Origin of the sequence: Prochlorococcus marinus str. MIT 9314, assembly GCF_000760035.1 — a bacterium.
Taxonomy (GTDB): domain Bacteria; phylum Cyanobacteriota; class Cyanobacteriia; order PCC-6307; family Cyanobiaceae; genus Prochlorococcus_A; species Prochlorococcus_A marinus_B.
In genome coordinates this window covers 1-56,840 of record NZ_JNAO01000006.1, presented here as the reverse complement: position 1 = coordinate 56,840, position 56,840 = coordinate 1, and the positions used below count along the sequence as shown (strand labels likewise).

66 protein-coding genes and 1 tRNA gene (1 of these 67 running past the window's edge) are annotated in these 56,840 nt (G+C 30.8%); 34 read left to right on the top strand and 33 right to left on the bottom strand.

Features of this window, described 5'->3' with window-relative positions; translation table 11 throughout:
• The 4 genes in view from EU98_RS06070 to EU98_RS06080 are tightly spaced (at most 48 nt apart) and all read left to right on the top strand, a layout consistent with a single transcriptional unit that may run on beyond the window.
• A protein-coding gene (locus EU98_RS06070; protein ID WP_025890771.1) for an ABC transporter permease crosses the window boundary here: on the top strand, positions 1-506 show its 3' end. The gene continues 727 nt to the left of window position 1, outside the view; only the last 506 of its 1,233 coding nucleotides appear in the window; the start codon falls outside the window, past its left edge; its stop codon occupies positions 504-506.
• A 48-nt stretch (positions 507-554) separates the two neighbouring features.
• On the top strand, positions 555-1,091 hold the full coding sequence (locus EU98_RS06075; protein WP_241466382.1) for a biotin transporter BioY: 537 nt from the start codon (positions 555-557) through the stop codon (positions 1,089-1,091).
• Positions 1,091-1,549, top strand: a complete 459-nt coding sequence (gene lspA / locus EU98_RS0108850; protein ID WP_032515436.1) for a signal peptidase II — start codon at positions 1,091-1,093, stop codon at positions 1,547-1,549. Before EU98_RS06075 ends, lspA begins: the two co-directional genes overlap by 1 nt.
• Position 1,550: 1 nt before the next feature.
• Positions 1,551-3,050, top strand: coding sequence for a GTP-binding protein (locus EU98_RS06080; protein WP_032515456.1), 1,500 nt, complete (start codon positions 1,551-1,553; stop codon positions 3,048-3,050).
• A gap of 133 nt (positions 3,051-3,183) precedes the next feature.
• Here the strand turns inward: EU98_RS06080 and EU98_RS06085 are convergent, their stop codons facing one another.
• Positions 3,184-4,569 carry a pyridoxal phosphate-dependent decarboxylase family protein gene (locus EU98_RS06085; protein ID WP_032515435.1) on the bottom strand — a complete coding sequence of 462 codons (1,386 nt, stop codon included), beginning with the start codon at positions 4,567-4,569 and terminating at the stop codon, positions 3,184-3,186.
• Between the two features lie 43 nt (positions 4,570-4,612).
• Here EU98_RS06085 and EU98_RS06090 point away from each other — a divergent pair, with 43 nt between their 5' ends.
• Positions 4,613-5,128 (top strand): nucleoside deaminase, encoded by a 516-nt coding sequence (locus EU98_RS06090; protein WP_032515434.1) that lies wholly within the window; start codon positions 4,613-4,615, stop codon positions 5,126-5,128.
• On the opposite strand, the gene EU98_RS06095 is transcribed toward EU98_RS06090, so the two are convergent.
• Positions 5,103-6,287, bottom strand: a complete 1,185-nt coding sequence (locus EU98_RS06095; protein WP_032515433.1) for a pyridoxal-phosphate-dependent aminotransferase family protein — start codon at positions 6,285-6,287, stop codon at positions 5,103-5,105. The genes EU98_RS06090 and EU98_RS06095 overlap by 26 nt on opposite strands.
• Before the next feature lie 213 nt (positions 6,288-6,500).
• On the opposite strand from EU98_RS06095, the gene glnA reads away from it, so the two are divergent.
• The 3 genes from glnA to EU98_RS06110 all read left to right on the top strand — a co-directional run bounded on the left by glnA (position 6,501) and on the right by EU98_RS06110 (position 9,356).
• Complete coding sequence (glnA, locus tag EU98_RS06100; protein ID WP_032515432.1) at positions 6,501-7,922, top strand: type I glutamate--ammonia ligase; 1,422 nt, start codon at positions 6,501-6,503, stop codon at positions 7,920-7,922.
• Between the two features lie 102 nt (positions 7,923-8,024).
• A complete protein-coding gene (locus EU98_RS06105; protein WP_032515431.1) occupies positions 8,025-9,080 on the top strand; it encodes a class I SAM-dependent methyltransferase in 1,056 nt (351 codons plus the stop codon).
• 12 nt (positions 9,081-9,092) lie between these two features.
• Complete coding sequence (locus EU98_RS06110) at positions 9,093-9,356, top strand: DUF6439 family protein (protein ID WP_032515430.1); 264 nt, start codon at positions 9,093-9,095, stop codon at positions 9,354-9,356.
• Here the strand turns inward: EU98_RS06110 and EU98_RS06115 are convergent.
• Together EU98_RS06115 and EU98_RS06120 are read right to left on the bottom strand one after the other, a co-directional pair.
• Complete coding sequence (locus tag EU98_RS06115) at positions 9,335-9,769, bottom strand: ATP-binding protein (RefSeq protein WP_032515429.1); 435 nt, start codon at positions 9,767-9,769, stop codon at positions 9,335-9,337. The two genes, EU98_RS06110 and EU98_RS06115, sit on opposite strands and share 22 nt — an antisense overlap.
• A gap of 47 nt (positions 9,770-9,816) precedes the next feature.
• A complete protein-coding gene (locus EU98_RS06120; protein ID WP_032515428.1) occupies positions 9,817-10,536 on the bottom strand; it encodes a GUN4 domain-containing protein in 720 nt (239 codons plus the stop codon).
• A 35-nt stretch (positions 10,537-10,571) separates the two neighbouring features.
• On the opposite strand from EU98_RS06120, the gene mnmH reads away from it, so the two are divergent.
• The 3 genes from mnmH to EU98_RS06135 are packed head-to-tail and all read left to right on the top strand — an operon-like array spanning position 10,572 to position 13,082.
• The gene (mnmH, locus tag EU98_RS06125; RefSeq protein ID WP_032515427.1) at positions 10,572-11,612 is read left to right on the top strand and encodes a tRNA 2-selenouridine(34) synthase MnmH; all 1,041 of its coding nucleotides are present in this window, start codon (positions 10,572-10,574) and stop codon (positions 11,610-11,612) included.
• Positions 11,613-11,671: 59 nt separating this feature from the next.
• Positions 11,672-12,025 (top strand): photosystem II reaction center protein Psb28, encoded by a 354-nt coding sequence (gene psb28 / locus EU98_RS06130; RefSeq protein WP_025914549.1) that lies wholly within the window; start codon positions 11,672-11,674, stop codon positions 12,023-12,025.
• 13 nt (positions 12,026-12,038) lie between these two features.
• The gene (locus tag EU98_RS06135; protein ID WP_032515426.1) at positions 12,039-13,082 is read left to right on the top strand and encodes an AI-2E family transporter; all 1,044 of its coding nucleotides are present in this window, start codon (positions 12,039-12,041) and stop codon (positions 13,080-13,082) included.
• Positions 13,083-13,283: 201 nt separating this feature from the next.
• On the opposite strand, the gene secF is transcribed toward EU98_RS06135, so the two are convergent.
• From secF to rsmA, 6 genes are all read right to left on the bottom strand, one after another.
• Positions 13,284-14,198 (bottom strand): protein translocase subunit SecF, encoded by a 915-nt coding sequence (gene secF / locus EU98_RS06145; RefSeq protein WP_032515424.1) that lies wholly within the window; start codon positions 14,196-14,198, stop codon positions 13,284-13,286.
• Between the two features lie 22 nt (positions 14,199-14,220).
• Positions 14,221-15,690: a protein translocase subunit SecD gene (secD, locus tag EU98_RS06150; RefSeq protein ID WP_032515423.1), complete on the bottom strand. Its 1,470-nt coding sequence runs from the start codon at positions 15,688-15,690 to the stop codon at positions 14,221-14,223.
• A 3-nt stretch (positions 15,691-15,693) separates the two neighbouring features.
• Positions 15,694-16,677: a pyruvate dehydrogenase complex E1 component subunit beta gene (locus tag EU98_RS06155; protein WP_032515422.1), complete on the bottom strand. Its 984-nt coding sequence runs from the start codon at positions 16,675-16,677 to the stop codon at positions 15,694-15,696.
• 179 nt (positions 16,678-16,856) lie between these two features.
• The gene (locus EU98_RS06160; protein WP_052045503.1) at positions 16,857-17,159 is read right to left on the bottom strand and encodes a DUF3082 domain-containing protein; all 303 of its coding nucleotides are present in this window, start codon (positions 17,157-17,159) and stop codon (positions 16,857-16,859) included.
• A gap of 23 nt (positions 17,160-17,182) precedes the next feature.
• A complete protein-coding gene (gene ispE, locus EU98_RS06165) occupies positions 17,183-18,118 on the bottom strand; it encodes a 4-(cytidine 5'-diphospho)-2-C-methyl-D-erythritol kinase (RefSeq protein ID WP_032515420.1) in 936 nt (311 codons plus the stop codon).
• A 12-nt stretch (positions 18,119-18,130) separates the two neighbouring features.
• Positions 18,131-18,955 (bottom strand): 16S rRNA (adenine(1518)-N(6)/adenine(1519)-N(6))-dimethyltransferase RsmA, encoded by an 825-nt coding sequence (gene rsmA, locus EU98_RS06170; RefSeq protein WP_032515419.1) that lies wholly within the window; start codon positions 18,953-18,955, stop codon positions 18,131-18,133.
• Positions 18,956-19,011: 56 nt separating this feature from the next.
• Here rsmA and EU98_RS06175 point away from each other — a divergent pair, with 56 nt between their 5' ends.
• From EU98_RS06175 to EU98_RS06195, 5 genes are all read left to right on the top strand, one after another.
• A complete protein-coding gene (locus tag EU98_RS06175; protein ID WP_032515418.1) occupies positions 19,012-19,323 on the top strand; it encodes a hypothetical protein in 312 nt (103 codons plus the stop codon).
• Between the two features lie 19 nt (positions 19,324-19,342).
• Positions 19,343-19,759, top strand: coding sequence for a 23S rRNA (pseudouridine(1915)-N(3))-methyltransferase RlmH (locus EU98_RS06180; RefSeq protein WP_032515417.1), 417 nt, complete (start codon positions 19,343-19,345; stop codon positions 19,757-19,759).
• Positions 19,760-19,856: 97 nt separating this feature from the next.
• Positions 19,857-20,273, top strand: a complete 417-nt coding sequence (locus EU98_RS06185; RefSeq protein ID WP_032515416.1) for a LexA family protein — start codon at positions 19,857-19,859, stop codon at positions 20,271-20,273.
• A complete protein-coding gene (locus EU98_RS06190; protein ID WP_032515415.1) occupies positions 20,270-21,556 on the top strand; it encodes a Y-family DNA polymerase in 1,287 nt (428 codons plus the stop codon). Before EU98_RS06185 ends, EU98_RS06190 begins: the two co-directional genes overlap by 4 nt.
• 10 nt (positions 21,557-21,566) lie before the next feature.
• A complete protein-coding gene (locus tag EU98_RS06195; protein ID WP_032515414.1) occupies positions 21,567-22,034 on the top strand; it encodes a hypothetical protein in 468 nt (155 codons plus the stop codon).
• A gap of 16 nt (positions 22,035-22,050) precedes the next feature.
• On the opposite strand, the gene dnaG is transcribed toward EU98_RS06195, so the two are convergent.
• The gene (gene dnaG, locus EU98_RS06200) at positions 22,051-24,084 is read right to left on the bottom strand and encodes a DNA primase (protein WP_032515413.1); all 2,034 of its coding nucleotides are present in this window, start codon (positions 24,082-24,084) and stop codon (positions 22,051-22,053) included.
• 92 nt (positions 24,085-24,176) lie between these two features.
• Between dnaG and EU98_RS06205 the strand changes: the two genes are divergently transcribed.
• From EU98_RS06205 to EU98_RS06225, 5 genes are read left to right on the top strand one after another with little or no spacing between them, the layout of a single operon-like run.
• Positions 24,177-25,067, top strand: a complete 891-nt coding sequence (locus tag EU98_RS06205) for a DMT family transporter (RefSeq protein WP_032515412.1) — start codon at positions 24,177-24,179, stop codon at positions 25,065-25,067.
• A 27-nt stretch (positions 25,068-25,094) separates the two neighbouring features.
• The gene (locus tag EU98_RS06210; protein ID WP_032515411.1) at positions 25,095-25,448 is read left to right on the top strand and encodes a glycine zipper 2TM domain-containing protein; all 354 of its coding nucleotides are present in this window, start codon (positions 25,095-25,097) and stop codon (positions 25,446-25,448) included.
• Positions 25,449-26,126 carry a Holliday junction branch migration protein RuvA gene (ruvA, locus tag EU98_RS06215; protein WP_032515410.1) on the top strand — a complete coding sequence of 226 codons (678 nt, stop codon included), beginning with the start codon at positions 25,449-25,451 and terminating at the stop codon, positions 26,124-26,126.
• Between the two features lie 32 nt (positions 26,127-26,158).
• On the top strand, positions 26,159-26,428 hold the full coding sequence (gene rpsO / locus EU98_RS06220; protein WP_032515409.1) for a 30S ribosomal protein S15: 270 nt from the start codon (positions 26,159-26,161) through the stop codon (positions 26,426-26,428).
• A gap of 9 nt (positions 26,429-26,437) precedes the next feature.
• A complete protein-coding gene (locus tag EU98_RS06225; RefSeq protein ID WP_032515408.1) occupies positions 26,438-26,887 on the top strand; it encodes a PAM68 family protein in 450 nt (149 codons plus the stop codon).
• Position 26,888: 1 nt separating this feature from the next.
• Here the strand turns inward: EU98_RS06225 and EU98_RS06230 are convergent, their stop codons facing one another.
• From EU98_RS06230 to EU98_RS06265, 9 genes are all read right to left on the bottom strand, one after another.
• Positions 26,889-30,386, bottom strand: a complete 3,498-nt coding sequence (locus EU98_RS06230; protein WP_032515407.1) for a DNA polymerase III subunit alpha — start codon at positions 30,384-30,386, stop codon at positions 26,889-26,891.
• Positions 30,387-30,470: 84 nt separating this feature from the next.
• Positions 30,471-31,919: an Asp-tRNA(Asn)/Glu-tRNA(Gln) amidotransferase subunit GatA gene (gene gatA, locus EU98_RS06235; RefSeq protein WP_032515406.1), complete on the bottom strand. Its 1,449-nt coding sequence runs from the start codon at positions 31,917-31,919 to the stop codon at positions 30,471-30,473.
• A gap of 30 nt (positions 31,920-31,949) precedes the next feature.
• The gene (locus EU98_RS06240) at positions 31,950-32,165 is read right to left on the bottom strand and encodes a DUF1816 domain-containing protein (protein ID WP_032515405.1); all 216 of its coding nucleotides are present in this window, start codon (positions 32,163-32,165) and stop codon (positions 31,950-31,952) included.
• A gap of 146 nt (positions 32,166-32,311) precedes the next feature.
• Positions 32,312-33,319 carry a 23S rRNA (guanosine(2251)-2'-O)-methyltransferase RlmB gene (gene rlmB, locus EU98_RS06245; RefSeq protein WP_032515404.1) on the bottom strand — a complete coding sequence of 336 codons (1,008 nt, stop codon included), beginning with the start codon at positions 33,317-33,319 and terminating at the stop codon, positions 32,312-32,314.
• Positions 33,320-33,323: 4 nt separating this feature from the next.
• The gene (locus EU98_RS06250; protein WP_032515403.1) at positions 33,324-33,722 is read right to left on the bottom strand and encodes a ribonuclease III domain-containing protein; all 399 of its coding nucleotides are present in this window, start codon (positions 33,720-33,722) and stop codon (positions 33,324-33,326) included.
• Entirely contained in the window at positions 33,719-34,081 is a 363-nt protein-coding gene (locus EU98_RS09455) for an STAS domain-containing protein (RefSeq protein ID WP_342665652.1), read from the bottom strand. Before EU98_RS09455 ends, EU98_RS06250 begins: the two co-directional genes overlap by 4 nt.
• A 64-nt stretch (positions 34,082-34,145) precedes the next feature.
• Positions 34,146-35,285 (bottom strand): glutamine-hydrolyzing carbamoyl-phosphate synthase small subunit, encoded by a 1,140-nt coding sequence (gene carA, locus EU98_RS06255; RefSeq protein ID WP_032515455.1) that lies wholly within the window; start codon positions 35,283-35,285, stop codon positions 34,146-34,148.
• A gap of 14 nt (positions 35,286-35,299) precedes the next feature.
• Positions 35,300-36,334 (bottom strand): anthranilate phosphoribosyltransferase, encoded by a 1,035-nt coding sequence (trpD, locus tag EU98_RS06260; protein WP_032515401.1) that lies wholly within the window; start codon positions 36,332-36,334, stop codon positions 35,300-35,302.
• A gap of 33 nt (positions 36,335-36,367) precedes the next feature.
• Positions 36,368-36,664, bottom strand: coding sequence for a DUF3288 family protein (locus tag EU98_RS06265; RefSeq protein ID WP_032515400.1), 297 nt, complete (start codon positions 36,662-36,664; stop codon positions 36,368-36,370).
• An 80-nt stretch (positions 36,665-36,744) separates the two neighbouring features.
• On the opposite strand from EU98_RS06265, the gene EU98_RS06270 reads away from it, so the two are divergent.
• From EU98_RS06270 to EU98_RS06280, 3 genes are all read left to right on the top strand, one after another.
• Positions 36,745-38,490 (top strand): ABC transporter ATP-binding protein, encoded by a 1,746-nt coding sequence (locus EU98_RS06270; RefSeq protein WP_032515399.1) that lies wholly within the window; start codon positions 36,745-36,747, stop codon positions 38,488-38,490.
• 38 nt (positions 38,491-38,528) lie between these two features.
• A complete protein-coding gene (msrA, locus tag EU98_RS06275) occupies positions 38,529-39,257 on the top strand; it encodes a peptide-methionine (S)-S-oxide reductase MsrA (protein ID WP_032515398.1) in 729 nt (242 codons plus the stop codon).
• Between the two features lie 27 nt (positions 39,258-39,284).
• Positions 39,285-39,358 (top strand) — tRNA-Pro (locus EU98_RS06280).
• Here EU98_RS06280 and EU98_RS09815 read toward each other — a convergent pair.
• Positions 39,359-39,511, bottom strand: a complete 153-nt coding sequence (locus EU98_RS09815; RefSeq protein WP_193743001.1) for a hypothetical protein — start codon at positions 39,509-39,511, stop codon at positions 39,359-39,361.
• 58 nt (positions 39,512-39,569) lie between these two features.
• Entirely contained in the window at positions 39,570-40,370 is an 801-nt protein-coding gene (locus EU98_RS06285) for an undecaprenyl-diphosphate phosphatase (RefSeq protein ID WP_032515397.1), read from the bottom strand.
• Between the two features lie 67 nt (positions 40,371-40,437).
• Between EU98_RS06285 and EU98_RS06290 the strand changes: the two genes are divergently transcribed.
• Positions 40,438-40,710, top strand: a complete 273-nt coding sequence (locus tag EU98_RS06290) for a hypothetical protein (RefSeq protein ID WP_032515396.1) — start codon at positions 40,438-40,440, stop codon at positions 40,708-40,710.
• Between the two features lie 8 nt (positions 40,711-40,718).
• On the opposite strand, the gene EU98_RS10140 is transcribed toward EU98_RS06290, so the two are convergent.
• The 6 genes from EU98_RS10140 to EU98_RS06310 form a co-directional block, all read right to left on the bottom strand.
• On the bottom strand, positions 40,719-40,853 hold the full coding sequence (locus tag EU98_RS10140; protein WP_011818343.1) for a hypothetical protein: 135 nt from the start codon (positions 40,851-40,853) through the stop codon (positions 40,719-40,721).
• Positions 40,854-40,910: 57 nt separating this feature from the next.
• Complete coding sequence (locus EU98_RS10135; protein WP_257008987.1) at positions 40,911-41,036, bottom strand: hypothetical protein; 126 nt, start codon at positions 41,034-41,036, stop codon at positions 40,911-40,913.
• 89 nt (positions 41,037-41,125) lie between these two features.
• Entirely contained in the window at positions 41,126-41,353 is a 228-nt protein-coding gene (locus EU98_RS06295; protein ID WP_032515395.1) for a DUF1830 domain-containing protein, read from the bottom strand.
• Between the two features lie 90 nt (positions 41,354-41,443).
• On the bottom strand, positions 41,444-42,388 hold the full coding sequence (locus EU98_RS06300) for a kinase (protein ID WP_032515394.1): 945 nt from the start codon (positions 42,386-42,388) through the stop codon (positions 41,444-41,446).
• A gap of 4 nt (positions 42,389-42,392) precedes the next feature.
• Positions 42,393-43,190 (bottom strand): mannosyl-3-phosphoglycerate phosphatase-related protein YedP, encoded by a 798-nt coding sequence (gene yedP / locus EU98_RS06305; protein WP_032515393.1) that lies wholly within the window; start codon positions 43,188-43,190, stop codon positions 42,393-42,395.
• 2 nt (positions 43,191-43,192) lie between these two features.
• Positions 43,193-44,953, bottom strand: coding sequence for a sugar phosphorylase (locus EU98_RS06310; protein WP_032515392.1), 1,761 nt, complete (start codon positions 44,951-44,953; stop codon positions 43,193-43,195).
• A gap of 50 nt (positions 44,954-45,003) precedes the next feature.
• On the opposite strand from EU98_RS06310, the gene EU98_RS06315 reads away from it, so the two are divergent.
• On the top strand, positions 45,004-46,230 hold the full coding sequence (locus EU98_RS06315; protein ID WP_032515391.1) for a glycosyl transferase: 1,227 nt from the start codon (positions 45,004-45,006) through the stop codon (positions 46,228-46,230).
• Here the strand turns inward: EU98_RS06315 and ureC are convergent.
• From ureC to EU98_RS06335, 4 genes are read right to left on the bottom strand one after another with little or no spacing between them, the layout of a single operon-like run.
• Positions 46,227-47,936, bottom strand: a complete 1,710-nt coding sequence (gene ureC, locus EU98_RS06320) for an urease subunit alpha (RefSeq protein WP_032515390.1) — start codon at positions 47,934-47,936, stop codon at positions 46,227-46,229. The two genes, EU98_RS06315 and ureC, sit on opposite strands and share 4 nt — an antisense overlap.
• 4 nt (positions 47,937-47,940) lie before the next feature.
• Complete coding sequence (locus EU98_RS06325; protein WP_032515389.1) at positions 47,941-48,261, bottom strand: urease subunit beta; 321 nt, start codon at positions 48,259-48,261, stop codon at positions 47,941-47,943.
• Between the two features lie 2 nt (positions 48,262-48,263).
• Positions 48,264-48,566: an urease subunit gamma gene (locus EU98_RS06330; protein ID WP_011818334.1), complete on the bottom strand. Its 303-nt coding sequence runs from the start codon at positions 48,564-48,566 to the stop codon at positions 48,264-48,266.
• A 50-nt stretch (positions 48,567-48,616) separates the two neighbouring features.
• Positions 48,617-49,519, bottom strand: coding sequence for an urease accessory protein UreD (locus EU98_RS06335; protein WP_032515388.1), 903 nt, complete (start codon positions 49,517-49,519; stop codon positions 48,617-48,619).
• A gap of 48 nt (positions 49,520-49,567) precedes the next feature.
• Between EU98_RS06335 and ureE the strand changes: the two genes are divergently transcribed.
• From ureE to urtE, 8 genes are all read left to right on the top strand, one after another.
• A complete protein-coding gene (gene ureE / locus EU98_RS06340) occupies positions 49,568-50,017 on the top strand; it encodes an urease accessory protein UreE (RefSeq protein ID WP_032515387.1) in 450 nt (149 codons plus the stop codon).
• Complete coding sequence (locus tag EU98_RS06345; RefSeq protein ID WP_032515386.1) at positions 50,010-50,696, top strand: urease accessory protein UreF; 687 nt, start codon at positions 50,010-50,012, stop codon at positions 50,694-50,696. The genes ureE and EU98_RS06345 overlap by 8 nt, the downstream gene beginning before the upstream one ends.
• A 3-nt stretch (positions 50,697-50,699) precedes the next feature.
• Positions 50,700-51,311, top strand: a complete 612-nt coding sequence (gene ureG, locus EU98_RS06350; protein WP_032515385.1) for an urease accessory protein UreG — start codon at positions 50,700-50,702, stop codon at positions 51,309-51,311.
• Positions 51,312-51,439: 128 nt separating this feature from the next.
• Positions 51,440-52,717: an urea ABC transporter substrate-binding protein gene (gene urtA, locus EU98_RS06355; protein ID WP_032515384.1), complete on the top strand. Its 1,278-nt coding sequence runs from the start codon at positions 51,440-51,442 to the stop codon at positions 52,715-52,717.
• Positions 52,718-52,799: 82 nt separating this feature from the next.
• Positions 52,800-53,954: an urea ABC transporter permease subunit UrtB gene (gene urtB / locus EU98_RS06360; RefSeq protein WP_032515383.1), complete on the top strand. Its 1,155-nt coding sequence runs from the start codon at positions 52,800-52,802 to the stop codon at positions 53,952-53,954.
• On the top strand, positions 53,954-55,084 hold the full coding sequence (gene urtC / locus EU98_RS06365; RefSeq protein ID WP_032515382.1) for an urea ABC transporter permease subunit UrtC: 1,131 nt from the start codon (positions 53,954-53,956) through the stop codon (positions 55,082-55,084). Before urtB ends, urtC begins: the two co-directional genes overlap by 1 nt.
• Positions 55,077-55,826 carry an urea ABC transporter ATP-binding protein UrtD gene (gene urtD, locus EU98_RS06370; RefSeq protein WP_032515381.1) on the top strand — a complete coding sequence of 250 codons (750 nt, stop codon included), beginning with the start codon at positions 55,077-55,079 and terminating at the stop codon, positions 55,824-55,826. Before urtC ends, urtD begins: the two co-directional genes overlap by 8 nt.
• 2 nt (positions 55,827-55,828) lie before the next feature.
• Positions 55,829-56,539, top strand: a complete 711-nt coding sequence (gene urtE, locus EU98_RS06375) for an urea ABC transporter ATP-binding subunit UrtE (protein WP_032515380.1) — start codon at positions 55,829-55,831, stop codon at positions 56,537-56,539.
• Between the two features lie 31 nt (positions 56,540-56,570).
• Here urtE and EU98_RS09635 read toward each other — a convergent pair whose 3' ends face one another.
• Entirely contained in the window at positions 56,571-56,735 is a 165-nt protein-coding gene (locus tag EU98_RS09635) for a hypothetical protein (RefSeq protein WP_072165439.1), read from the bottom strand.
• Between the last annotated feature and the right edge of the window lie 105 nt (positions 56,736-56,840).

Sequence of the window (56,840 nt, the reverse complement as noted above, 5' to 3'; positions counted from 1 at the left end):
GTGCCGCGAAATTTCAGATTACTAATCTATTAAGGCAAAGACATAAAATAATTAGAGATGATGACTTTGCGGTTAGATCTCAAGAAGATGCATTGAATATAGTGACCAACATAACAAGTGGACTAACATTTTTATTGGCTGGTATTGGGGCAGTATCTTTAGTGGTTGGAGGCATAGGAATCATGAATATTATGCTCGTTTCTGTAAGCGAAAGGACTGAAGAGATTGGACTTAGAAAAGCAATAGGAGCTAAACAGTCAGATATATTAGTTCAATTTTTAATTGAGGCATTGATTTTATCTACAATTGGAGGATTAATTGGAACAACGACTGGATTATCAGGTGTTTTTCTTTTATCTCTGATAACACCTCTTCCTGCCTCTGTAGGAATTACAACAACTTTTTCCACCATGATCATTTCAGGATCAATAGGTCTAATTTTTGGCGTTTTACCTGCTAAAAGAGCCTCTAAGTTAGATCCAATTGTTGCATTGAGAAGTTTATAAATTAAATTTATAATAATGCTCAATTTTTATAAATTAATTGAGATACTGGTGAGTCTTCAATCACTAGTAATAACTTCAATGTTACCTGTTTATATACCACTACCTTTTATATATAAATCTAGTAATAACTTTGATTTGCCTATCACATGGCAAATTCCGACCATAATTTTATTAACACTTATATTTCATAAAAAAGTTGTTTTCAGAGCATTTTCCATGTATATAATTTTGGGGGTATTTATATTTCCTGCCTTTCATCAAGGAGGTTCAATAGGTTATTTGCTCACTCCAAATTTTGGTTATTTATTAGGTTTATATCCATTAATAAAAATAATTGATAATTTAAATAATAGAAATAAAATAAGCATTGGAAACTTTTTAAAAAATGGATTTTTAGCAATAGCCGCTATGCATTTAACTGGAATATTTTACAACTTCATTCAAGTTATACTCTACAGTCAATTTAATTTATTTTTATATAATTTAGGGAGGTACTCATTAGGTAAGATTGGATATCATTTTTTAATGCTTTTCCCACTTTTATTACTTATTAAACCAATAGAACGTTTAAAACGTAGTAAATAATGATTAATAAAATACAAACAAAAATATATTTTTTATCTATCAGTATTTTTATTGTTCTAATAGATCAATTTACGAAATATTTAATGTTTTATAATAAAAAATTATTTATTAATAAAGATTTTCTTTTATTCAAATTAGACTTTGTAAAAAATTACGGGGCAGCATTTAACATATTTAGTGGTAGTAGAATATTTTTATCTTTAATAAGTATTTTGTTTTCAATATTACTTATTCATTTAATATTTAGGAAAAATACTTTAAACCAATTCGATCTATATTCTTACAGTTTTATACTTGGTGGAACTATTGGTAATGGAATAGATAGGATATATAAGGGTTTTGTGGTTGATTTTATAAACTTAAATATTATAAATTTTCCAGTATTTAATATTGCTGATATATCTATTAATATTGGGTTCATTTTTTTACTGTATAACATTTTTAAAAATAATCGATAAAATGAATTTCTTGAAATTAAAGTATATAAAATATATATTATCAATATTATTTATATATATTTTATTTTCGATATTTATAAGGTTAGTAAATATTTATACCCTTATATTTTTAATAGTATTTATTTATATCTTTTATAATATTGATAAAAAATTATTTAAAAAAATAGTTTATAAAGTTATATATAAAAATAAAAAAAATAAACTTTCATTCAAAAATACATATGGTGCTGCCAAGATAAGTTTGGAAGGGGTCGAGAAAATTAATAAAAAAATTAACGATAAAGTAAAAGTTGAAATTTTAAATTACCAAAAAAACAAACTAGAGTCCCAATTAAAAACAGGAGATTATAAAGTAACTCTTTTTGGAGCAGGTTCCTCAGGAAAAACATCTATAGCAAGATCTTTATTAAAAAATATTGTCGGACAAACTTCAGCAAAAATTGGTACAACAAAGCAAATTAATAGCTATAAAATTCGCATCCCAATTTTAAAAAGAAACATTAATATAGTTGATACTCCGGGTTTATTCGAACCATCTAAATTAGGAGAAGAAAGAGAAAAAGCAACAATTATACAAGCATCAAATTCCGACTTAGTTCTCTTTGTGTTAGATCAGGACATAAATAAATACGAGAATTATTTAATTAAAGAATTATTAAAATTAAGAAAAAAAATAATAATAGTTCTAAATAAATGTGATTTAAGGTCTAAAGATGAAAATAACCTCATCAAAGAAAATATAATTTCTATAACTTCCGCTAGAAAAAATAAAATTTCTGTTGTTCAAACAATTGCTGTACCTCAAAAATCTCCCTATATAAAATCCGATGCTTTAAATTTAGTTCCAGAGGTAGGAAGTTTATTTAGAGAAATAATTGAAACTCTCGATAATAATGGTGAAGAGTTATTGGCGGATAATATTCTTTTTCGCTCAAATAAGTTAGGTATGAAAAGTAAAAATTTCGTGCAAGAACAAAGATATTTAATGTCAAATAAAGTTATTAATAAATATATGTGGATAACTGGCGGGGTAATACTAGTTAATCCATTACCAGCTGTTGATTTCCTTACTACTACCTCAGTAAACCTTCAAATGATAATGGAATTGTCAAAAATATACGAAATAAAGCTTACAAAAAAAGATGCAAAAGATTTAGCGACTTCATTGCTAAGCGCATTGGCTAAACAAGGAATACTAAAAGGGGGGCTCGCCATTCTTTCCACTGCTTTAGCTACAAGCTTGACTAAAATTATATTATCTAAATCTATACAATCAGTTACAGCAGGTTGGTTAATAAGAATAGTAGGACTAAGTTTGATTGAATATTTTAAAAATGGGCAAGATTGGGGAGATGGAGGAATCCAAGTAGTAGTAGATAAGATCTATAGAATAAGTAAGAGAGAGGACATTTTAAACAACTTCGTAAGTGAAGCTATTTCAAAAATTGAAATGAAAAAATATTTTAAATCAAATAAAAGTTTGCCTCCATTTACTATGTAAAATTGGATAATTGATCATTTAGATAAGTTCTGAAATCAAAGATGGTTATTAAGAGTAAATAAGCAATACAAATAGCTATAGATATAAAACCTGTTACTATTGCAATAATTTTTGGTCTGCCCATATTCATAAGTTAGGTATCTAAAAGTCTCAAAAGTTCTTCAATGTGAGATTCCTTTGTATTGTAATTTCCCATGACAACCCTTAAAAAATATCTACCTTTAAATTTTGGTCTAGAAAGCATAAAATTATTATTAATAAGTTCATTAACTTTAGTTTGAGTCCATTTATCAGAGTCTTCTGGCTCAAGTTTCTTTGGTATAAATGAAACAATATGAAGAGGACCTGAATATATATCAAATTTATTCTTACAAATATTTTTTATAAAAAAATCTTTTCTTTTAATTGAAGATTTTAATATATTTTCTATTCCGTTCAGACCTAAAAAACGTAACCCAAGCCATAGTTTGATAACCTCTGCAGGCCTTGAACCTTGTATACCAATTTCTCCTCTATTTATAATATTTTCTTTAGATGATATATATGGTAGTCCTGTATTAAAAGTTTTTTCTAAAGTGCTCATATTTGAAACCAATAACAAAGATGAAGTCTTTGTAATGCCAATGATTTTTTGCGGATTTATCGTTATCGAATTAGCCTGACTAATATTATTTAGACCTTCTATTGGAATAGAGGTTATAGCAAAAATCCCTCCAATAGAGCCATCGATATGTAGCCATATATTTCTTTCTTTGCATATTTCACTTATTTCTTTAATAGGATCAATGGCTCCTCTTACAGTTGTCCCAAGAGTGGCAACAATAGCAAAAATTTTTTTATTTTCTGTTTTACATTTATCTAAAGACTTTCTGAGATCGTTTATGTCCATACTACCTTGATTATCAGATTTAATCCTGACTAGATTGGTAGTATCAAGACCCATTACTCTTATACATTTAACGAAGGAAGAATGAGCATCTTCACTTACAAGTAATACAGAATTAGGATTTGTAGCTAATCCAGCATTTTTTCTAGCTGCTATAAGAGCATTAAGATTACTTAATGTACCTCCGCTAGCAGCTATACCACCTGAGAGATCATTAAATCCTATTTTTTTGGCAAACCATTTGCATAATGATTCCTCAAGCAAAGTTACACTTGGTGATAACTCGTAAGCGAGGAGATTATTATTTAAACCAGCAGCAATTAAATCTCCCAAAATAGAGAAAATTAAAGGTGGGGGATCAAGGTGAGCTAGTGATCCAGGGTGAACGGGATTAAATGAATTATTCAAAAGAGATTCAATCTCAGAAAACAAATCTTCTTCAGAGTTACCATCTTTTGCAGGCATAATGCACTTGAAATTCTCGTCAAAAGGTAAAGGACCATTTTTATCAGCTTTAGAGAACCAGTCACAAAGAATTTGACTTGCTCTATTCAGAAGAGTAATCAATTTGTCATTTGTCCCTAAATTTGAGGGGAAATATATATCTTTATTATTAATTAAATCTTCAGCCATCAGATAAGATATCTATTAGTAATTCTATTCTCAATATTGGTAAATGAGATATATTTTTGAAAATAGAAATAGAAATAAAGATCAACCAAAAAAAACAAATAATTCAAATTACACTTCGTGGATGAATTCGATATTAAGAAGATCAAAAGAAATTGGAAAAGTTGAGTTACCAATCTGTTCAATAATTTTAGATGAGAGAGGAAGATGTATCGGGAGAGGGGTTAACAGGAGGAACATAAATAAAGACCCATTAGGTCATGCTGAGATAATGGCACTTAGGCAGGCATCTTTAATAAAAAATGATTGGAGATTTAACGAATGTACTATTATCACAAATCTAGAACCTTGTACTATGTGCTCCTCTGCTCTTATTCAAGCACGGATGGGTAAAGTTATCTTCGGGGCTTACGATAAGAAAAGAGGTGGATTGGGGGGCTCAATTGACCTATCAAAACATGAAAGTGCTCATCACAAAATGGAAATTATAGGGGGTATTTTAGAAGATGAATGCAGTCAAATTTTACAGCTATGGTTTAAAAAGTTGAGGACTCAAAAATAGAATATTTTTTTAACTCAGTATCAAATAGATTTAATAATCTATCAACATTCTCCTCGCTTGAGTTAAAGCCCATTAATCCTATGCGCCATACCTTACCAGACAATTCTCCAAGTCCATTTCCTATTTCTATTCCAAAGTTTCTTAAAAGATGATTTCTAAAACCATCACCATCAACTGCTGGAGGTATTTTAACTGTGGTTAAAGTTGGCAATCTATAATCCTCTGATACATGTAATTCCATTCCAAGCCTTTCTAACCCATTCCACAATTTCTTTGCATTAGTATTGTGCCTATTCCAAACATTTTCTAAACCTTCATTCGCAATTAATCGTAAACCTTCACGAATAGCAAAATTCATGTTTACAGGGGCAGTATGATGGTAAACACGATCAGAACCCCAATATTTATTTAATAGAGATAAATCTAAATACCAGTTAGGTACCTTTGTTTTTCTTGAACTTAGTTTTTCTTCAGCTCTTTTATTCATCGTAAAAGGGCTTAATCCGGGGGGGCAACTTAATCCCTTTTGACTACAACTGTATGCTAAATCAATATTCCATTCGTCAATCAATAATTCTAGAGCTCCAAGAGAAGTAACTGCATCAACTAAAAATAAGCAGTTATTTTTTCTACATACATCCCCAATACCATCAAGAGGTTGTAAAACACCACTTGATGTTTCAGCATGGACAATAGCAAAAATTGCTGGTTTTTTAGTTTCTATTTCATACTTGATTTCTTCATAAGAAAAGGATTCACCCCAAGGTTTTTCAATAACAGATACATCTGCTTTATATCTTGTTGCCATATCAACAAGTCTGTCTCCAAAATATCCTTTTTTAGCTATGAGAATTTTTTCTCCTTCCTCTATAAAATTAGCTATTGATGCTTCCATAGCTGCACTTCCAGTACCACTCATTGGAAGAGTCAGACGATTATTGCATTGCCAGGTATATCTTAGAAGTTGTTGAACATCGGACATCAATGAAATATATGCTTCATCTAAGTGTCCAATAGGATTCAAAGAAAGAGCGCCTAAGACTTCTGGATGTGCGTTTGAAGGACCAGGACCTAATAAAAGTCTAGAGGGAACATAAGTCTTTGGGAAATGAGATAAATTCTCTTCATTTAAAGCCGAAATAAGTTTTGCTTCTGTCAAAGCATTACATTCAATTACTTTTAAATTAAACTAATATCGCCACATAAGCGATATTTATTTAAAGAAATTCATTCAATTTAAATATTTTGGTTAACAATTATTAAACTTATGACTTGAAACACTAAAAGAAGACATCAAGTCTTAAAAAAAGTTACCATTGATACATAACAAGAATCATCAAGTTATTAATTTCATATAAGGTATTACAAAATTATGTCTAAATCTCCTCAAGATGTTTTAAGTCAAATTAAAGACGAAGGAATTGAACTCATCGATTTAAAATTCACTGATATTCATGGAAAATGGCAACATTTAACTCTTACATCAGACATGATAGAGGAGGAATCTTTTACAGAAGGTTTAGCATTTGATGGCTCATCAATAAGAGGTTGGAAAGCAATTAATGCCTCGGATATGTCAATGGTGCCTGATGCAAGTACAGCTTGGATAGATCCCTTTTATAAACATAAAACTCTAAGTATGATTTGCTCTATTCAAGAGCCAAGAAGCGGGGAACCTTATGATAGATGTCCAAGAGCTTTAGCTCAAAAGGCATTAAAATATTTAGACTCGACTGGTATAGCAGATACTGCATTTTTTGGACCAGAAGCAGAATTCTTTTTATTTGACGATGTTAGATATGACTCTAAAGAAGGAGGTTGTTTTTATAGTGTAGACACTATTGAAGCCCCATGGAATACAGGGAGAATTGAAGAAGGGGGAAACTTAGGATACAAAATACAATATAAAGAAGGATATTTTCCAGTAGCTCCAAATGATACTGCGCAAGATATCAGATCTGAGATGCTTCTTCTTATGGGTGAATTAGGTATCCCTACAGAAAAACATCACCATGAAGTTGCTGGTGCCGGCCAACACGAGCTTGGAATGAAATTCGATTCGTTAATAAATGCTGCTGATAACGTTATGACTTATAAATACGTTGTAAGAAATGTTGCGAAAAAATATGGAAAAACAGCAACATTTATGCCCAAACCTGTTTTTAACGACAACGGAACAGGAATGCATGTTCACCAAAGTTTATGGAAGAGTGGACAGCCACTATTCTTTGGTGAAGGATCATATGCAAATTTATCTCAAACAGCAAGATGGTACATAGGAGGCATACTTAAACACGCACCTTCATTCCTAGCATTTACTAACCCAACTACAAATAGTTATAAACGATTGGTTCCAGGATTCGAAGCACCTGTGAATCTAGTTTATTCTGAGGGTAATAGATCAGCTGCAGTAAGAATACCTTTAACAGGTCCAAGCCCTAAAGCTAAAAGATTAGAATTCAGATCAGGTGACGCGCTTGCAAATCCTTACTTAGCATTTTCTGTAATGATGCTTGCTGGTATTGATGGAATTAAAAATCAAATAGATCCTGGTGATGGAGTAGATGTAGATTTATTTGAACTTCCAGCTGATGAACTTGCAAAAATTGATACTGTGCCTTCATCTCTAAATGACTCACTTAATGCGCTTAAAGCAGATAAAGATTATCTATTAGCTGGTGGTGTATTTACTGAAGATTTTATTGATAACTTTATCGATATAAAATACGAAGAGGTACAACAACTAAGACAAAGGCCTCATCCACATGAATTCTTCATGTATTACGATGCATAATTAAAGGAACACATTCGTTTAAATTAATCAATTTGAGAATTATCACAAAATATTCTCAAATTGATTTTTTTTTTGTTGGAATATAGATATATAAATTGAAAAATGGCTAAGGAATCTATTTCAAAAATTGCATATAAAACGCTACAACAAAGTAAAAGCATTGCAGGTTTTGCTCACAAGCAGATCAGTTCAAGATTGATGAATTTTATTCTTCCAGATTCGAAGCTTGAAAATTTTGATATAGATAAGGATCTTCTAATGCAAATCCAAAATTCAATGGATATTTTAAGAGAAGAAGATTGGAATGATGCAGAAAAAAATATATATCCAAAAAAATTATTGTTTGACGAGCCTTGGCTTAGATATCTAACTCAATATCCTAAAATTTGGCTTGATATGCCTAATACGTGGGATAGACGCAGAAAACAAAACTTTGATGATCTACCAAAATCAATTGATAAAGATAATTATCCTCAATATTATTTGAGAAATTTTCATCATCAAACAGATGGTTATTTATCAGATTTTTCTGCCAGTATTTATGACCTACAAGTAGAAATACTTTTCAATGGAAGTGCTGATTCAATGAGGAGAAGAATAATTAAGCCAATAAAAGAAGGACTTGAAACTTTTAGCGATAGAAAAAAAAGTTCTATAAAAATACTTGATGTGGCGACCGGATCTGGAAGAACATTAAAACAGTTAAGATCCGCATTTCCTAAACAGAAAATTACAGGGATTGATTTATCTGATTCATATTTAAAAGAGGCAAGTAGATATATTTCCGATTTAGATGGAGATTTAATTCAGTTAATAAAAGGTAATGCCGAAGAATTACCTTTTGAAAATGATAGTTTTCAATGCATTTCTTGTGTTTACTTATTTCATGAATTACCTAGAACAATTAGAGCGAAAGTATTAAATGAATTTTTTAGAGTTCTTGAACCTGGTGGGATATTAGTATTAGCTGATTCAATTCAAATAAGTGATTCGCCTGATTTTACATCAGTAATGGAAAACTTCTATAAATCTTTCCATGAGCCTTTTTATTGTGATTACATAAAAGAGAACATTGATTCTAAAATAGAGGAAGTAGGGTTTAAAGATGTAAAATCTAATTCCTTTTTTATGACTAAAGTATGGTCTGCTGTAAAGTAAATAAAAACTTCTATGACTTATTGGGATAAAGATACTATTCAGCTTGTTCAAAGTCTTAATGACAAATTAAAGATTGATCATTCTAAATGGCATAAAGATAAAGGAAATAAATATAAACGATCTGCAGAACTAATTTCGGCTGGATTATGCCATTTAATTATTTCTTGTAATGAGAAGGAGACTATTCAGTATATAGAAGAAAGTATTAAATGGTTAAAAGAAATTAATGTAGATCAACCTTGCCCTAGTAAAAATCACCTTTTTAAAGCCAACTGAAGCCTATTGCCTTTACTACTCCATCTAATATCATCAAAACATTCATTAATAATATAAAGTCCACGGCCATTTACACTACTTATTTTTTTTGGTAATTTGTAGTCTCTTTTTTTTATTTCTAAACCATTACCTTGATCTTGAATTTGCCAAACACACCAATTAGGAGTAATTATTCTTCTCACTCTAATATTTTTTTTAGGATCTAATTTATTTCCATGTTTTACTGCGTTAACTAGAGCTTCATGTAAACCAAGTTTTATTAGATAGCTTGATTGAGAATTTTTAATAGGTTCTAATAATTGATCGACAAATTCATTTAACTGTAATGATGATTCGAATTCGTAGTTTGACCAGTTAATCTTTGGTCTTTTAAAAAATTTTTTTAAAATATTTTTGCCCCGAAATAAGGACATAATAATATTTTTACACTATTTTAATTCTAACTTATTAAATACCTCATTTAAAGAATATTATTATGTCTCTCTGCTATAGCAGGATGTCGTAAGATAGAGTCCATAAGTCTTACTCCTCTTAGTTGATTTATTAATGGCATATGTCCATCAGGAGCATCCAATGACCAGCAAAAAGATCCAGGATATCTAGTCCATAAGCCCTCTTTTTTCCAACCTATTTTGGGCCACATTAATTCATATTTTTTCCCTACTGATTTTAATATCTTTGCCTGAATTGAGAATCCAAATCTACCAGTAGAATAAATATTCCATAATCGATCAATTGTTGCTAGATCTTTACCTGACATATTCCTAACTTCACTATAGAAAACATATCCACGTTTTTCAGCTAATTTTCCAGCTAATTTTCGTAAATAGGAACTTGTTAATCTATCTGCCTCTTCAAATTTTTGCTCAACCAACATCAATTGCAACTCTTCATAATTAATATCAATATCTGAATATGTATTAAACCAATTATTGAATTTTGAGTTTTCAAAGAATTCAGGCTTAAATTTTTTTAAAACTTGCAATATCCAACCAGCAGCCCAGTCATCTCCATCACTATCAAATATATCAAACAATAAAGGGCCAAGATTAAAAATATTTTCGACTTCAGATTCTATTTGAGTTAATGAATTTATTCTTTTCCTTTGATTGGAATCTACAAATTTTTTTATCAAATCTAATGTAGCATTATTATAGTTATCTTGTTCTTTGTTATTCATTTTAAAAAATCAATCTAAAAAAATAAAAACTATCCATGTATTTCAAAAGAAAAGAACTAGAGAAATTTAGAAGTTTTAAAGGACCACTTATAGATGTTAGAAGCCCGAGTGAATATTATAAAGGACACCTGCCTAATTCTATTAACATTCCACTATTTGATAATGAGGAGAGATCCATAATTGGAACGATTTATAAAAAAGAAGGAAGAAAAAAAGCAGTCATAGAGGGATTAAATTTTTTTGAAAAAAAAATGGAATTACTTCTTGATAATATATTCATGAGTATTGAGTCTGATAAAACTATTGCTAAAAAAAATAATGAATTTTTTATCAGAATATATTGCTCTAGAGGAGGAATGCGTTCACAAAGCATTGCTTGGCTATTAGAAAAATATAAGTTAAAACCAATAACACTTAAGGGAGGATACAAAATATATAGAAAATGGGTATTAGATATTTTCTCAAAAAAGTTGAACTTAGTAGTTATTGGAGGAAAAACAGGAACAGGAAAGACAAGATTATTATCGTTACTAGAGAAATATAAATATCAAACTATTGACCTTGAAGGATTTGCTTGTCATAGAGGAAGTACATTTGGAGGTTTAGGAATGAAAGAACAACCATCAAATGAACAATTTGAAAATAAAATTGCAGAAAAATTAAATTCCTTTAAAATCTCTAATAATATTTTTGTAGAAGCTGAAAGTGCAAATATAGGCAAATGCAAAATACCTCATGAATTCTTCAATCAGATGAAAAATTCAAGGAGAATAGAAATTATAAGGAGCGAATCTAATAGGTTAGATCAGTTGATAGATACATATAGTGTTTTTAAGAAAGAAGAACTCCAAGAATCTGTATTAAGGATTAAAAAAAGATTAGGACCACAAAGAACAAAAATAGCTCTCGAATCAATTAATAATGAGAGATGGGACTTAGTTTGCAAATCAGTTCTAGATTATTACGATAAATGTTATGAATATGAGAAGATTGGTAAAACAAATATAAAGATATTAGATTTAACCGACAAAAAATATGATGACAGTATTCTAGAGTTAGTAAATAATGTTTTATAAATAACTACAAACGAATTTGAAAAATATTTCCTAAAATAATAAATTATTAAACTAACATTATGACAGCAAATAAAACTGCAAAAATACAATTTTATGAAGGAACCGATGAACCTGTAGTTCCTGAAATAAGACTCACTAGGAGTAAGGATGGTACCACCGGCCAAGCTTTATTTTTGTTCGAAAAACCTCAGGCGTTATCTTCAATTACAGACGGTGAAATTACAGGTATGCGTATGATTGACTCAGAAGGTGAAATATTAACTAGGGAAGTTAAAGTAAAGTTTGTTGATGGAGAACCAATATTTTTAGAGGCAGTATATATTTGGAAGAACACATCTGACTTTGATAGATTTATGAGGTTTGCAAATAGTTATGCCAAATCAAATGGGTTAGGATATTCTGAAAAGAAGTAGGATATTTTGAAAATTGAGTAGTTCATCATATTTCAAGTTAGTAGTTATTTTAATAACTTCGTTAATAGTTTGGACTCTAAGAGATTTTCTCCTATTAATAATTTGTTCCTTAGTAATTTCAAATATTGTATGTAATTTATGTAATCAAATACAAAAGGGTTTGAAAATTCCCAGACCCCTGTCATTGTTTCTTGTCTTAACTGTTATATCAGTAATAGTATCTACTATTTTTATTCTTGTATTGCCTCCGTTTATAAAAGAATTCAATGAAATACTAGTTGATATTCCAAATGGTTTGTCAAAAATAAATATTTTGATTAATACGAATCTGAATAAATTTAATGTTTTATTGTATGGTGAACAATCAGAAAATGTTATAGACATTTTCAGTCTTATAAATAATGTAGTAACTATTCCAGATGCCTCAACTATTGCAAAAGCTATTCAAGAAAGTTTTAAAAATTTAATAAATATAGCGGGCAATCTTGGTTCAGGTCTTTTGAAATTAATATTCGTACTAGCAGTGAGTTTAATGATTTCTATTGAACCAAAACAATATAAAGAAAATATACTTTTATTAATTCCAAAAAGCAATCGTAACAAATTTAGAAATATTCTGGGAAAATGCAATACCGCATTAGCAAATTGGACCTTTTCTATGGTCATAAGCTCATTATCAGTAGGTCTATTATCATTAATAGTTCTTTCTATATTAGACGTTAAATATGTTGTCTCAAATGCTTTAATAGCTATGGTTCTTAATATTATTCCAAATATAGGTCCAGTTATTAGTGGGATATTTCCAATCTCAATTGCACTACTAGATAATTTTTGGAAACCACTAGCCGTTTTAGGAGCATATGTAATCATTCAAAATATTGAAAGTTATATAATAATGCCATCTATTATGAAGAAAAAAGCAAACTTACTTCCTGGGTTAACATTAATATCACAATTTGGATTTACCTTCATTTTTGGGCCATTAGGCTTAATACTTTCTCTTCCATTAGCTGTAGTAATTCAGGTTTTAATCAAAGAAACATTTAAAGATATTTAAAAACTACTTTATTTTTTTATATAAATATGGGTAAGAAAAAAGTATAAAGAAAGCTAAGGGATGTTTACCAATAGCAAAATATAGTGAATTAAAAGTAAAATGATCAAATAATATTCTTAGCTCAGTAGAAAGATCTATTAATACTAAAGAAAATAAAATTATCAAATAGTAATTCAATTTCATAAAATTTGATTCCTAATCTCAGTCTTTAAGCAACAAAGATGGAGCCAATAAAATACTTGAATAACTTCCAACTATAATTCCTAATGATAAGGCTAAGGAAAACCAAAATAGCGAATAAGATCCAAACAAAATTATGCTTAATAAAGGGATTAGAGTTGTAATACTGGTAAACGTTGTTCTCCTAAATGATTCGTTTACTGACAATTGTATAGTTTCGTTATAGCCTTCTTTCTTTGATTTTAAATTTTCACGAATTCTATCAAAAATAACAACAGTATCATTTACTGAATAACCAGCAATAGTAAGCAAGGACACAGCAAATAAACTATTTACCTCGACAGATAATATAATTCCCAACCAAGAGAATATACCGAAAACAATTAATAAATCATGGAATAAAGCTAATAATGCAAATAATGCATATTTTTTATCAAATCTAATAGTTATATATAAAGAAATTGCAAATAAAGAAACTAACAATGAAGTAACACTATTAGTAAGTAATCTTTTTCCAAGCTTTGGACCTATTAATCTTGAATCCTTACTCTCATAATTAAGAGGTCCAATAATATTGTCAAGATTACTAATAAGATTATTTGATTCTTCGATACTCAAATAAGGTGTTCTTATTGAAATCAATTTATTATTATTTTGGGATTGTAATTTAATGTTATTTAATAAGTTTTTATTTTTAGAGTTCTCTCTTAGATTTTCTAAAACCGAATCAGGAGAAAAATTAGAACATTCCTCCTTACAAATTCTCTCTATTCTTAGTTCATTTCCCCCAACAAAATCCATCCCTAAATTTATAGGTTTCTTATAAGAAGTATTAAAAGTAGAATATAAAATTCCTAAAAGACTTAACAAAATAAGAATAGTTGAAAAACCAATTATCTTTCTTTTATTTTTTATTAGTTCAAGATTGAATTTCATGGGAAATTTAAAAATAAAAAATTTATTGTGAAAAATTATTCCTGGGTAGATAGAGATTTTTTTGTCTGAAAGATTGATATGTTATAAAAAATCTCAAGATAGTTTTAGAACAATTTAATGAGGTAAACAAGCTTATTAAGACTCCAATACCTAATGTTGCTGCAAAACCTTTAACAAAATTTGTTCCTAATAAAAACAATACAAAACAACTTAGAAGAGTTGTAATATGGCCATCAACTATAGATGAATTAGCTCTTTGAAAACCGCTATCAATAGATCTTGTAAGAGTATTACCTTCATATAATTCTTCTCTAATTCTCTCAAATATTAAAACGTTTGCATCAACTGCCATACCAATGCTAAGTATAAGACCAGATATTCCAGGTAAAGTCAAAGTTACAGGAATTAAAGAATATAGAGCCAAGTTAAAAAAACCATAAAGTACTAGAGAAAGAACTGAAACAAAACCTAGAATTCTATAATTCAAAATCATAAAAATACCAACAAAAATTAACCCACTAATAGCTGCATAAAGACTTTTTAAAATATTTTTGGATCCCAACAGAGCCCCTATTGTGTTAGTTTCTACTATTTCAATTGGCAATGGCAATGAGCCTCCTTTAAGTTGAACTTCTAATTCTCTAGCATTTTCAGCACTAAAATTACCGCTTATTGTTGCTGATCCACCTGTAATTCCAGTACTAGCAAACTGATTACCAACACTGGCTTCACTTATTGATTCACCATCTAAAATGATAGCCAATAGTTGATTAGTACCAGCAATTGACTTTGTAATTTCTGCGAACTTATCACCTCCTGAATTACTAAAAGTTAATAAAACTTCCCAATTACTATTTGTTTGTTCTTGTCTCCTTCCTGCATTAATAAGATCCTTACCAGATAAATCTGTTTTAATAAATAAATTTGTAATTTCTTTATCTACATATTTTTTGATTTCAATTAACTTCCCATATAAATCATTACTAGTAGATGAGTAATTCAATTCTCGCTCTATATCTTTAAGATCATCTTGAATAACTTTTAAGAAATTATCATCATTTTGACTTTTTTCTGCAAAGGAATATTGTTCTATTAATTCTTTAATACTCAATCTCTGAAGTTGCAGGGTTTTTAAATCTGTAGATGATCCTTCTTTTTGGGTTCTGAATTCTAATAAAGCAGTCTTACCTAATACCCTTGAAGCAACTAATGGATTTTGTTCACCTGGCAACTCTAAAATTAATTGATCTCTTCCGAGGGTTTGCAAATTAGACTCAGAAACTCCTAAATTGTTAACGCGCTTATCTATAACCGAATTAACTGCTTCAAGTTCATCCCTTGTTACCTTACCTTCTTCTTTAATAATTTGTAGTGTAAGTTGAGAACCCCCTTGTAAATCCAATCCCAACTGTAAGGGATAATTTATTAATAGATAAACAGATAAAGTAAGTAGAAATATAATAAAAAAAAGCCAACCTTGCCTTCTTTTCATTTTCTATATACTCCAACTAATTAAGTGTTCAACTTTTTCAACTATTTGATGTGGTTGGATTATTGTCAAGTTCTCAAGATTTCCATTATAAGGAGTAGGAATATCCTGACTAGATAATCTAATTGGTCGGGCATCAAGGTCATCAAAACATTCTTCTGTTATCAAAGCAATTAATTCTGCACCAATACCTCCAGTCTTCATACATTCTTCAACAATAATTACTTTATTTGTTTTTCTTATTGATTTTGAGATGGTTTTCATATCAAATGGTTTTAAACTTATTAAATCTATTAACTCAACATCTATTCCTTTTTTTTCTAATTCTTCAACAGCTTTAAGGCAGTGATGTCTCATTCTTGAATAAGTCAATAAAGTAATATCTTTTCCTTCTTTAACAACGTCAGCCTGATCTAAAGCACAAATATAATCACCCTCAGGTAATTCTTCAGATAAATTGTATAGAAGAACATGTTCGAAAAATAGAACCGGATTATCATCTCTTATAGCTGCTTTCATTAAACCTTTAGCATTTGTGGGTGTACTACATGCAACAATCTTGATGCCAGGAACTGCATGAAAATATGCTTCAAGTCTTTGACTGTGCTCAGCACCAAGTTGACGACCAACTCCTCCAGGTCCTCGAACTACTGCTGGTATTTTATAATTGCCGCCACTAGTATATCTAAGCATACCCATATTATTTGATATCTGATTAAAAGCCAAAAGCAAAAAACCCATATTCATTCCTTCTACTATTGGTCTTAAGCCTGTCATTGCTGCACCAACTGCCATACCCGTAAAACTATTCTCTGCAATTGGAGTATCTAAGACTCTTAACTCTCCATATTTTTCATATAAATCCTTAGTTACCTTATAAGATCCTCCATATTGACCAACATCTTCCCCCATAACGCAAACATTTACATCATTTGCCATTTCTTCATCAATTGCCTCTTTCAAAGCATTAAATAATAATGTTCCAGCCACAATTAATTACCTAATTAATCACATATATAATCCTACCACTTTGAATAATTCAACCTCCTTCAGCGAAGGTAATGAGTAGTAATATTGATAAAATCATTCCAGGCGAAAGTAAAAGAACTAAAAGGCCTAAGTCATGTAAAGACATTCAAAGAAAGTATTTTCTTAATAATATTGGCAATTCAATTTTTCTTCAGAAAAAAACTGCGAATAAATACAATAAAAAGTCCTATACCTATAAAAGCAAATGAGAAAGTTAGCAAAAAAGATAATCCAATTATTAAGGTATTAATACTAGAAGAAATATTTTGGACTATTTCAGAAGAATTAGATGGTTTATGTACTGAAAAATAAATTGCGATTTTATTACTTAAAAAATAAAAAAATAAAAATAATAGAAAACTTGTTAATGATCCTACAATAAAATTTAATGGTCCTTTTTCGGGAATTTTTTTTTCAATAATCTCATTACTATTATCAGCCACAATAAAATTTGAATAAAAAAAATTTAAATGAATGTTATTCCCTTTTCAAGGAAAGTGCAAACCCAGGCATCGTAACCTTTATTTCTAAACAATTTATAATTTGCAGTTAATTCTTTTTTAGCAGTCTCTATATCTTTAAAAAGTGCAAAGCATGTAGGGCCTGATCCACTCATTGAAAATGTGAGACAATTTTCTAATTTAGAGAGTAAATATAATGCCTGCTTTACAGAGTCATTTTCATTTTCAACAACTAACTGCAAATCATTTTTAATAGATAAATATTGATTATCAAAATTTAAATTATTTAAACCATTATCTCTTAAATTTTTTCTTATATTCTCAATCTTTTCTCTATCAGTAAGATATTGAGCACAAAATCTATTACTATATTTTTTATAAGTTTCAGCAGTTGATACTGATACATCGGGATTTTTTAAAAGAATTGCTCCATATTCAAGGGTTGAATCTAATTTCTCCAAAATTTCGCCTCTTCCAAAACATAATTGAATACCACCATTTATAAAAAAGGGAATATCAGATCCTAAAGTTGTTGCTAATGAATATAAAGTTTCTTGATCTAATTTCAAATCCCATAAATTATTAAGACCAATTAATGTTGCTGCTGCATTACTGGATCCACCAGCTAATCCTGCGCCAATTGGGATATTTTTTCTTAAAAATATATTCGCACCGTAATCTATATTTGATTTTTTCCTTAATAGATTTGCCGATTTAACAATTAAGTTATCATCAGATAAGCTTAAATAATTACAATCAGACTCAAGTTTAATTAAACCTTCATTATTAATTTCAAATTCTAAATAATCAGCAAGATCGATATTTTGCATAATCATTGCTAACTCATGAAATCCATCCTCTCTTTTACCAATAACTTCAAGGTGCAAATTTATTTTGGCAGGAGATTTTATATTAATTTTCTTTTTAGCTAAATCTTGCATATACTTAAATTTTTATTTTTTAATTTTAATACAATTTTCTGCAAGCTTAATCCATTGGTCAATTGAAATATCTTGTGGTCTTAAATTAAAACAAATTTTTGAAGATTCAGATAATTCATTTATCTCTTCATTTGAAAGTATTGAATTAAGGGTATTTCTAAGCATTTTTCTTCTTGAATTAAATGAAATTCGAAGAAGTTTATCTATATATTTTTCTAGACTATTATCTAATCTTAATTCATTTTTAATTGGTTCGAAAACTACTAAAGAAGAAAAAACTTTTGGAGGCGGACTAAATGATGAGGGCGGCACATCACATATTCTTTTTATTTTTGATAAAAGTTGCATTCTTATACTAAGCGCACCAGCATTGGGACTACCTTCTTTTGACAAAATCCTATCTACAACGTCTTTCTGCATTAAAAAAATTATTTTTTCGTAATTATAGTTTCTTATAATGCCCAATCGACCTATGAAAATATCCAATATTGGGCCAGTTATATTGTAAGGAATATTTGCAATCACTTTTGTAATCTTCTTACTAATCGAATCTAAATTTACAGAAAGAATATCTCCCTGCTGCAGTGAAAACTTATCATTATTATTGAATTTATCATTTAATAAATTTATTAAATCTTTATCTAATTCAATTGCATGTAATTTTTTAATTTCTGAATCTAACAATTTAGATGTTAAAGCTCCTTTACCAGGACCAATTTCTAAAATAAAGTCATTTTCATTAAGAACAGCAATTTCTTTAATTTTTTCTAATATTTTTTTATTTACCAACCAGTGTTGTCCATATCTTTTTTTTTGATGATAGTTTTTAGAATTCATCTAAAAGATAAATAATATGTTTAAATTAAATATGAATTTATTTAATATTTTATATCATGAGCTTATCAAAAAAAAATTTAGATAAACTCAATAAATTTAAAAAAAAGAAAAATTTAAATAATTACACAAATATAACTAATAATGATAAATTAACCTCCAATCCACTTAATTCAGAAGATCCCAATAAAATTTTTTATTCGTTAATTGATAATTCAGAATCTTTAGAAGAGACTTCTAACGTTAATAATTCACTAAGAAAAAGTGAGATTAATCAAATGAATATGAATTCTAAAAAAGATAATTTTTCCAAAAAATTAACAACCGAAGAGGAACTATATGATGAATTTAATTATCTTCTTGATGAATAATTAGTTTTAATATTTACTTATGATTCAGAGTAATAGATTAGCAATTTATGCTATCGGCAAAATAAAGAAACTTTGGATTAGAGATGGAATTAATCAATACAAAAAAAGAATGCCTGAACTTATCATTAATGAGTTAAAGACTTTTAATTTAAATAATCTTAGATCCAATAACAATATTATTATCTGCCTAAGTGAAGAAGGAAAACAGTTTAATTCAGTTGAACTATGTTCCTTACTTTTGAATTTTAAGAATAAGAAAATTAATTTCTTAATCGGTGATACTGATGGAGTGAGTTCAGATATAAAAGAAAAATCAGATCTTGTTCTAAGCCTTTCTCCTTTAACTTTTCCTCATGAATTAGCTAGATTAATCCTGATCGAGCAAATCTATAGAGCTATTTCTATATCAAACAACTCCCCTTACCATCGTTCTTAAAAAGATTAGATTCAATCTAAAATTAATCTATAAAAGTTTAATAACTAACTATTTTTAATTTTTTGCTATATAGTACATATATACTATTAATTTAATCTTGGATTCTTTTGATTCAACTACTAAAATATCTAAAATCCCCTTATTAGCTGATTCGGTATCAGCAGGGTTTCCTTCTCCTGCAGATGACTATACAGAAGAAAATATTGATTTAAACGAACATTTAATATCTAATCCTTTTAGCACTTTTTTTCTTAGAGTTAAAGGTGACTCAATGATAAATGCAGGAATTAAAGATAAAGATTTAATAATAGTAGACAAGAGCTTAACAGCCAGACCAGGGAATATCATCATTGCAATGATAGACGGAGAATTTACAATAAAAAAATTATCTATAAAAAATAATGAACTATATTTAAAAGCAGAAAATCATAATTATCCTGATTTTAGATTTAAAAACCATATTGATGTACAGATATGGGGAGTTGTTATTTATTCAATACATAGCTATTTATGATAATTTCAAATATTGATGCAATAGCTCTTATAGATGCTAATAATTTTTACGCGTCATGTGAACAAAATATTAATCCTCATTTGAGAAATAAACCAGTAGTAATTTTATCTAATAATGACGGATGTATCATTGCAAGAAGCCCTGAAGCGCGAGCTTTAAAAATTAAAATGGGAACTCCGTATTTTAAGGTCAAACAAAGACTAAATAAATTAGATGTAGCAGTCTTAAGCTCAAACTACTCGCTTTATGGGGATATGAGCAGAAGACTAATGAATTTACTGAAAAACTACTGTGAACAGATAGAAATTTATTCCATTGACGAAGCATTCGTCTCGATTTCTAGACCTAATGATGAAAATCTATATCCTTGGGCAAGAAGCATAAGATCATTAATATATCAGAATCTAGGGATTACCATAACAGTAGGAATAGGAGAAAATAAAGTAAGAGCAAAAATTGCTAATAAACTAGCTAAAAATATTGATTATTCAGCTGGAATATTTGATTTAGCTAGAACCGAAAATGAGAATAATTATTTGAAAAGAATTAGTATAGATAAGATATGGGGAGTCGGGAAGCAAACCTCTAAGTGGTTACAAAGTAAAGGTATTAAAAATGCGAGAGAACTAAGAGATATGGAGGAAAATGAAATCATTAAGAAATTAGGCATCGTAGGGAAAAGACTGCAATTAGAACTGAAAGGCCATAGATGCCTGCCCATAGAAAAAAACAAGAAATCAAAAAAAGAAATTCAGGTGAGCAGGAGTTTCGGCACGCCTATCACAAAATTAGAAGACTTAACTCAAGCATTGGCAACTCACGCAATAAAAGCCTCTGAAAAAATGAGAAGTCAGAATTTACAATCATCTAATATTAGAGTATTTGCTAGAACCAGTAAATATTCAAGTCAAAATTATCAAAGAAGTGCTCATAGAAAACTTACAAATGCAACAGATGACACAAACAATATTTTAAAAATAGTAGTTGAATTATCTAAAGAAATTTATAATCCCGAATATAAATTCTCAAAAGCTGGTGTTTTAATGCAGGATTTAACAAATAGCGAATATTTACAGCAATCAGTTATCAATTACAAATCTCAGAAAGTCTTAAAAAAATCAACAAATCTTATGAAAACGATTGATTTATTAAATAAAAGATTTAATAACAATGCAATTACATGGGCCATTACAAAAAATCCACAAAGTTGGAAGATGAATAAGAATTTCTTAAGTCACTCATCTACAACTGATATAGAACAAATCCCAACTATAGTGAAGTAAACAAAATAGAATGGAATTTATATTATTTTTGAGCCAATTAGATAAAGATATTCTTAACTTATTAATGAAAGCAAGCTACATAGTTGAAGAAAATAAAATTGAATGTCTATTAAACAAAGAAATAAAAGGGTTACATAATTTTAAAGAAAATAAAATAATAATATGTACTGAAAATGCAAAAAGAAAAACAAATTATAGGAATAAGAATCAACAACCAAATAAAGATAACTTCAAAACAGAAAGGGCGATAAGAAAAGCATTAAGACACGAAGCAGTTCATGCGATACAAAAATGTAATAACAATAAAACAATAGAGGATATAAAAAAATTAGAAAGCAAATTGCATCAAAGTAAAAGAAAAGCATTAGAGTTCTCTAGTTCAAATTTTTCTGGGACTTATGCGAAAGAAGTAGAAGCTTATGTTCTTGAAGATAAACCCAAAAAAGTTAAAAACTTGATTAAAAAATACTGCCTATAAATTAAAAATTTTTATATTAACTAGCGAGGAAATTGCCACAACGTTGTTTGTCTAGGAAATTTATATGTTGTCTTTCTAGGTAATATAATTCCTGAAATTTAATGGCATCTGAGTTTAAATCCTTAAAAAGATCATCTATCTCTTTATTTGTATTAGAAGAACCTGAAGAAGGATTATCAATTAAAATAGATATGCAATTTTCTAAAGTTTTTAATCTTTGAGATCCCCAAGATTCTATCAGGTGTCTACATCTTTTTAGAGAATTATATTTCTCAAGAAGTGATAATGTTCCTAGTAAATTTTCCTTAGGATTACTCAGCAATGTTAAAAACAACTCATTTGGATTAATAAAAATATTAATTTTATTTGATGATTCAGGATTATTGAGAGCCAAGTAGTCAGGCAGAAGTGAAATTAAGTTAATAGAAGAAAAATCATTTTGAAGATTTTGACTATTTGATTGTTTCAAATCATTTAAGTAATTTAAACCTAAATTATTTTGTTCAATTTTTGAAATAGCGGCCCATAGACTTTGAATATAAATAGTATTAAAACCATTGATTTCTCTTTTGATAAATTCATCACGAATAAATAGCCTAAGATCTGGACAATGTAAATAATAAAAAATTATTTCCGATTCATTTTTCTCCCGTCGGGAAATTTCATTTGGTTGTTCAAATTTTTTTGCTCTACCATGCCAACGAAATCCCTTTACTTGATTTCTTAAATCTTGTTCAAATTGTATTGCCAACCTAGCTTGTCCCTTACTTAATTGTTCGGAAACTTTTTGTAAATAATGAGTTCTGGTTGTTGACTGAGGTAATTTACTCAACAATTTTACCAATGAAGAAATAACACTTTGGAAAATTTCAGACTTAGTTAAATCTTGATCTTTAAAGATCTGATCAATCTCCCAATCAATCCAAAAGGATGAATTATCAATTAAATTAAAATAATCTTCAGGTTTATGACTATTCAAATATTCGTCAGGATCTTTAAAATGACTTAGTTGAAGTATTTTAAGATTAATTTGATCATGAAGAGATAGGGTCTCAACTTCTTTAATTACTCTTTTTGTAGCTAAAATTCCTGCATTATCGGAATCAAAATTCAAAATTATATTTTTATTATCTGTACATCTACAAAGTTGAGAAATTTGATACTTATTTAATGCGGTACCGAGAGAAGCCACAGAATTAGTTATACCTTTTGAATGAAGAGAAATAACATCAAAGTAGCCTTCCACAATAATAGCTTTATCTCTTTTTCTAATATCACTAGAAGCTTTTTCAAAGGCAAACAACATTTTTCCCTTTTCAAAAATCTCTGATTCAGGAGAATTAAGATATTTGGGTTCCTGACCATCAAGAGATCTTCCTCCAAAGGCAACTACTCTTCCCTGCATATCATGTATTGGAACCATTAATCTATTTCTAAAACGATCATAAATCTTGTCAGAATTATCTTTAGAAATTGCAAGGCCTGAAGCTAATATTAAATTAATGGGGAATTTTTCTACCTTGTAAAGATAATTAAATAAATCATTCCATGAATTTGGGGCAAAACCTAATTCAAAGTTATCAATAATCTTATTACTCAAGTTTCTTTTAGATGTTAAATATTTCATGGCTTCAAAACCAAGAGAATTATTTAATTGAGACTTAAACCAATTTTTAGTGACTCTTAATATTTTATAAAGCTCTTCCTTTCTAGATAATTGTTTTTTGTAAGCTTCTACTTGGGGACCATCAAGATTTTCAACATTAATATTATTTTTTTTAGCGAGAGAAAGTACAACATCTGAAAAATTTGCACGAGTAAATTCCATTAAAAATTTAATAGAGTTTCCACCTGCACCACAAGAAAAACAGTAATAGAACTGTTTAGTTGGTGATACTGTCATAGATGGCTTAGTATCATCATGAAAAGGACAAATTCCAACAAATTCCTTGCCTTTCTTCTTAAGAACAATATGTTCAGATATAACGTCAACGATATCTGCTTTTTCCTTAACCTCTTGAATAGTTCTTGGGTGTATAGAATGAACCATTGAGATTTTTATCAAAAACAAATAATGATTTATTTGTTATAGGTCAAAATCAAATAAGAATCTACTTAATTTCACAATAAAACTATTTTTAAATGATAAATATCGCAGAATTAGAAAAAAAATTTTATTCATTGAATAAGTTTAATTTGGTATTTGCTTCGTTCTTCTTTAGTTTGATGACTTTATGCGTAAAAAATATTGATAAAAGGATACCTATTTATGAATTAGTTTTATTCAGATCATTGTTAAGTTTAATTATTACATTATTAATAATTAATCTAAAAAATATAAATCCTTGGGGCAACAATAGACCATTACTTATCTTAAGAGGTGTTTTAGGAACTTTAGCTTTAGTTTGCATTTTTTATGCGATAAGAAATATGCCCCTTAGTATATCTACTGTCATTCAGTACACATACCCTATCTTTATATCTATATTCGCTGGCATATTTATAAACGAAAAGATAACTCGGAATATAATTTTTGCTTTAGTTATTGGGTGGATTGGAATATTAGTAATATTAAATCCAAGTCAATTATCAAATATAAACGTTGAAATTGAAAATGTTTCGATTTCGATAGCTTTTCTTGGGGCAATCTGCACTGCATTGGCTTACGTTACAGTTAAGAAACTTTCATTTACTGAAGATGTTTATGTAATTATTGAATATTTCCCACTTGTTTCTTTTATAACTTTATTACCAATTGTATTAATGAACTGGGTTACCCCAACTTGGAATGAATTATTTTGGATAGTTGGCATTGGCTTATTTACTCAATTAGGTCAGACTTTTTTAACTGTAGGATTAAAAAATTTACCTGCTTCTGAAGCATCAACAATTAACTATTTGCAAGTTTTATTCGGGTCAATTTGGGGGGTTTTGTTTTTTAGTGAAATAATAAATATAAATTTTTTATTAGGGGCTTCACTAGTATTATTAGGAACTATTATATCTACTACCAAAATAATCAAAAGGACATAGAATGTAATTATTAAAATAAAAAAAAAAGTGAAATTTATCTATTTAGCTTTATTATTTTGTTTTTCTCCTATTGTTCAAGTTAACGCAACAACCCCAAAGTCAGTAACTTGCACAAGAACTGAATACAGAGAGGAATACATTCCTGGAACCAAATCAAATCCAGGCTACGTAAAAAGTTATGAGGTGGACGTTGTAATACCTTGTGGAGGTCAAAATAAAGCTGAAAAAGATGATAATGACTGTAGTGAAGGTTCTGTTATAGGAGGACTTCTTGGTGCTGGAATAGCACTATCTTCTTCTAGGGGGAAAGATAGGTTTTGGGCAGTCCCTGCTGGCGGTACAGCAGGAGCACTTATTGGTTGTCAGGTGGATGGTGGTTAATTGATTAGTTGGATAAATGGAGAATTGGTTGAATTATGGCAAACTAATCAAAAGTTTTTTGTTTTAATAAATTGTCAAGGATTAGGATACGAAATACAAATATTAGAATCCTTTTTTCTCAAATTAAATAAAAATCAGACATCTAATAAAAAAATTACTCTTTGGTTAAAACATATTAAGAAAGAAGATTCAGATTTATTATTTGGCTTTACATCAAAGGAACAAAAGAATTTCTTTATTGAAATTTTAAGTATCCGAGGTGTTGGTTCTCAAATCGGTATGGGGATATTAAATAAGTTCTCTATTAGTGAAATTATCAATGCAATAAAGACACAAAACAAAAAATTAATTTGTTCCGTTCCTGGTATAGGACAAAAAATGAGTGATCGGTTAATTTTAGAACTAAAAAATAAATTTAAAAGTGAAATACAATTTGAAGAAGAAAAAGCAATAGATGAATTTGAGATTAAGGATCCAGAAATTAATAAAATGATCGAAGATCTTCAATTAACTCTTCAATCATTAAATTACAAAAATAAAGAAATCAGTACTATTTTGCCAATTATTATTAATGAAGTAGATTTCATTGCAAAAAAAGAAAATAATTTATCATTTGAAAATTTATTGAAATTAGCTATGAATTATCTAGATAAGGAAAATAGTAATATAGCTAGCTGACGTAGTATCATAGAGTGAAAGAAATAAAATTTATGTCATTAGATACAGCCGAAAAACAGAATCTTATTGAGACTCATCAAGTACATCCAACTGATACAGGTTCAGCCGAAGTTCAAGTAGCACTGCTTTCAAAAAGAATATCGAAATTAAGTGACCACCTCCAAGGAAACATTCATGATTTCGCTTCAAGGCAAGGATTATTAAAAATGATTGGTAAAAGGAAAAGATTACTTTCTTTCATAAAAGACAAAAACCTTCAGAAATATCAAGAACTAGTAAAGAAAATTGGAATCAGAGGATGATTTCAATTAATGAAAAAAAAGCAATCTAAAAAAAAGACTCCATTTAAAAAGAAAAAAAATTATCCTGAGAAAACTGCGTTTGCTAATCTAGAAAAAGCATCAAGTACTGAAACTGCCCCAAAAAGATCATCAACTGGGATACCAAAATATGTTGCTGATAGAATGGCAAGAAGAATATTTTTTACGGCAGGAATTCCCACAATATTAGGGATGTCAGTTTTTGTTGTTAGCTATATTATAGTTACCAGAAATATTGCTGAAATACCTCCTTCATCAACAATTGCAATTTCAGCATTGTTTTTTTTATTAGGTCTAGCAGGATTGAGTTTTGGAATATTATCAGCTAGTTGGGACAAAGAGCCTGGATCTTTCTTTGGTATTGAAAATATTCCAATGAACATACAACGTGCAAAAGCAGCATTCAAACCTGCAACTCAAAATTTCGAGGATAAAAGTTAATCTAGGAAACTAAAGATTTCAAATTAACTTTGAATGATTTATCTTCTAATGATTTGCATACTCCTTGAATATCTCCAATGCAGAATTGTTCTCCAAATTTAACGTAGGTAACACTATTTTTATTTCTCACTGCTGCTAAAACTGGAATCTTGATTCCACATCTTTCTTTATCTGGTTTAAATTTAGTTAAACAGTTTCTCAAGATATTTTGCACTCTTACATCTGATGCTTGTGAACTTTCAAGATTGATGATAAGTAATTTAAGGTTATCTATTTCTCTACAATCATCAATTATTAACTGAGTCTTATCACTTTTTTTATCTATTGTTCCCCAAACCAATAATCTAGTATCAGTCAAAAGAAATTCTGATAATTTTAAATAGGTTTTTGGAAAAACTATTGCTTCGCAACTTCCAGAAAGATCTTCTAACTGAACTATAGCCATCCTATCTCCTTTTCTCGTTGTAATTTGTTTCAAATCAGGGATCATTCCAACTAAAGATACTTTGGTTCTATCTTTTGTTTCTTCTAATTGAGAAATGCTTATAGGTGATACAAGTTTTGCTGGCTTAGTTAAATGCTTTAGAGGATGATCAGATAAATAAAAGCCTAATAGCTGCTTTTCTAACTTTAACTTCTCAATAAGTGAATAATCATCAACCTTAGCTAATTGTGAATCTGAAAAAGCAACATTAGAAAATTCTTCTTTAGAGTCAAATAGATTTCCTTGGCCTGATAGTCTATCACGATTTCTTGAAGAGGCCCACTCAATAACATGTTCAAGATCTGATAATAACTGAGCTCTATTATTATCATTTGAAAACTCATCTAATGCTCCACAATGAATTAGAGATTCAAGACTTCTTTTGTTAAGAATATTAGAAGGCAAACGGTCGCACAAATCTGATAATGACTTAAAGGTTCCCGAGCTATTTCGGTTCTCAATTATATTTCTTATTGCAGAATCTCCTAAATTCTTAATTGCAGATAAACCGAATAAAATCTGATTGTTCTTTATGGTGAAATCAACCCCAGAAAAATTAATGCTCGGTGAAATAACTTCTATTCCCATAGAATAACAATTAGAAATATATCTTTGCATCTTATCGCTAGAGCCGGAATTTACGCTTAAAAGGGCTGCCATATATGCAACAGGAAAATGGGCTTTTAAAAATGCAGTTTGATAAGTTACGGCGCCATAAGCAGTTGAATGACTTTTGTTAAAACAATATTCTGCGAATAAAACCATCTGATCAAAAAGATCATTTGCTAATTTTTCATTTACACCTTTCTTCATCGAACCATCTACAAAAATATTCCTATGCTTTACCATTTCAGAAACTTTCTTTTTCCCCATCGCTCTTCGAAGTAAATCAGCATCCCCAAGAGAATAACCGGCTAGGTCTTGAGCAATTTTCATGATTTGTTCTTGGTAAACCATAATTCCATAAGTTTCAGTGAGAATTGACTTTATAAAAGGATGAGGAAAATCAATCTTTTCGTTCCCATTTTTTCGATTTATAAATTTAGGTATAAGGCCTGCGTCTAGAGGACCAGGTCTATAAAGAGCAAGTATGGACGAAATATCCTCAAGAGAGTTAGGCTTGAAATCCTTAACGACCTGTTTCATACCGGAAGATTCAAGTTGAAAAATACCTTCAAGATCTCCCCTCCCGATAAGCTCAAAGGTTTTACCATCATTTTGTGGTAAATCATCAATGTTTATTTTCATTCCAGTAGATTGATTAATAAGAGAAACTGTCTTTTCAATCATCGTAAGATTCTTTAGACCCAAGAAATCCATTTTCAATAATCCAAGTGATTCGATATCGTCCATAGAATATTGGGTTATTATTTGTCCTTCATTATTTCTTTGAAGAGGGACAAGTTCGTCAAGGGGATCTGATGCTATAACAACTCCAGCAGCATGTACTCCATATGTTTTATTAGTTCCTTCAATTCTCAAAGCCAAATCAATCCATTTTTTCACCCTATTATCGTTAATATATTTGTCTCTAAATTCATGGCTAGGAGAATTCTTATCAATCATTTCATTTAATTTATAAGGTTTCCCTCTTACAACAGGTATTAACTTAGCCAATTTATCCGCCTCTCCATATGGTATATCTAAAACCCTTGCAACATCTTTTAAAACCGCCTTAGAGGTCATCTTATTGAATGTAATTATTTGCGCAACTTTATCCTCTCCATAACGATTAGTAACATAATCTATAACTTCATTTCTCCTGTCAATACAAAAGTCGGTGTCAATATCTGGCATTGACTTTCTTGCTGGATTTAAAAATCTCTCAAACAACAAACCATGTTCAACAGGGTCTATATTAGTAATTTGAAGAGCATAAGCTACTAATGAGCCTGCAGCAGAACCTCTACCTGGTCCTACAGGGATAGAGTTATCTCTAGCAAATTTGATGTAGTCCCAAACAACCAAAAAATAATCTGGAAAGCCCATATCCTTAATAATTTTTAATTCGGAAGATAGTCTTTTTTTATAGTTCTCATCTACTTCTGTAATATCATTCTTTTTAAGTCTTTTTAAAAGGCCTTCATTAGATAATTGTGTAAGGAAAGAGAATGAATCTGTATCTTCGCTAAGAGGGAATTTTGGCATTCTATAATTACCAAACAAATCGAATACTTCAACTTTTTGAGAAATTTCTACTGTATTGTTCACCGCCTCAAAAATTGATTCATCGTCAATATGATCTTTAAAAAGTTCAAGCATTTCATTTTCACTTTTAATATATTCTGTACCGGTATATCTCAATCTTTTTTCATCACTTATTAATTTTCCTGTTAATACACAAAGCAAAGCGTCATGTGCTTCAACATCCATACTTGATAAGTAGTGTGCGTCGTTGGTAGCTATGACTTTTATTTGGTGCTTCTTCCCAATTTTTATTAACTCAACGTTAACAATTCTATCCTCAATAGAGCCGTGATCTTGTATTTCTAGATAAAAGTCATCTGCAAATAAATTTTTATACCAAAGTGCTATATCCTCTGCAACGTCTAATCTACCTTTTAAGATAGCCTGAGGTATCTCTCCACCAAGACAAGCTGTAGAAACTATCAAACCATCACTATATTTTCTTAAAAGAGATTTATCAATACATGGTCTAGAAAAAATGCCTCGACCTCTCATCCCATTTAGATGACTAATTGTTGTCAACTTCACGAGATTCTTATAACCAGTATAATTTTTTGCTAACACCACCAAATGATATCTTTTTTCTTTTTTTGGTTGAGGGTCATCAATAGAACCATTAATCACATACATCTCATTACCAATAATTGGTTTTATACCTTTCTCTTTACACTTCTTGACCAATTCAAGAACACCATACATAACTCCATGATCAGTAAGAGCAATAGATTCCATTCCAAGATCAGAAGCTCTATCAACAATTTTTGAAATTTGACTAGCACCATCAAGTAAGCTGTAGTCACTATGATTATGAAGCGGAACGAAAGCCATATTCAAATAATTTATATATATAAGATAGAGAAAATTTCTAAAAGATCTATACTTTGTGATTACAAATTAATTATTAATACAAATTTAGAACAAAGGTCTGCTCTTTATTACCTGAGCATCAATTTCAAAAATATTTGCAGCATTTAATATTCTATTTTCTTCTAGTACATTGCCTATTAATTGCATCCCAATAGGTAATCTTTTAGTATCAAAACCACAAGGAATACTTATTGCTGGGAGGCCTGCTAAATTGGCAGGAACAGTTAATAGATCAGACAAATACATTGAAAGTGGATCATTGACAAAATCTCCCTTCAAAAAAGCAGTGGTTGGGCAAGTTGGAGTTAATAAAATATCTACTTTCTTAAAAGCATTATCAAAATCTTTTCTTATTAGAGTCCTAACTTTTTGTGCTTTTTTGTAATAGGCATCACTGTATCCAGCTGACAAAGCATAAGTGCCTATCAAGATTCTTCTTTGTACTTCATCTCCAAAACCTTCAGCTCTACTTTTTGAAGTCATATCTATAAGATTTGAACCTTCATTCGATCTGTAGCCATATTTAACTCCATCATATCTTGCTAAATTTGCAGAGGCTTCAGATGGAGCAATGACATAATATGTCGCAATGCCATCGTTAAATCTAGGACATTCAACTTCGATAATTTCAGCCCCTAAAGCTTTGAATCTATCAACTCCAGAAAGAACAGATTCCTTAACTTCTGAATTAAGTCCTGGATGTTCAAAACATTCTTTAATGATTCCAATTTTTAAACCTTTTATAGATTTATTTAAGTCCGTCAAATAATTTGGTACAGGCTTATCAAGACATGTTGAGTCGAAGGGGTCTTTACCAGATATTGAATAAAGAATTTCAGCCGCATCTGAAACAGTATTTGTAATTGGGCCAATTTGATCAAGAGAACTAGCAAATGCTACTAGCCCCCATCTGCTAACTCTGCCATAAGTAGGTTTAAGACCTACGACACCACAAAAAGAAGCTGGTTGTCTTATTGATCCTCCTGTATCAGAGCCAATAGCCGCTGCACAAAATCCAGCGGCAACTGAAGCAGCACTACCGCCTGAACTGCCTCCTGGTACTCTATTAATATCCCAAGGATTTGAAGTGACACCAAATATAGAAGTTTCCGTTGAACTACCCATTGCAAATTCGTCTAAATTTGTTTTTCCTAAGCAGACCCCTCCTGAAGACCATAATTTACTCGAAGCGGTGGATTCATAAGGAGCAACAAAGCTTTTGAGCATTTTACTCGCACAAGTTGTTACAACTCCTTTGGTGCAAATATTATCTTTAATTGCTATTGGCATCCCAGCGAGAGGAGGCAATTTTTCTTTATTTTGAATTAATTTATCAATTTTCTCTGCTTGGGCGATCGCATTATCTTTTGTAGTACAAATATATGAGTTAATTTCAGGATCTTTATTATCAATTTTGGCAAGAAAATCATTAACTAATTCTTTGACAGACGCATTATTGCTAATAATTTCCTTTCTTAAAGAACTAAAATTCATTTCTTTGTTTATTTCTTAAATTAAAAATTATCAAACAGTTAATGGTTCTTCTTTTTTGCAGCGAACCAAACTATGTTTAATATTTTTAGATCCTTCATCAGAAAGATCATTAATAAAAGAAGATATATTTTCTTTTAAACTACGTTTAGTAATAAATGGACCGAACCAGTAAGTACAACTAGGTTGATCTGTCTCAACTTTAGCCCACCAGGCTAACCCGAGTTTGTTTCCAAAATTTCTAATCAATTTTATTGGCCAATTAGACCAGCAATTCTTGTTAAATTGTATACAATTTTGTAGTTAAAATTCAATAAATTTCAATCAATCATATAAATGTATTGAAATAATAACAATTTAGAAGTTTTTAATATAAATGATTTTTAATAAATAAATTATTTACTAGTCAAGTGAAATAATGAAATAGCGGCAGCCACGGAGGCATTTAAACTTGAAGTCTTACCTTTAAGGGGAATACTTAAAAGATAATCACATTTTTTTTGAGTAAGCAAGGAAATCCCTTTATCTTCAGAGCCAACTATAACTACCAAAGGGGCTTTTTCTAGAAAATTTGAGAGAGATAATTGCCCATCTCCAGACAAGCCAACTACAAGAAACCCATTTTTCTTAAGCTCCTCAAGTGCTCTATTTAAGTTAACAACTCTACTTACTTGTAAGTGTTCTAGGGCTCCTGCAGCTACCTTGGCGACTGTACCCGTCAGTCCAGCAGATCTTCTCTGAGGAATAATGATGCCCTTGCAATCAAATGCTTCCGCTGATCTTATAATCGCACCAACATTATGTGGATCAGTTATACCGTCTAATGCGAGTATTATAGGATTTGTACAGTTGTGTTTAGAAAAATCAATTAATTGTTCTAAAGAGATTGCTTTAGAACTTGCTAACTGCAATGCAACGCCTTGATGAGAAGCACCATAAGTTAATTGGGAAAGTCTGTTCCAAGAAACCTCTTCAATAAGGACACCTTTTGATTTAAGGTCCTTAAGCAAAAGATAGAATTTGTCTGAAGAAAAGATTTCCGAAGTACACCAAATCCTATTAATCGCTCTTTCGCTATTAAGAGCCTCATAAACCGAATGTTTACCCCATATCCAATCATCAAAATTTCTCTTGTAAGTAAACTCTTGATTAATTTCAGCATTTTTAATAGGAAATTCTGTCTTAGATTTAAATTTTGGCTTTCTATTTTTTAAAGATAAAAATTTATTATTTTTGTCATTTTTATTTAAATTTTCAATATTTTTATTTTTAGCAGAACTGTTCAAAATTCTTTCATTTTTTTCAGAACGTTTTGTATTTTTTGAGTAATAACCAATATCAGATTTTTTGTTGTACTCTTTATTATTTTTTCCTGGAAAATTTTTTTTTGAAGTGTTTTTCATAGGTTTAATTCACATTTAATTCTAAATATTCAAAAAGTGTTGCTAATCTTTTAGGATCTTTTAGAAAAAGCCAGCCAATAAGAGTTTCAAAACCTGTTGCTCTGGAATATAAAGTAGGATCTGAAGATTTTGGATATCTCTTTGTTTTATTTCTAGCACGCCTAATTAGATCAATTTCATTTGAATTTAATAAATGTTCAATTTGACTTAATGATTTTGACTGAGATTTTGCTTTTACTTCGTTTACTACAGATAAATGGAGATCTTTAGATTTTAAAGGGAAATGAACATGTCTTAATCTTTGATGAAGCTCCCATACTGAATCTCCAAGCCAAGCAAGTTGAATTACACCTATATCCTCGGGAGATCCATAAGGAACCAAGTTTTGTATCCAATAATTCAATTCTTTAAATGATTTAATGCATCTTCAAGGCTTGCCTTCAAGTTAAGAAAATCCCCTAAACGAACAAGTTTAATTGTTTGAGCCACTCTGGAATTGCCAACGACAGAGAAACCAAGTTTCGACTTTTTGCATTCTTTAGCAGTTTGAACAAGAGCTCCAAGACCTGATGAGTCTAAAAAATCTATTTTTGTAAGATCAATAACGAAAGGAAGCTCATTTTTTAAGTTATTAGTAACAAAAGTCTTAAATTGTTTTTCTGAGAAGGCATCAAGTTGGCCTTTAAAAGTAAAAACAATAATGTTTGTTTTAAACTCAAGGTTTCCTCTTAAAGAAACCGTTAACTTCTGAAAATCTTCTATGATCTAAAACCTCCAGTAAAATATTTTATCAAATGTAATTATCAAATCAAAAGAAAACAACATGTCAACATCTTTCTAACATTAGAGAAACAAATTTATTAAATAAATAATCTGAATCATGTGGGCCAGGTCCTGCTTCTGGATGATATTGAACACTAAATATTGGCTTATTATTAACCTCCAGGCCAGCCAAAGTATTATCATTAAGGTTGTAGTGGGTTATTCTAACTAAATCCTTTGAAAGAGAATTAGGATCAATAGCAAAACCATGATTCTGACTAGTTATTTCAATTTTATTATTTTCACCGCAAGGGTGATTTAAACCTCGATGTCCAAAAGGTAATTTATAAGTTGAACCTCCTAATGCTAATCCAAATATTTGGTGGCCAAGGCAAATACCAAACATAGGTATTTCACCATAATCAATAAGTGATTTTGCTAAGTCTATCCCTTCAGAAACAGAAGAAGGATCTCCTGGACCATTTGAGAAAAATATCCCATCCGGCTTTTTAGATAAAACATCTTTTAGAGATGATCGAGAAGGTAAAACCAAAACTTCACAACCATGGGATACAAGTCTATTAAGAATTGAATTTTTAATTCCAAAATCAATTGCTACTATTTTTAACTTTTCAGAAGATTCATTACATCTTTTTCTTAAATCAAAAGTTGTTTGCGTATGACTTTTCCATATATATTGTTGCTTTGTTGAAACAACCTTTGATAAATTTAATCCTTCCATCTTTGGCGTATCACAAATTATCTTTAGACAACTTTCATCAGTTTTATCTAGAGAGGTGATAACTCCATTCATCGCGCCACTAGATCTTAAAATTTTAACAAGAGCCCTTGTATCAATCCCATATAGACCTATGATATTTTTTTCAACTAACCATTGATTAAAATTTTTTTTAGATCTCCAATTACTGGTATTAAATGAAAAATTTCTAACAATTATACCTTTGACATTAATTTCGGATTCAGAATCTTCAAAATTAATACCAGTATTTCCAATCTCTGGATAAGTAAATGTTAATAACTGGCCATAATAACTTGGATCTGTAATAACTTCTTGATATCCGGTCATTCCCGTATTAAAAACTATTTCACCAACGGCAGTACCAGAAGCACCAAAAAAGAATCCTGGGAATACAATTCCATTACTTAAAACTAATTTCGCGTTTTTCTTGTATGGATTGATCATCGATTTGAAATTAGTTAATTTGAGGATAAATAATTTTTTAAAAGTAAAAACTTTTTCCAAGGATCTCCTTGATTAATAGAAAATAAAGCTTTATTAAATCCTTCATTTAAATCATCCTCAATACCTGCTGCCCAAAGAACTAAAGCAGAGTTCAAGGCAACTACATCAATATGAGATTTTTGTCCAGAACCATCTAAAACAGACTTCAATATTTTCTCATTAGACTCAGTCTCAGAAACTACAAGCTTTTCGTTAGATATATTTTCATGATTAAAATCTAAAATATTTATTTCTGAAAACCGTAATTCACCATTATCAACAAATACTAATTTATTTTCTCCTTGAAGCGAAGCTTCATCAAGGCCACCAAACCCATGAACGACTATTGCTCTATTCATACCCATTTTTAAAAGCGCACTCCCCATAGGTTTTAAAAGATCCTCAGAAGCAACACCCAAAACTTGAGCATTGGGTCTTAAAGGATTTACCAATGGTCCAAGTTGATTAAATACTGTCCTTATTCCAAGGGTCTTTCTTAATGGAGCAAGTTTTATTAAAGATTTATGCCAAACAGGTGCGAACAAAAAAGTTATTCCAATTTCAGTTACGGCGTTGATTACTTTTTCTAATGAACAATTTAAATTCAAACCAAGATTCAACAAAACATCAGCAGAGCCAACTTTTCCACTAGCACTTTTATTTCCATGTTTTGCAACTTTTACTCCACAAGATGAAGCTACAAATGCAACTGCAGTCGAAATATTGAATGTATTAGCTCCATCACCACCCGTTCCACAAGTATCTACCAAATGTAAATTTGGTCTTACTAATGGCAATTCGCAAACATTTAAGAGTTCCTCAGCCATAGAACTTAGTTCGACACCTGTAGAACTCTTTGCTCTTATAGCACTCAAAAAAGCTCCTGTTTCAACATCTGAAATTTCATCATTAATCCATCTTTGCATTAAGGATCTAGAAGTTGATTCATCAAGGTCAATTCCCTCCAACAAATTATTTAGAATTTCAGAGTTTGATAGATTAGAAGACATTAATAGAAGGAAGAAAAATTATGCAGATAAAATTCAATTTGAGGTATCAAAACCTGAGCCAACTAAATCTTTATTTGTATTAGAGGGCCTGAAGCTTTTTGACCAAATAATTTTTGTTTTTGAAAAAAGTTCATTTTTAGTGATCTTCCAAAAATTTAAAATTTTTTCAATATCGTTTTTAATTTCAATTTCTCCTGGGAAATTTGTATAACGATTAATTAATCTAGCTAAATTTATATAGTCAAGATCTTCTGGTGTTTTTTTAGTGAAAAGGGAATCTATAATGTTTTTGTCTGTTTCATGTAATGGATGAGTTTGCTCGTTACCCATAAATAAATACTGAATCATTTATAAAATTAGCTCACATATTCAAAAATGAAACATTATCTTAATCATATCGGCAAAATAAAATGAAAAATTTAAAGATAAAAGTTATTTCTAAATACCTAAGACCTTACAAAAAAGAATTCTTATATGGAGCTTTAGCTCTCTTAATAGTAAATATACTAAGTGTTGTTATACCCTTAGAAGTAAAAAATATAATTGACCAATTACAAAATGGGTTCTCTTCGGATTTTGTTATTTCTAAATCTTTATGGTTAATATTTTTAGCAACTTGTATGGGTTTAATAAGATTATTTTCTAGACAGATTGTCTTCGGAATAGGTAGAAAAGTAGAAGTAAATCTTCGTCAAAAACTATTTGAACATTTACTTATTCAAGATCCAGAATGGATCCAAAAAAAAGGTAGTGGAGACATTATTAGTAGAGCTACAAGCGATGTTGAAAACATAAGAAGACTTTTAGGTTTTACAGTTTTAAGCTTGTGCAACATTGTCTTAGCTTATTCATTCACTATTCCTTCAATGTTTTCGATTAATAAACCATTAACAATATCGGCTTTAATGATTTTTCCATTAATCCTTGGAATTGTAAGTCTATTTGGAGGCAGAATGATTAATCAAAGGAAAGCTCAACAAGAATCATTATCAAAACTTAGTGATCTAATACAAGAAGATTTATCTGGTATAAGTGCCATTAAAATTTATGCCCAAGAGAATGCTGAGAAAAAAGAATTTAACATATATAATAAAGCCTATCGAAATTCAGCGATAAAACTTGCAAGAACAGCGAGTACCCTATTCCCTTTGTTACAAGGGGTTTCCTCAATTTCATTATTGATTTTATTATCTTTAGGAACTTTTCAATTAGAGAGTGGATTTATTTCTATAGGTGGTTTAGTAGCTTTAATTCTTTACGTAGAAAGACTCGTCTTCCCAACAGCTCTATTAGGTTTTACCTTAAATACTTTTCAACTTGGTCAAGTAAGTTTAGATCGTGTTGAAGAAATCTTTCAGAACAACCCAAATATTGTAGATAGAGAAGAAACTAGATTTTTGAAAAGAAAGATTAAAGGATTCTTAGAAGCAAAAAATTTAACAATAAAGTATCCAGGATCAAAATTTAATGCATTAAATAGTCTCAATTTTAAAATTTATCCTGGAGAACTTATTGCAATAGTTGGCCCAGTAGGTTGTGGAAAGACAACACTAGCTAAGTCTCTAGGAAGGACTATTGAAATACCAGACAATCAATTGTTTTTAGATGAAATTGATGTAAAAACTTTAAAATTAAGCGATCTTAGAAAAAATATTTCAATCGTTCCTCAAGAAGCATTCTTATTTACTTCTACAATCTCAGAAAACCTAAGTTTTGGAGAACCCAAAGCTTCTAAATATTTAGTTAAAGAAAGCGCAACAAAAGCTGGATTAATTGATGATATCAATAGTTTTCCACAAAGGTTTAAAACTATTGTTGGTGAAAGAGGTATTACATTAAGTGGTGGACAAAGGCAAAGAACTGCACTAGGAAGAGCACTTCTTGTTGATTCTCCTATTGTTGTTCTTGATGATGCCTTAGCAAGCGTAGATAATAAAACAGCAGCAAGAATAATAGATGAAATGAGTGATAGAAGTAATAAAACAATCATAATGATTAGTCACCAACTTTCTGTTGCAGCTACCTGTGACAGGGTTTTAGTAATGGATAAAGGAGAAATAGTACAAGAAGGCACTCATACAGTTTTAGTAGAAGTGAATGGTCTATATAAACAACTTTGGGATAGAGAACTAGCTACCAGAATTGTGAAGAGCTAAAAGTAAATTTTTTTTCTTATAATGAATAAATTTAAATTATGTTTAAATTCCTGAAAAACATTATGAATAATGAGGAGGTAAACTTAACTAATTATGCTTATGCATTACATAGAATATTAAAAACAGATATCAAAAAAGATCCTAATGTAGAAGAAGATGAAATAATTTTTGGATGTGGTTGTTTCTGGGGTGCTGAAAAATGTTTTTGGAAACTACCCGGAGTTATCACAACATCTGTAGGTTATGCTGGAGGGGAAAAAAACAATCCAACTTATTATGAAGTATGTTCCGGCTTAACTGGTCATTCAGAAGTTGTAAGAGTTATATGGGATAAAAGGGAAATTGATGTAAGTGATTTATTAAAAATGTTTTGGGAATGTCATGACCCTACTCAAAAAAACAGACAGGGTAATGATATGGGAACACAATATAGATCAGCAATATATTACAAAAATGAAAATAATATTAAAACTATATTGGCAAGTAAGGAAAAATATCAATGGGAACTAAGCAAAAAAAATCACGGTTTAATTGAAACAGAAATAAAAATGATTGATTCATATTTTTATGCGGAACAATACCATCAACAATATCTTGCATCAGCTGGAAGCAGGCAGTATTGTTCCGCTTCACCTACAAAAGTTAAGTTAGGAGTTTTTACTGGAAGCAACTATAAATTAGAAGACCATATATGGGAAAACTTTAATTGGGAAGTTGACAAGTGTGTATTGAGATCTGATAACAATCCTATAAAGAATAACATTTAAATCAATCTAAACTTTATAGTTAAGACACGGGGCGTAGCGCAGTTTGGTAGCGCACCACTTTGGGGTAGTGGGGGTCGTGGGTTCAAATCCCGCCGTTCCGATTATTTATCGTCTTCATTTATAAGCGATTTGTACAGTTTATATGAACTTATCCCTACCGCTATGAACGTAAAAGAAGAAAAAAAAGCTAAGACTAATATTGTAAGATTTGAAACTTCAACTTCACCTAATTGGAAAGATATAAAAATGTTCATTAGAAAGGATTTTTTAAAACCCTAACACAATTGCAAAAAAAAAATTTTTCAGATTCAACTATAAATTCAAAAGAATAACAACACCAAAAATTACTCGATAGATTATAAATATTTTCAATCCATTTGAAGAAAAATATTTTAGTAAGAAATCTATTGCTAATAAAGAGGACAAAAATGTGGTAATAAGACCAACAAAAAGAGGGAAAAAACCAAATGAAAAGAAATCATTAAAAGAAGAAATAAACTCAACAATCGCAGCAAGAGAAATAGCTGGCATCCCTAAAAGAAAAGAAAATTTCGCAGCATCTCCTCTTTCCCATCCTGATATTAAAGCGCTAGAAATAGTGACCCCCGATCTTGAAACACCCGGGAAAATTGCAAATGCTTGAAAGCAACCTATCAAAAAACTATTTGAATAATTATGGTTTTTTATATTAATAGAACCTCTTTTCGTACTATCTGCCAAGTACATAAAAAAAGCCATCAGAAATGAGACCAATGCTATTGATAAATTTGAACGAAGAACGTTTTCAAAAAAAGAAGGGATAAAAATTTTTATAATCCCACCAAGCAAAACGATTGGTATAGTACCAATTAAAATAGACCTTAACAATCTTTCATGTAATAGATATTCAAGAAAGTTTTTGGAAGATTGACTTCTGAAATTAAAAATATCATTCCTAAAATACCAGGCTATGGCTAGAACACTGCCAAGTTGAATAGTAGCGGACAAAGAAGCTCCAGGATCATCAATACCTAAAAAAAGGGATATGATTTTTAAATGAGCTGTACTACTTACAGGGATAAATTCCGTCAACCCTTGAATTAATCCATATAAAACAAATTTTAAATATTCCAAAAATTATAAAATTACCTAGTTTATTAATAGCAATTTACATTTAAAAATTAAAAGCTAGTATTGATAAATGAAAAAAAATTCCATTTTAATATTATTTTTTCTTTTTTCTTTAATCTTTTCTGGTTCTGCGAAAGCAAACTATTGGTTAATAATTGGTACTTATAGACAAGGACCTGGAGGAAGGCCAGAGGTTAGCGGAATAACAAGTCCCTCTTTACATTCTATTCCAATGAGAGATTTAGATACTTGTAATAAGGCAGGCGAAAAAATTACTAATGAAATATACAAACCTGTTTGGCAATTTGATAGTAGATGGACCTGCGTGTTTACAGGTAATTAGAATTAAAGTTACCTTTTAACATCGTGAGCACAACCATCTCCTTTATAGTTTTCACTCTCGTAAAAATCATTTTTTGTCCCAAAATAAACTGTTAATAAAACGAAAGGTAAGCTTAATATAAATAAAATAGTTGTTAAATCCATAGTGATAACTTGTTCAAGTAGGTTATGAAAAATTAAAATTTGTTCATTAACTCATTTTTAATAATCTGTGGGTCCTTTAATACCAAGATAAAAGAAGGCTCCTAAACCAACTAAAAGTAAAACTCCAGCTATGGCTGCAGAAGGAACGAAACCACCTATTGCAAAGGAAGAAAAATAATACATCTATAAAACTAAAACTAGTTTGATAATATCAATAAAAAATAGGTATTTGTAAAAAATTTTGACTCGAAGACAATTAGATAATATCTGTTCTATGCCACTAAAGTCGAATCATCGTTATCAGCAGAAATTCTTAATCTCTCTTCCAACTTAGGACCATATAATTCATTTCCCCAGATTTCAACTCTTGAATCATTTGGGGCCATAAAAGTAAGAATGTCAGTTGGGAATAAAACTCTTTCTAAGAAAAAATTTGAGGGACCAATACATCTCAAAACAACCATCCTACAGCCTTCGTTTTTGTAAGAAAACTCAACCATCCCTAAACAACAAAAATATCTTCAATTAAACACTATTAAGTATTAAAAAAAATGTATAAAAAATTACTTAAAAAAAAATTTCAGAAAATACTACAAATTCAATCCAGCCTCAACTAACTTTCTCTCTTGATTAATTAATAAAAGCGCATAGGATTTTATAACATCAAAACTTTTATGAGGAATTGAGACATTGAGCATTCTCAAGAAATTAGATAATTTTTCATCTTTAAGGGCGTTACCTTTTTGTAAAAACATTTCTTTTTCCTGATTTGTTTTCCATATATTCATATATTCAATCTTCAATGGCTTTAAGTGCCAAATATTGTCTATTAAACTCCAAATATCTAAATATTCTTTTAGGTTATTTTGAATTTTTAATACATAAGATGATTCATGAAAACTCAAATCCGTTGTATTTATGGGTCGATCATTTATGTCAATAGAATAAGGTTTTATTCCCAAAAACCATCCCTCAAGAATTAATAAATCAGGATTGTCTAATCTCCAATGAGATCTATCTCCTAAACCATTTCTTAAAGATTTGTCGAAAACTGGTACATTTAATTCTCCATTTATCTTCCAATTTAATAATTTTTCATGCATTAATTTTACTGAGTGACTTCCAGGGAAACCTCTTGAAACATTCCAAGGATTATTTTGAATTGCTAATTTCATTTCATTTGAGGGGAGATAAAAGTCGTCAATTGAAATAACCGCAATTTTGAAGTTTAATTTTAACGATATAGCTTCGAGCCATTTACCTAGTGTTGTTTTACCTGTGCCAGGCAGAGCTGAGATTCCAATTATTTTTCTATCAGAAAAATTATTTTGCAATTTATAAGCCTGAGATAAAAGAGGTAAAGCTAAACCCCAAATCCAATCATCATTTACATTATTGTTCCAATATTGATCAATTGAAAGAATGTTTCTTTTATTATTCCAAAAATAGAACCAATCATCCAAGGATTTCCAACCAATATCAATAATTAATTTTTCAAATTTTTCAAGAGGAAAATTAATATCTAAATCTTTCATCTTTCTAACTTAGTTCTCGCTTATTTATTAATTTATTGATTTCATTTTTCCAACCATATCCATTTGGTTCAGAAGCCAAAGTAAATTCCAAATCTTTTAATTGATCTAGTAAATTTAAGTTAGGTCCATCTATTCCAGGAATAACTATTTTAATATCTGAGTTTAAAAGTAGAGGCAAATCATTTGGAGAATCCCCTAAACCTATAATTTCAATATTATGAACATTTGAATATTCTTTTAGAGCATTTATTGCTTTCCCTTTATTCGATTTTGTAGATAATAAGTGACTCATTCTATTGCCCTTAAAAATATCAACATTAAATTTTTTACAACAGATTTTAATTTTCTCTTCTAAATAACTTGGCGGATTTAAAAAAGGCATGCTCCAGTGTCTATCACGCATTAAATTCAATGAGTTGCCTACTAAACCTGTAAGCTGATTGGCTTCTTGATCAGTGAGATTATTGAGAGGAATAAGTTTGTAATCAATTTCTTTAGAAATAAAATTTAAGATTTCTTCAAGAGATTCGTATTTTATTCCAAGAATAATTTCTCCATTTACTCTTTTAAGAGATTCACCATATATTGCAGCGCCATTCTCAACAATATAGGGATCCGTCAAGTTAAGTTCCTTTCTGATAACTTTTACTTCAGAAGCGGTTTTGCTTGTACAAAGAATTACAGGTATAGATATTTTTTGTAATTTTTTTATAGTCTCTTTAGCAGGTGACAAATCATATGAGTGATCCATTAAAGTACCATCTACATCACTTACTACCCAAATAGAAGAATTTTCAAACATTTTTATAAAGCACTAAGCCAAATTACTTGAAAAGGATCAAGACTAATATTTTTGTAATTGTATTTAGTGGATGTTAAAAAATCATGTGTATTGAAGTCAGTATCAATTATTTTTGGTAGATCATTATCATTCAGTTGATAATTAATTTTATTTTCAGTCATATTATGAATTGCAAAAACAGACTTTGGACCTCTACTTCTTTTAATTACAACAATATCACTTCTACCTTTAGACAAACATTTCATTTCCGAACAAGGATGAAATTGCTTTAATTCTGACCTGACATCCATAGCATTGCGAAGATATTTTAGGTTTTTAGTTGCATTAGATTCAGGATTATTTAAAACGGCTAAGAGATTTTCTGATTTAAACTTTTCTCTGTTAAGGTCTCTTCTTTGACCTGTCATAGAAAAACTTTTGATATCATTTTCTGAAGCTAGTAATGCTGGCAAATAAAATGCAGGGACTCCTTTCAAAGCCATTACTAATAATTGACTCAAAATAAATCTCTCATATTGAAATCTTTTAGCATCTCTACTGGAGTCTTCCATTGCACTCCACCAACTAATATTCAATTCATAAGGTTTATCCTCGCCATTTGATAAACGTCTATGACTTACTAATCCGCCTCTTTTCTCACAATTAATTAATAAATCTTTAATTCTCTGCTCATTCATTAAGCCCTCAAGAGCTCTTAGCCCAACACCATCGTGCGATGCAGTGAAATTAAATAAAGTAGTATCTTCAGGTAATATGGGCCAATCGAAAATCCATGAATTTAGAATATCAGCTCTTGAAGTAATAATTGCCTCTAAGAGAAGAGGAGGCAATGGGAAATTATATGCCATATGGGCTTCATCATCAGGAATCAAATAAGATAGATTTTCCTTCTGAGGAACATTAGTTTCAGTTATTAAAACTCCCTCATCAAGAAGATTATTTAAAAGAACTCTTAAGAGTTTCACGATTGAATGAGCTTTTGGTAAATGCAAGCACGTTGTCCCTGATTCCTTCCAAATAAAACCTACAGCATCAAGCCTGAACCATTTAATTCCATTAGATAAATAATTTATAATTAAATTTAAGAACTCAACAGTCATTTTTGGATTATGCCAATTCAAATCAATTTGATCTGGACCAAAAGTTGTCCAAACTTGTTTAGGGCCATCTTCAGTATTTATTTGTGAAAACAAAGAAGAACTTCTTGGTCTCACTACGTTTGACCAGTCAAGATCTTGATTAGGTGAAAAAACATTTGATATGCCTGGCTCTTGGGATTTAATAAATTGTTGAACCCATAGGTGAGATGATGAGACATGGTTTAGTACTAAATCAGCCATTAAATCATGATTTTTAGAAATACTTTTTAGATCATCCCAACCACCAAATTTTTCTTCTAAGGAATCATAACTTGAGACTGCGAAACCTCCATCACTTGTCGATTTCAAAAAAGGAAGAATATGTACAACTTTAGAAAGACTGCCAAAATGTTTACTTAACAACTCACTAAGAGTTATTAATGTTGCCTCGCCATTTTTATAAATACTATCAGCATAAGTTATCAAAACAGAATGAGATTCATTCCACCTTTCCCTATCTCTTATTTCTTCATAAGCAGATTTCTCTGAGAAATCATCTAAAATCTGTAATAATTGGTTAAAAATATAATTAATTTCTTCTGTAGTATTATTTGAGTAAATTGTATTTAACAATTTATCAATTTTTAATCTATCTAATTTTTTCTCTGAATCAATTTGCTTCACTTTGAAAAAATCAACGAAGTATTAATACTATTCTGCACATCAAATAGAAAATGGACTTTCAACAAGGTTTAATCACAACAATACATGAATATGGAGTTACAAGTAATTTACTTAAAGAATTAAATAAAAGTCTTAAAAAAAGATCAACTAGCATTCTAATACCTTGCTTATATGAAGAGTTTGAGCGTCCAGCTTTAAAAGATATAAGAGAAGTTTTAAAAAGCCTTACAGGCTTAAATGAATTAGTTATTGCTCTCTCTGCAAAAACTGTTAAGCAAGTTAAAGCAGCAAAATCTTTTTTTGACTCTATGCCATTCCCAGTTCACATTCAATGGACTAATTCTCCCTTTGTAATAGAGCTATTAAAAAACCAGGAAAAAAATGGGTTAGAACTTTTAGGAACTCCCGGTAAAGGTTGGGCTGTATGGCAAGGTATAGGAGTTGCGACAAGAAAATCAGAAGTTGTTGCTCTTTTTGATGCTGATATAAGAACTTTTAGTCCTTTGTATCCTTCAAGAATGATACTTCCACTTCTAGATGAATCATATGGAATATCATATGTAAAGGCTTTTTACAGCAGGTTATCCTTAGAAAACAATCAATTGCAAGGTAGAGCAACAAGGTTATTTGTGGGTCCTTTATTAGCAAGTCTTGAGCAGTTAGTTGGGAAGGGTCCCTTTTTACAATATCTTCAATCATTTAGATATCCATTGGCAGGTGAGTTCGCTTTTACAAAGGATCTTGCTATGAATTTACGAATTCCCTGTGACTGGGGTTTAGAGATAGGTTTATTATCAGAGGTTTATAGAAACGTAAGAACCTCCAAAATAGCCCAAGTTGACCTAGGTTTGTTTGATCATAAACATAAGAATATTGGTGATTCATCTAAAGAAGGATTACAAAAAATGTGTACAGAAATACTTTCAAGTGTTTTACGAGGTCTCATGGAACATCAAGCAGAGACCTTAACAAGTACTCAACTATCAACCTTAGAAGTTCTCTATAAAAGAGTTGGGGAAGATCGAGTAAAACAATTTGGTTTAGATTCAGCAGTTAATCAACTTCCATACGACAGGCATGAGGAAGAGCTATCTGTTCAAAAATTTGCGAAACTATTGAAACCGGCTACAGAAGATTACTTAGCTTGCCCGACTACACAACAGTTACCAAGTTGGTCAAGAGTTCTATCTTGTGAGAACAAACTGCAAGATGATTTGGCAATTGCTGGTTCTCAAGATATAAAGACAACTGAAAAAGAATTAATTAAAAACTTCTAAAGTAAAAAGTACCTTTGAGCCATTGGCACTTCATCAAGAGGTTCACAAGTAAGAAGTTCTCCATCAGAAAAAACTTCATAAGTTTGAGGATCAACTGAAATATTTGGTAGTTTACTATTAAGTTTTAAGTGTGATTTATTGATATTTCGGGTATTTTCAACGGCTATACATTTCTTTTGTAAGCCTAATTTATTTTGAACATTTTGATCAATTGAATTTTTACTTAAAAAGGTAAAAGAACTCTTAATTAAAGATTGGCCGAAACTTGCGAACATAGGTCGACCATGTACAGGGCCTGGAGTAGGAATTGAAGCATTTGCATCACCCATTTGGGACCAAACTATAGATCCTCCTTTAACAACTAATTCAGGTTTTACTGCAAAGAATGAAGGTTTCCACAATACTAGGTCTGCAATTTTTCCCTTTTCTATAGATCCAACATATTTATTAATACCATGAGCTATAGCAGGATTAATTGTAACTTTAGAGATATATCGCTTTACTCTGTAGTTATCATTTCTATCGGAATCCTGCGAAAGCGGTCCCCTTTGGACTTTCATTTTGTGGGCAGTTTGAAAAGTTCTTGTTATTACTTCACCAACTCTTCCCATAGCTTGAGAGTCACTAGCTATAATTGAGAAAGCTCCCATATCATGTAGGATATCTTCTGCAGCTATAGTCTCTCTTCTTATCCTTGATTCGGCAAATGCAATATCTTCAGGAATTTTAGAATCTAAATGATGACATACCATTAACATATCAAGATGTTCTTCTAATGTGTTCCTCGTGTAGGGTCTTGTTGGATTAGTGCTACTTGGAAGAACATTTTTTTCTCCACAAATTTTTATGATGTCTGGCGCATGACCTCCACCTGCTCCTTCGGTATGAAAAGTATGAATAGTTCTTCCTGCAATGGCGTTGATAGTATCTTCAACAAAGCCAGCCTCATTCAAAGTATCAGAATGAATACATACTTGTACGTCAAACTTATCTGCAACATTAAGACAAGAATTTATTGTAGAGGGAGTCGTTCCCCAATCCTCATGAAGCTTCAATCCACATGCACCTGCTTCAACCTGATCAATAAGATTGCTCTCGTTTGTTGAGTTTCCTTTTCCAAAAAAACCTAAATTCATGGGAAAAGCTTCTGCAGATTGAAGCATTCTTGCAATATGAAAAGAACCAGGAGTACAAGTAGTGGCATTTGTGCCAGTTGCAGGTCCAGTTCCTCCTCCTAACATGGTTGTAATTCCGGAGGCTAATGCTGTCTCAATTTGTTGAGGACAGATAAAGTGAATGTGGGTATCTATTGAACCTGCAGTGAGAATATGGCCTTCTCCAGCTATTACTTCTGTTGACGCACCAATAACAATATCGACATTATCCTGTATATCAGGATTACCAGCCTTACCTATTTCAAAAATCATTCCATCTTTTATACCCACATCAGCCTTAATTATTCCCCACCAATCTACGATCAAAGCATTAGTTATTACGGTATCTACTGCTCCATCAGATCTTCTTACTTGAGACTGTCCCATCCCATCTCTAATAACTTTACCTCCACCGAATTTAACTTCATCTCCGTATGTAGTTAAATCCTTTTCTACTTCTATAAAAAGTTCGGTATCAGCAAGTCTTACTCTATCTCCAATAGTGGGTCCGTAAGTTTGCGCATAAGTATTTCTGTCAATTTTATAGGACATAATTTTAAGTATCTAAAGAGCCGTTAACCAATGAATTGAAACCATATGCAATTCTTAACCCTGAATAAGGAACTAATTTGACATCAGTTGTATCTCCAGGTTCAAATCTAATTGCTGTTCCTGCAGGAATGTCAAGACGCATACCAAGCGTTAATTCTCGATCAAAAATCAAAGCCTTGTTAGCTTCAAAAAAATGATAATGAGATCCAATTTGTACAGGTCTATCTCCAGAATTAGAAACTTTTACTGTTTTAACTTCCTTGCCAAGATTTAATTCGATTTCACCTTGTTCAGGAATTATTTCGCCAGGAATTAAATTACTCATAACTAGTTTATCGGATTGTGAATAGTAACTAACTTTGTCCCATCAGGGAAAACTGCTTCTATTTGGACTTCATCAACCATTTCAGGAATGCCCTCCATAACTTGTGATTTTGAAAGCCAAGTAGTTCCCTCTGACATTAATTGACTTACACTTTTTCCATCTCGAGCTCCCTCAAGAACTTGAAAACTCAAAAAAGCAATTGTTTCAGGATAATTAAGCTTAAGACCTCGACTAAGCCTTCTTTCAGCTAAGAGCGCAGCAGAAAAAATCAATAATTTATCCTTTTCTTGAGGGGAAAGATGCATAATAAAAAATTAATCTATAAATTCTTAAAAAAGGTTCTTTCTGAACATAATTAATAATTCATAGGATCTTGTAAAGGCCATACTCCTTGATATTTTGGCTCACAAAATCCACTAACAGACCTAATTTGTTTCCAAATACAAAAAAAACATTTCCTAGCTTCTTGAGAAGAACTCCCTAGGAATCTTACAGAGATTCCATTTTCAAGGATTCCAATAGATAAATTATTATCAGTTTCATTGAAAATCTTTTTTATATTTCCCACAAGATTATTTATTTTTGACGTAGAAAAATCTTTTTCGCAGATCCAAATTAAAGATCCAAAAACAGGCATATAATCCATACCTGACTTGGCAGCATAACTTGCCTTAGATAATTCAATTTGATCAACATATTCCCAATCATCATATAAATCATTATTTCTCATAATTTCTAATTTAGACCTAAAAACTCCACTCTCAATAGATTCTCCAGAAGAGGATCTTCCAAGTCTTATTAAATCAGTAAATAAAAAACTTGAAGTTTCTGAAATAGATACTTTAAAATTTTGCTCATATAAGCCATTTGCAAAGATAATTGTTTCTTGAGGGAGATATTCCAAATGAGAATTATCAAGAATATTTATGAGATTTTTTTGCTTTGAAAAAGTCCCTTTTGGATTGATTTTAGATATCCCAACTGATCCATATACTTTTTGAGCTGAAGAAGTAGTCAACAATACTTTAGATTTTTTTTCAAGATTTACCTCAAACTCAAGTAAATCGCCACCAACCAATCCACCTGCAGTATGCAGAACAGGTAAAATACATCTGCCCTCCTGATCATGAGTATGCTTTAATAACTTGTAAGGAGAAGTTGATTTAGATTTATAGATTGTTTTATCAACATTTCCTAAACTTGTTTTATTATTGAAAAAATTTAAGAAACAATTACCTTCCCAAGAAGTTTTAATCATAAATTGTTTTCTTTAATTACTAAATTAAAGTAACCAAAAATTTTGATTATGAGAATGAATAAACAAATTGTTGTAACTGATTGGATTAAGGAAAAACCGAAATTAGGATCATTTTTAAAACTTACCCTAAGTTCAGATGAAAGAAGAATCTTACGAGGAAAAAGATTAACTGATTGTGATCAAGAAATAATTTTACAATTACCTAGAGAGGGCAAATTAAATGATGGAGATATTCTTTCAACTAATGAGTCCAATTTTTATGTAGAGATAATTGCCAAAACAGAAAATTTAATTGAAATAAGTTCAAACTCTAAAATTGAACTTATTAAAACTGCTTATCATCTTGGAAATAGGCACGTAGAAGTAGAAATAGAAGAAGGCTTTCTTCTAACAAAAAGTGATTATGTTATTAACAATATGCTTCTTAATTTTAAAGTTGATGTAAAAAATACGAAAAAAAAGTTTTTTCCTGAAAGAGGTGCCCATAGCCATGATTAAAAGTCACTTATTAAAATATTTATTAATAAGTCCTAACTTACCAGTGGGAGGATTTTGTTATTCGGAGGGTATGGAGAGTTTTCTTCATAATAAAAATTTAACAGATTCGAATTCGGTAAAAGAATTAATCATAAGTGAACTAGAAATTGGTCAGATAAGATTAGATGCAAGACTTTTACTAGATTTTTTTGATATTTTCAATGAGATAAATGATTGCAAAAATTTAAAAGGTAATTTGCAAAAGCTAATGAGTTTGGATAAATGGATCCTCTCATCAAAGGACTCTCTCGAAATGAGAGAACAACAAATTCAAATGGCAAAATCTCTTTTTGATTTAACCAAAGAATTTGGATTTGAATATCTGTATGAAAATAATAAAAAAAGCTCCTGGTCATTAGCCTGGAGTTGGGCTTGTTATTGTTTTGAAATTACAAAGTTAGAAATGGTTGAGAATTTTTTCTATGCGTGGAGTGCAAACCAACTTAGTGCTGCGTTAAGAATTATTCCTATTGGTTCAACAAAAGCACAATTAATTCAGAGAGACTTATTAGCAATAATTTCAAAAGTTTCTAAAGAAATTATGGACAATGAAATTGATGACATTTATTTTGGCAATATAGGTTTAGCTATGGCACAACAAAATCATAATGACCTTTATACAAAACTTTTTAGAAATTAATTTATGAGCAGCAAATTGAGAGTAGGGATTGCTGGGCCTGTAGGTTCAGGAAAAACTGCATTAGTGGAGACTCTATGCTTAAGCATGAAAAAAAATTATGAGGTAGCAATTGTCACAAATGATATCTACACCAAAGAAGATGCTAACTTTCTAATAAATAAAAAAGTTTTAGAGGAAGGAAGGATAATTGGAGTGGAAACAGGAGGTTGTCCTCATACCGCGATAAGAGAGGATTGTTCATTAAATAAAAATGCAGTTTTAGATTTAGAAAATAAATATAATCCTTTAGATTTTGTTTTTGTAGAAAGTGGAGGTGATAATTTAGCATCTAGTTTTAGTCCAGAACTTGTAGATTTATCAATATATGTAATTGATGTATCTGCAGGAGACAAAATTCCTAGAAAGGGGGGACCAGGGATAACAAGGTCGGATTTATTATTAATAAACAAAATTGACTTAGCAGATAAAGTTGGTGCAGATTTAAATATTATGAAAAGTGATACTGAATTTATGCGAAAAGGGAAACCTTGGTTTTTTACTAACCTAAGTATCGGCAAAGGAGTTAAAGAAATAACTCAATTTTTAGAATCACATATACCCAACAATCGAAACTAGAAAAATGTTAATTAATAATATATTGGATTCCACAAAAAGTTACGACTGATACAAAACTAATCCTCACTCGTTTATAACTTTTACTTTATCCCCCTAATGAGGGTCAATTACCTAATTTATCCTAATTCATGAGAATTTCAAGGCGTATTTTGGCAGGTTTAGCTACTGCCTCACTTGCGGTCACCGCAACTTCGTGTGGTGGAGGCGGAACCTCCGGAAGTTTCGATGACACAGTAACCGTTGGTATTTTGCATTCGTTATCCGGAACAATGGCTATCTCTGAATCAACTCTTGTTGATACAGAAAAAATGGCTATTGAAGAGATAAATGCTGCTGGTGGTGTTACAGTTGGCGGCAAAAGCTACAAAATAGAATACATAGTTGAAGATGGTGCATCTGACTGGCCTACTTTTGCTGAAAAATCAAAGAAACTTATAGACCAAGACGGTGTTCCTGTCGTCTTTGGTGGATGGACATCTGCAAGTAGAAAGGCAATGTTACCTGTCTACGAATCAAAAGATGCGTTCCTCTACTACCCAATTCAATATGAAGCTCAAGAATGTTCTAATAACATTTTCTATACAGGAGCCACACCTAACCAACAATCGGAACCCGCTACAGATTTCATGTATAAGCGTTCTCCCGCAGCTGGCGGAGATTTCTTCCTTGTTGGTTCTGATTATGTTTTCCCAAGAACTTCAAACACAATCACAAAAGCTCAGGTAAAACAGTTAGGCGGTAAAGTCGTTGGAGAAGATTACCTTCCATTAGGAAATACTGAAGTTGCTCCAATTATCTCAAAGATCAAAAAGGCGCTTCCTGAAGGTGGAATAATCATTAATACACTTAATGGTGACCAAAACGTTGCATTCTTCAAACAGATTCAAGACGCAGGTATTACACCTTCGAGTGGCTACTACGTAATGAACTATTCAATTGCTGAAGAAGAGATTAGTACAATTGGTCCTGAGTTCCTTGAAGGTCACTACGGCGCTTGGAACTACATGATGTCTATTGATACTCCTGCATCTAAGAAATTTGCTAAAAGTTTCAAGGAAAGATGGGGAGCAGATCGTGTAGTAGCTGATCCTCAAGAATCTGCTTATAACATGGTTTACTTATGGAAACAAGCAGTTGAAGATGCTGGAACTTTCGACGACAACGCAGTAAGGGAAGCTCTAGTTGGACAAAAGTTTGATGCCCCACAAGGTCCAGTTGAAGTTATGCCAAACCATCACTTATCTCAAACAGTAAGAATTGGAGAGATTAATGCAGAGGGTGGCTTTACAATTCTTGAAGAGACAGGAGTTGTTCTTCCTCAAGCGTGGAACCAAAAGCATCCAAGCTCAAAAGGATTTGCGTGCGATTGGACAGATCCTTCAAAAGGAGAAAAGTATAAGCTTTAATTTAATTAAAACCTTTGCTTCAAAATAAAAGGAGGTTAACACCTCCTTTTATTTTATATAAACAAATAATTTCTTTTTCAAATTGGATTTACTTCTCGACAGTCTTTTTAATGGAGTTGCGATCGGATCTGTACTACTTGTTGCTGCATTAGGTCTTGCGATTGTTTTTGGTCTTATGGGTGTTATTAATCTTGCCCATGGAGAACTTATGATGCTTGGGGCTTACACAACATACGTTACACAATTAATTTTCAAAATACCTATATTAAAACCCTTCTACAATTCATACATAATAGTTTCAATTTTCCTTGCTTTTATTGTTAGTGGAGTAGTAGGCATTCTCCTGGAAAAAACTATAATAAGAAAGCTTTATGGAAGTCCACTAGAAACGCTTCTCGCCACTTGGGGCGTAAGCTTAATTCTTCAACAATTTGTAAGAAGTGTACCATTGGCTTATGGGACCGGTTTAGTTATAAGTCTTATAATTGGTTTATTTTTACCATCAACGTTTCCTCTAAAAATAAAAGAATCAATAAATTTCAAATATTTTAAATTTAGTTCTTGGATATTGGCTGCTTTAACTGGTGTTCTCACCGGTAGCGTTATTTCATCCACTGTAAGCAAACTAAGTAGAGCGAGTGCTCGAAATGTTGATGTAACAGCTCCCTCATGGATGAGAGGTCAAGTAGAAATTTTAGGAACTGCATTTCCTAAAACAAGATTAATGATCATTGTAATTACACTTATCTCTGTAATAGCAATAACATTATTTCTAAACCAAAGTGCTTGGGGGATGCGTATTAGAGCAGTTACTCAGAACCGACAAATGAGTGACTGCCTCGGTATATCTACTGAAAAAGTTGATATAATTACTTTCGGAATAGGATCTGGCTTAGCAGGAGTTGCTGGAGTAGCAGTATCACTATTAGGTTCTGTAGGACCAAATGTTGGCGGAAATTATATAGTTGGTTGTTTTATGGTTGTAGTGCTCGGAGGAGTGGGAAATTTATTAGGTACAGTACTTGCTTCCTTTGGAATAGGTATAATGACGGATTTAATTGGAGCTGGAAGGCTCTTATCAATATGGCCAAATATGCCTTTACCACTCTCAAACACCATCAACTTTTTTGCGACAACAAGTATGGCAAGAGTAATGATATTTGCATTAATAGTTATATTCTTGCAATTTAAACCTACAGGTTTATTTCCTCAAAAAGGCAGGATGGTGGAAAACTAATGTCTCTAAGTAAATTTAAATTTGATAAAAGAATAGTATTATCATTCTGGATAATATTAATAGCTCTAATTATTGCAGCACCAACCTTACTCCCTGTATTTAGACTAAATCTTCTTGGCAGATACTTATCTTTGTCCATAGTTGCTCTTGGTGTAGATCTTATATGGGGATATACAGGTTTACTAAGTCTTGGACAAGGTATATTTTTTGCATTAGGTGGATATTGCGCAGCAATGTATTTGCAAATAACCAGCTCTTCTGAATTCCCAAATAATATTCCTGAATTTTTTGCTTTATATGGTGTTGAAAAATTGCCTTTTTTCTGGGAACCTTTTAAATCCCCAATTTTCACCTTCTTCGCTATCTGGATAATTCCAGCATTGGTTGCGGGTTTAATTGGATTTCTTGTTTTCAGGAATCGAATCAAAGGAGTTTATTTTTCTATACTTACTCAAGCTTCTCTTCTTGTATTCTTTAATTTCTTTAATGGACAACAAAAACTTATAAATGGAACAAATGGATTAAAAACAGATGTAACACAACTATATGGTCAGATGGTAGGTTCTGAGTCCATGCAAAGAATATTCTTTTGGATAACGGCCATACTAGTAATAGCGGCATGGTTTTTTGCAAAGTGGGTAGTTAGAGGAAGATTTGGAAATATTCTTATAGGAATACGAGATGATGAACCAAGAGTTAGGTTTACAGGATATAACCCAGTTATATTCAAGACTATAGTATTTTCTATTGCTGGAGGTCTCGCTGGAATTTCGGGAGCTTTATATACTGTTCAGTCTGGAATAGTATCACCTCAATTCATGACAGTTCCCTTTTCTATAGAAATGGTTATATGGGTTGCTGTTGGAGGTAGGGGAACTTTATTGGGAGCAATACTAGGAGCAGTTTTCATCAACTACGCAAAAAGTCTAGTAAGTGAAGCTTTACCTGCTAGCTGGATGTTTATCCAAGGAGGGTTATTTATCTTAGTTGTAACAGCTCTGCCAGAAGGAGTTTTAGGATGGATTCAAGGAGATGGTCCTAGGAATCTTCTTCAAAGATTTGGTTTGAAAAGGAAGATTGAAACCTATCCAAGCTTAGAAGTTAACAATAAGGAGGGGAATAATGAATAATAAAGATCTTCTAAATTTAATAGATATTACTGTTAGTTTCGAGGGTTTTTTAGCTCTCAACAAACTTAATTTAAAGTTAAAGAAAGGAGAATTAAGAGCTGTAATAGGACCCAATGGGGCAGGTAAAACAACATTTTTAGATGTAATAACTGGAAAGGTTAAGCCAACAAAAGGTGAAGTGATTTTCAAAGGAAAATCTTTAGTAGGTAGAAAGGAGCATAAGATTGCTCGACTTGGAGTGGGAAGAAAGTTCCAAAGTCCAAGAATCTTCGAAAATCTAACAGTTAAAGAAAATCTTGAAATATCAGTGTCGACACCTAAAAGTCCCTTAAACCTTATAAATAAGAGTATTAAGGATGAGCAGCTTAATGAGATTGAACGTCTTATGAAGATTGTCAATTTAGCTCAAAAAGTTGATTCTAAAGCTGGTTCTTTATCACATGGCCAAAAACAATGGCTCGAGATAGCCATGTTAGTAGGACAAAAGCCAGATTTAATGTTAGTTGATGAACCTGTTGCTGGTTTAACTGATGAAGAAACTGATCTTACAGCTGATTTATTAAAATCATTATCAGGACAAAATACTGTAGTGGTAATAGATCACGATATGGAATTTATAAGAAGACTTGATAGTAATGTTTCAGTACTAAATCAAGGCACAGTATTATGCGAGGGGACAATGGAAACTATACAAAAGGACCAAAAAGTTATTGATGTTTATCTAGGAAGGCCTGAGGATTAGTTATGAAAAACTTATTGGAAATCAAATCATTGAATACATATTATGGCGAAAGTCATATTCTAAGGGATGTAGATTTAAATGTTCAATCAGGAGAAATGGTTTGTTTGATTGGAAGAAATGGAGTTGGAAAAACAACTTTATTAAAATCACTTATTGGTTTGTTAAGACAAAAAAAAGGCGATATTTATTTTATTGGCGAAAATATCAATAGAAAAGCACCTCATCAGAGGGCTAGGAAAGGAATGGCTTACGTTCCTCAAGGGAGAGAAATTATTCCATACCTATCAGTTGAAGAGAATCTTTTGTTAGGAATGGAGTCGCTGCCAGGAGGATTATCTAAGAACAAAAAAATAGATTCATTTATTTATGATCTCTTCCCAATCCTAAAAGATTTTCTACAAAGGAAAGGAGGAGATCTCAGTGGTGGACAACAACAGCAACTAGCTATTGCTAGAGCATTACTGGGCAAACCTAAACTACTTTTACTTGACGAACCAACGGAAGGTATTCAGCCAAATATAGTTTTAGACATAGAAAATGCAATCAATCAGATAATTAAAGATACAGGTATTGGTGTTTTATTAGTAGAACAACACTTGCATTTTGTAAGACAAGCCAATAGATATTATGCGATGCAACGAGGAGGTATTGTTGCTAGCGGAAATACTAGTGAGTTGAGTCAAGCAGTTATAGATAAGTTCTTAAGTGTTTAACTAAATTATTCTAGATTACTAAAAATTTTATTCATTTTTCACATCTTATTAGGTCAATACTGTTTGGATGTTCATTTATATACTTATTAAATTCCATTGCTAGTGTTCTAGCCTCGTAAGCGTCAGAGGCATAAAAACAATTTTCTAATCTTATATTTTGAAAATCACGGTAGTGCACTGTATATGGCTTCAACATATTAATTTTGTTAATTTTAATTTACTAAAAAGCAATTAAGCTATATCTCAACCATGCATATGTTCGTAAAATTAAAGCACTACTTTTGTTGTTATCAAAATATAT

What these genes read in the sequence shown, in the direction of transcription:
- lspA (WP_032515436.1), top strand. Translation starts at nt 1,091, where the DNA reads ATGATTAATAAAATACAAACAAAAATATATTTTTTATCTATCAGTATT.
- EU98_RS06080 (WP_032515456.1), top strand. Translation starts at nt 1,551, where the DNA reads ATGAATTTCTTGAAATTAAAGTATATAAAATATATATTATCAATATTA.
- EU98_RS06085 (WP_032515435.1), bottom strand. Translation starts at nt 4,569, where the DNA reads ATGGCTGAAGATTTAATTAATAATAAAGATATATATTTCCCCTCAAAT.
- EU98_RS06090 (WP_032515434.1), top strand. Translation starts at nt 4,613, where the DNA reads ATGAGATATATTTTTGAAAATAGAAATAGAAATAAAGATCAACCAAAA.
- glnA (WP_032515432.1), top strand. Translation starts at nt 6,501, where the DNA reads ATGTCTAAATCTCCTCAAGATGTTTTAAGTCAAATTAAAGACGAAGGA.
- EU98_RS06105 (WP_032515431.1), top strand. Translation starts at nt 8,025, where the DNA reads ATGGCTAAGGAATCTATTTCAAAAATTGCATATAAAACGCTACAACAA.
- EU98_RS06110 (WP_032515430.1), top strand. Translation starts at nt 9,093, where the DNA reads ATGACTTATTGGGATAAAGATACTATTCAGCTTGTTCAAAGTCTTAAT.
- EU98_RS06115 (WP_032515429.1), bottom strand. Translation starts at nt 9,769, where the DNA reads ATGTCCTTATTTCGGGGCAAAAATATTTTAAAAAAATTTTTTAAAAGA.
- EU98_RS06120 (WP_032515428.1), bottom strand. Translation starts at nt 10,536, where the DNA reads ATGAATAACAAAGAACAAGATAACTATAATAATGCTACATTAGATTTG.
- mnmH (WP_032515427.1), top strand. Translation starts at nt 10,572, where the DNA reads ATGTATTTCAAAAGAAAAGAACTAGAGAAATTTAGAAGTTTTAAAGGA.
- psb28 (WP_025914549.1), top strand. Translation starts at nt 11,672, where the DNA reads ATGACAGCAAATAAAACTGCAAAAATACAATTTTATGAAGGAACCGAT.
- secF (WP_032515424.1), bottom strand. Translation starts at nt 14,198, where the DNA reads ATGAAATTCAATCTTGAACTAATAAAAAATAAAAGAAAGATAATTGGT.
- secD (WP_032515423.1), bottom strand. Translation starts at nt 15,690, where the DNA reads ATGAAAAGAAGGCAAGGTTGGCTTTTTTTTATTATATTTCTACTTACT.
- ispE (WP_032515420.1), bottom strand. Translation starts at nt 18,118, where the DNA reads ATGCAAGATTTAGCTAAAAAGAAAATTAATATAAAATCTCCTGCCAAA.
- rsmA (WP_032515419.1), bottom strand. Translation starts at nt 18,955, where the DNA reads ATGAATTCTAAAAACTATCATCAAAAAAAAAGATATGGACAACACTGG.
- EU98_RS06175 (WP_032515418.1), top strand. Translation starts at nt 19,012, where the DNA reads ATGAGCTTATCAAAAAAAAATTTAGATAAACTCAATAAATTTAAAAAA.
- EU98_RS06180 (WP_032515417.1), top strand. Translation starts at nt 19,343, where the DNA reads ATGATTCAGAGTAATAGATTAGCAATTTATGCTATCGGCAAAATAAAG.
- EU98_RS06190 (WP_032515415.1), top strand. Translation starts at nt 20,270, where the DNA reads ATGATAATTTCAAATATTGATGCAATAGCTCTTATAGATGCTAATAAT.
- EU98_RS06195 (WP_032515414.1), top strand. Translation starts at nt 21,567, where the DNA reads ATGGAATTTATATTATTTTTGAGCCAATTAGATAAAGATATTCTTAAC.
- dnaG (WP_032515413.1), bottom strand. Translation starts at nt 24,084, where the DNA reads ATGGTTCATTCTATACACCCAAGAACTATTCAAGAGGTTAAGGAAAAA.
- EU98_RS06205 (WP_032515412.1), top strand. Translation starts at nt 24,177, where the DNA reads ATGATAAATATCGCAGAATTAGAAAAAAAATTTTATTCATTGAATAAG.
- rpsO (WP_032515409.1), top strand. Translation starts at nt 26,159, where the DNA reads ATGTCATTAGATACAGCCGAAAAACAGAATCTTATTGAGACTCATCAA.
- EU98_RS06225 (WP_032515408.1), top strand. Translation starts at nt 26,438, where the DNA reads ATGAAAAAAAAGCAATCTAAAAAAAAGACTCCATTTAAAAAGAAAAAA.
- EU98_RS06230 (WP_032515407.1), bottom strand. Translation starts at nt 30,386, where the DNA reads ATGGCTTTCGTTCCGCTTCATAATCATAGTGACTACAGCTTACTTGAT.
- gatA (WP_032515406.1), bottom strand. Translation starts at nt 31,919, where the DNA reads ATGAATTTTAGTTCTTTAAGAAAGGAAATTATTAGCAATAATGCGTCT.
- rlmB (WP_032515404.1), bottom strand. Translation starts at nt 33,319, where the DNA reads ATGAAAAACACTTCAAAAAAAAATTTTCCAGGAAAAAATAATAAAGAG.
- carA (WP_032515455.1), bottom strand. Translation starts at nt 35,285, where the DNA reads ATGATCAATCCATACAAGAAAAACGCGAAATTAGTTTTAAGTAATGGA.
- trpD (WP_032515401.1), bottom strand. Translation starts at nt 36,334, where the DNA reads ATGTCTTCTAATCTATCAAACTCTGAAATTCTAAATAATTTGTTGGAG.
- EU98_RS06265 (WP_032515400.1), bottom strand. Translation starts at nt 36,664, where the DNA reads ATGGGTAACGAGCAAACTCATCCATTACATGAAACAGACAAAAACATT.
- EU98_RS06270 (WP_032515399.1), top strand. Translation starts at nt 36,745, where the DNA reads ATGAAAAATTTAAAGATAAAAGTTATTTCTAAATACCTAAGACCTTAC.
- msrA (WP_032515398.1), top strand. Translation starts at nt 38,529, where the DNA reads ATGTTTAAATTCCTGAAAAACATTATGAATAATGAGGAGGTAAACTTA.
- EU98_RS09815 (WP_193743001.1), bottom strand. Translation starts at nt 39,511, where the DNA reads ATGAACATTTTTATATCTTTCCAATTAGGTGAAGTTGAAGTTTCAAAT.
- EU98_RS06290 (WP_032515396.1), top strand. Translation starts at nt 40,438, where the DNA reads ATGAAAAAAAATTCCATTTTAATATTATTTTTTCTTTTTTCTTTAATC.
- EU98_RS10140 (WP_011818343.1), bottom strand. Translation starts at nt 40,853, where the DNA reads ATGGATTTAACAACTATTTTATTTATATTAAGCTTACCTTTCGTTTTA.
- EU98_RS10135 (WP_257008987.1), bottom strand. Translation starts at nt 41,036, where the DNA reads ATGTATTATTTTTCTTCCTTTGCAATAGGTGGTTTCGTTCCTTCTGCA.
- EU98_RS06295 (WP_032515395.1), bottom strand. Translation starts at nt 41,353, where the DNA reads ATGGTTGAGTTTTCTTACAAAAACGAAGGCTGTAGGATGGTTGTTTTG.
- EU98_RS06300 (WP_032515394.1), bottom strand. Translation starts at nt 42,388, where the DNA reads ATGAAAGATTTAGATATTAATTTTCCTCTTGAAAAATTTGAAAAATTA.
- yedP (WP_032515393.1), bottom strand. Translation starts at nt 43,190, where the DNA reads ATGTTTGAAAATTCTTCTATTTGGGTAGTAAGTGATGTAGATGGTACT.
- EU98_RS06315 (WP_032515391.1), top strand. Translation starts at nt 45,004, where the DNA reads ATGGACTTTCAACAAGGTTTAATCACAACAATACATGAATATGGAGTT.
- ureC (WP_032515390.1), bottom strand. Translation starts at nt 47,936, where the DNA reads ATGTCCTATAAAATTGACAGAAATACTTATGCGCAAACTTACGGACCC.
- EU98_RS06325 (WP_032515389.1), bottom strand. Translation starts at nt 48,261, where the DNA reads ATGAGTAATTTAATTCCTGGCGAAATAATTCCTGAACAAGGTGAAATC.
- EU98_RS06330 (WP_011818334.1), bottom strand. Translation starts at nt 48,566, where the DNA reads ATGCATCTTTCCCCTCAAGAAAAGGATAAATTATTGATTTTTTCTGCT.
- EU98_RS06335 (WP_032515388.1), bottom strand. Translation starts at nt 49,519, where the DNA reads ATGATTAAAACTTCTTGGGAAGGTAATTGTTTCTTAAATTTTTTCAAT.
- ureE (WP_032515387.1), top strand. Translation starts at nt 49,568, where the DNA reads ATGAGAATGAATAAACAAATTGTTGTAACTGATTGGATTAAGGAAAAA.
- EU98_RS06345 (WP_032515386.1), top strand. Translation starts at nt 50,010, where the DNA reads ATGATTAAAAGTCACTTATTAAAATATTTATTAATAAGTCCTAACTTA.
- ureG (WP_032515385.1), top strand. Translation starts at nt 50,700, where the DNA reads ATGAGCAGCAAATTGAGAGTAGGGATTGCTGGGCCTGTAGGTTCAGGA.
- urtA (WP_032515384.1), top strand. Translation starts at nt 51,440, where the DNA reads ATGAGAATTTCAAGGCGTATTTTGGCAGGTTTAGCTACTGCCTCACTT.
- urtC (WP_032515382.1), top strand. Translation starts at nt 53,954, where the DNA reads ATGTCTCTAAGTAAATTTAAATTTGATAAAAGAATAGTATTATCATTC.
- urtD (WP_032515381.1), top strand. Translation starts at nt 55,077, where the DNA reads ATGAATAATAAAGATCTTCTAAATTTAATAGATATTACTGTTAGTTTC.
- urtE (WP_032515380.1), top strand. Translation starts at nt 55,829, where the DNA reads ATGAAAAACTTATTGGAAATCAAATCATTGAATACATATTATGGCGAA.
- EU98_RS09635 (WP_072165439.1), bottom strand. Translation starts at nt 56,735, where the DNA reads ATGTTGAAGCCATATACAGTGCACTACCGTGATTTTCAAAATATAAGA.